Annotated in this window: 60 protein-coding genes (2 of these 60 running past the window's edge); 43 read left to right on the forward strand and 17 right to left on the reverse strand. The window is 69.2% G+C overall.

Annotation, left to right across the window (positions count from 1 at the left end; genetic code table 11):
- The 12 genes from QN163_03940 to QN163_03995 all read left to right on the forward strand — a co-directional run.
- Positions 1 to 32, forward strand: the final stretch of a protein-coding gene (locus QN163_03940; protein ID MDR5683160.1) for a xanthine dehydrogenase family protein subunit M. It extends 835 nt beyond the left edge of the window; only the last 32 of its 867 coding nucleotides appear in the window; its start codon lies beyond the left edge, outside the window; its stop codon occupies positions 30 to 32.
- Positions 33 to 42: 10 nt separating this feature from the next.
- Entirely contained in the window at positions 43 to 531 is a 489-nt protein-coding gene (locus QN163_03945; GenBank protein ID MDR5683161.1) for a (2Fe-2S)-binding protein, read from the forward strand.
- A gap of 4 nt (positions 532 to 535) precedes the next feature.
- Positions 536 to 2,887 carry an aerobic carbon-monoxide dehydrogenase large subunit gene (locus tag QN163_03950; GenBank protein MDR5683162.1) on the forward strand — a complete coding sequence of 784 codons (2,352 nt, stop codon included), beginning with the start codon at positions 536 to 538 and terminating at the stop codon, positions 2,885 to 2,887.
- A gap of 2 nt (positions 2,888 to 2,889) precedes the next feature.
- Positions 2,890 to 3,852, forward strand: coding sequence for an XdhC family protein (locus QN163_03955; protein ID MDR5683163.1), 963 nt, complete (start codon positions 2,890 to 2,892; stop codon positions 3,850 to 3,852).
- Positions 3,853 to 3,962: 110 nt separating this feature from the next.
- Positions 3,963 to 4,337, forward strand: a complete 375-nt coding sequence (locus tag QN163_03960; protein ID MDR5683164.1) for a helix-hairpin-helix domain-containing protein — start codon at positions 3,963 to 3,965, stop codon at positions 4,335 to 4,337.
- A 156-nt stretch (positions 4,338 to 4,493) separates the two neighbouring features.
- The gene (locus tag QN163_03965) at positions 4,494 to 5,117 is read left to right on the forward strand and encodes a sigma-70 family RNA polymerase sigma factor (GenBank protein MDR5683165.1); all 624 of its coding nucleotides are present in this window, start codon (positions 4,494 to 4,496) and stop codon (positions 5,115 to 5,117) included.
- 46 nt (positions 5,118 to 5,163) lie between these two features.
- Entirely contained in the window at positions 5,164 to 5,694 is a 531-nt protein-coding gene (locus tag QN163_03970) for a zf-HC2 domain-containing protein (GenBank protein MDR5683166.1), read from the forward strand.
- Positions 5,691 to 7,004, forward strand: coding sequence for a sigma-E factor regulatory protein RseB domain-containing protein (locus tag QN163_03975; GenBank protein MDR5683167.1), 1,314 nt, complete (start codon positions 5,691 to 5,693; stop codon positions 7,002 to 7,004). Before QN163_03970 ends, QN163_03975 begins: the two co-directional genes overlap by 4 nt.
- Positions 7,004 to 7,828: a hypothetical protein gene (locus tag QN163_03980; GenBank protein MDR5683168.1), complete on the forward strand. Its 825-nt coding sequence runs from the start codon at positions 7,004 to 7,006 to the stop codon at positions 7,826 to 7,828. Before QN163_03975 ends, QN163_03980 begins: the two co-directional genes overlap by 1 nt.
- Positions 7,829 to 7,889: 61 nt before the next feature.
- Positions 7,890 to 8,879 carry a dipeptidase gene (locus tag QN163_03985; GenBank protein MDR5683169.1) on the forward strand — a complete coding sequence of 330 codons (990 nt, stop codon included), beginning with the start codon at positions 7,890 to 7,892 and terminating at the stop codon, positions 8,877 to 8,879.
- 111 nt (positions 8,880 to 8,990) lie between these two features.
- Positions 8,991 to 10,259 carry an ABC transporter substrate-binding protein gene (locus QN163_03990; GenBank protein ID MDR5683170.1) on the forward strand — a complete coding sequence of 423 codons (1,269 nt, stop codon included), beginning with the start codon at positions 8,991 to 8,993 and terminating at the stop codon, positions 10,257 to 10,259.
- Entirely contained in the window at positions 10,253 to 11,038 is a 786-nt protein-coding gene (locus QN163_03995) for an ABC transporter ATP-binding protein (protein MDR5683171.1), read from the forward strand. Before QN163_03990 ends, QN163_03995 begins: the two co-directional genes overlap by 7 nt.
- 28 nt (positions 11,039 to 11,066) lie before the next feature.
- Here the strand turns inward: QN163_03995 and QN163_04000 are convergent, their stop codons facing one another.
- The 7 genes from QN163_04000 to QN163_04030 are packed head-to-tail and all read right to left on the reverse strand — an operon-like array spanning position 11,067 to position 18,127.
- Positions 11,067 to 12,110 carry a branched-chain amino acid ABC transporter permease gene (locus tag QN163_04000; GenBank protein MDR5683172.1) on the reverse strand — a complete coding sequence of 348 codons (1,044 nt, stop codon included), beginning with the start codon at positions 12,108 to 12,110 and terminating at the stop codon, positions 11,067 to 11,069.
- Between the two features lie 15 nt (positions 12,111 to 12,125).
- Entirely contained in the window at positions 12,126 to 13,052 is a 927-nt protein-coding gene (locus QN163_04005; protein ID MDR5683173.1) for a branched-chain amino acid ABC transporter permease, read from the reverse strand.
- On the reverse strand, positions 13,052 to 15,010 hold the full coding sequence (locus tag QN163_04010) for an AMP-binding protein (protein ID MDR5683174.1): 1,959 nt from the start codon (positions 15,008 to 15,010) through the stop codon (positions 13,052 to 13,054). Before QN163_04010 ends, QN163_04005 begins: the two co-directional genes overlap by 1 nt.
- A complete protein-coding gene (locus tag QN163_04015) occupies positions 15,007 to 15,834 on the reverse strand; it encodes an ABC transporter ATP-binding protein (protein ID MDR5683175.1) in 828 nt (275 codons plus the stop codon). The genes QN163_04010 and QN163_04015 overlap by 4 nt, the downstream gene beginning before the upstream one ends.
- A gap of 27 nt (positions 15,835 to 15,861) precedes the next feature.
- A complete protein-coding gene (gene speB / locus QN163_04020) occupies positions 15,862 to 16,743 on the reverse strand; it encodes an agmatinase (protein MDR5683176.1) in 882 nt (293 codons plus the stop codon).
- A gap of 52 nt (positions 16,744 to 16,795) precedes the next feature.
- The gene (gene speE / locus QN163_04025) at positions 16,796 to 17,641 is read right to left on the reverse strand and encodes a polyamine aminopropyltransferase (protein ID MDR5683177.1); all 846 of its coding nucleotides are present in this window, start codon (positions 17,639 to 17,641) and stop codon (positions 16,796 to 16,798) included.
- Between the two features lie 24 nt (positions 17,642 to 17,665).
- A complete protein-coding gene (locus QN163_04030; protein ID MDR5683178.1) occupies positions 17,666 to 18,127 on the reverse strand; it encodes an arginine decarboxylase, pyruvoyl-dependent in 462 nt (153 codons plus the stop codon).
- Positions 18,128 to 18,306: 179 nt separating this feature from the next.
- Between QN163_04030 and QN163_04035 the strand changes: the two genes are divergently transcribed.
- On the forward strand, positions 18,307 to 19,956 hold the full coding sequence (locus QN163_04035) for a hypothetical protein (GenBank protein MDR5683179.1): 1,650 nt from the start codon (positions 18,307 to 18,309) through the stop codon (positions 19,954 to 19,956).
- A 16-nt stretch (positions 19,957 to 19,972) separates the two neighbouring features.
- Here the strand turns inward: QN163_04035 and QN163_04040 are convergent, their stop codons facing one another.
- Entirely contained in the window at positions 19,973 to 21,259 is a 1,287-nt protein-coding gene (locus QN163_04040) for a GGDEF domain-containing protein (GenBank protein ID MDR5683180.1), read from the reverse strand.
- A 257-nt stretch (positions 21,260 to 21,516) separates the two neighbouring features.
- Here QN163_04040 and QN163_04045 point away from each other — a divergent pair, with 257 nt between their 5' ends.
- The 9 genes from QN163_04045 (at position 21,517) to QN163_04085 (ending at position 27,290) form a co-directional block, all read left to right on the forward strand.
- On the forward strand, positions 21,517 to 22,773 hold the full coding sequence (locus QN163_04045) for a phenylacetate--CoA ligase family protein (GenBank protein MDR5683181.1): 1,257 nt from the start codon (positions 21,517 to 21,519) through the stop codon (positions 22,771 to 22,773).
- 69 nt (positions 22,774 to 22,842) lie between these two features.
- On the forward strand, positions 22,843 to 23,019 hold the full coding sequence (rpsU, locus tag QN163_04050) for a 30S ribosomal protein S21 (GenBank protein MDR5683182.1): 177 nt from the start codon (positions 22,843 to 22,845) through the stop codon (positions 23,017 to 23,019).
- Between the two features lie 91 nt (positions 23,020 to 23,110).
- Positions 23,111 to 23,398, forward strand: a complete 288-nt coding sequence (locus QN163_04055; GenBank protein MDR5683183.1) for a GatB/YqeY domain-containing protein — start codon at positions 23,111 to 23,113, stop codon at positions 23,396 to 23,398.
- Positions 23,399 to 23,435: 37 nt separating this feature from the next.
- On the forward strand, positions 23,436 to 23,915 hold the full coding sequence (locus tag QN163_04060; protein ID MDR5683184.1) for an NUDIX hydrolase: 480 nt from the start codon (positions 23,436 to 23,438) through the stop codon (positions 23,913 to 23,915).
- Complete coding sequence (locus tag QN163_04065; GenBank protein ID MDR5683185.1) at positions 23,912 to 25,183, forward strand: aspartate aminotransferase family protein; 1,272 nt, start codon at positions 23,912 to 23,914, stop codon at positions 25,181 to 25,183. The genes QN163_04060 and QN163_04065 overlap by 4 nt, the downstream gene beginning before the upstream one ends.
- A 147-nt stretch (positions 25,184 to 25,330) precedes the next feature.
- Positions 25,331 to 26,041 (forward strand): CBS domain-containing protein, encoded by a 711-nt coding sequence (locus QN163_04070; protein ID MDR5683186.1) that lies wholly within the window; start codon positions 25,331 to 25,333, stop codon positions 26,039 to 26,041.
- A gap of 3 nt (positions 26,042 to 26,044) precedes the next feature.
- Entirely contained in the window at positions 26,045 to 26,356 is a 312-nt protein-coding gene (locus tag QN163_04075) for a DUF6504 family protein (GenBank protein MDR5683187.1), read from the forward strand.
- Between the two features lie 91 nt (positions 26,357 to 26,447).
- Positions 26,448 to 27,026 carry a DoxX family membrane protein gene (locus QN163_04080; GenBank protein ID MDR5683188.1) on the forward strand — a complete coding sequence of 193 codons (579 nt, stop codon included), beginning with the start codon at positions 26,448 to 26,450 and terminating at the stop codon, positions 27,024 to 27,026.
- 120 nt (positions 27,027 to 27,146) lie between these two features.
- Entirely contained in the window at positions 27,147 to 27,290 is a 144-nt protein-coding gene (locus tag QN163_04085; protein MDR5683189.1) for a hypothetical protein, read from the forward strand.
- A gap of 12 nt (positions 27,291 to 27,302) precedes the next feature.
- Here the strand turns inward: QN163_04085 and QN163_04090 are convergent, their stop codons facing one another.
- The gene (locus QN163_04090; GenBank protein ID MDR5683190.1) at positions 27,303 to 28,571 is read right to left on the reverse strand and encodes a hypothetical protein; all 1,269 of its coding nucleotides are present in this window, start codon (positions 28,569 to 28,571) and stop codon (positions 27,303 to 27,305) included.
- A gap of 145 nt (positions 28,572 to 28,716) precedes the next feature.
- Between QN163_04090 and QN163_04095 the strand changes: the two genes are divergently transcribed.
- The 8 genes from QN163_04095 to QN163_04130 are packed head-to-tail and all read left to right on the forward strand — an operon-like array spanning position 28,717 to position 35,734.
- Complete coding sequence (locus QN163_04095; protein ID MDR5683191.1) at positions 28,717 to 29,076, forward strand: hypothetical protein; 360 nt, start codon at positions 28,717 to 28,719, stop codon at positions 29,074 to 29,076.
- A gap of 21 nt (positions 29,077 to 29,097) precedes the next feature.
- Positions 29,098 to 29,685, forward strand: a complete 588-nt coding sequence (locus tag QN163_04100) for a 2-oxoacid:acceptor oxidoreductase family protein (protein ID MDR5683192.1) — start codon at positions 29,098 to 29,100, stop codon at positions 29,683 to 29,685.
- Positions 29,654 to 29,941, forward strand: a complete 288-nt coding sequence (locus QN163_04105; protein ID MDR5683193.1) for a 4Fe-4S binding protein — start codon at positions 29,654 to 29,656, stop codon at positions 29,939 to 29,941. Before QN163_04100 ends, QN163_04105 begins: the two co-directional genes overlap by 32 nt.
- A complete protein-coding gene (porA, locus tag QN163_04110) occupies positions 29,938 to 31,122 on the forward strand; it encodes a pyruvate ferredoxin oxidoreductase (GenBank protein ID MDR5683194.1) in 1,185 nt (394 codons plus the stop codon). Before QN163_04105 ends, porA begins: the two co-directional genes overlap by 4 nt.
- Entirely contained in the window at positions 31,113 to 32,030 is a 918-nt protein-coding gene (locus tag QN163_04115; protein MDR5683195.1) for a thiamine pyrophosphate-dependent enzyme, read from the forward strand. The genes porA and QN163_04115 overlap by 10 nt, the downstream gene beginning before the upstream one ends.
- Positions 32,027 to 32,794 (forward strand): CBS domain-containing protein, encoded by a 768-nt coding sequence (locus tag QN163_04120; GenBank protein MDR5683196.1) that lies wholly within the window; start codon positions 32,027 to 32,029, stop codon positions 32,792 to 32,794. Before QN163_04115 ends, QN163_04120 begins: the two co-directional genes overlap by 4 nt.
- 1 nt (position 32,795) lies before the next feature.
- Positions 32,796 to 34,076: a Glu/Leu/Phe/Val dehydrogenase gene (locus tag QN163_04125; GenBank protein ID MDR5683197.1), complete on the forward strand. Its 1,281-nt coding sequence runs from the start codon at positions 32,796 to 32,798 to the stop codon at positions 34,074 to 34,076.
- A 17-nt stretch (positions 34,077 to 34,093) separates the two neighbouring features.
- Positions 34,094 to 35,734 (forward strand): formate--tetrahydrofolate ligase, encoded by a 1,641-nt coding sequence (locus QN163_04130; protein ID MDR5683198.1) that lies wholly within the window; start codon positions 34,094 to 34,096, stop codon positions 35,732 to 35,734.
- A 9-nt stretch (positions 35,735 to 35,743) separates the two neighbouring features.
- On the opposite strand, the gene QN163_04135 is transcribed toward QN163_04130, so the two are convergent.
- Positions 35,744 to 36,178: an SHOCT domain-containing protein gene (locus QN163_04135; GenBank protein MDR5683199.1), complete on the reverse strand. Its 435-nt coding sequence runs from the start codon at positions 36,176 to 36,178 to the stop codon at positions 35,744 to 35,746.
- 28 nt (positions 36,179 to 36,206) lie between these two features.
- Positions 36,207 to 36,605, reverse strand: a complete 399-nt coding sequence (locus tag QN163_04140) for a cupredoxin domain-containing protein (GenBank protein ID MDR5683200.1) — start codon at positions 36,603 to 36,605, stop codon at positions 36,207 to 36,209.
- A gap of 287 nt (positions 36,606 to 36,892) precedes the next feature.
- On the opposite strand from QN163_04140, the gene QN163_04145 reads away from it, so the two are divergent.
- Positions 36,893 to 37,303 (forward strand): DUF3795 domain-containing protein, encoded by a 411-nt coding sequence (locus QN163_04145; protein MDR5683201.1) that lies wholly within the window; start codon positions 36,893 to 36,895, stop codon positions 37,301 to 37,303.
- Here QN163_04145 and QN163_04150 read toward each other — a convergent pair.
- Positions 37,281 to 37,511 carry a DUF411 domain-containing protein gene (locus QN163_04150; protein ID MDR5683202.1) on the reverse strand — a complete coding sequence of 77 codons (231 nt, stop codon included), beginning with the start codon at positions 37,509 to 37,511 and terminating at the stop codon, positions 37,281 to 37,283. The genes QN163_04145 and QN163_04150 overlap by 23 nt on opposite strands.
- Positions 37,512 to 37,885: 374 nt before the next feature.
- Between QN163_04150 and QN163_04155 the strand changes: the two genes are divergently transcribed.
- Together QN163_04155 and QN163_04160 are read left to right on the forward strand one after the other, a co-directional pair.
- The gene (locus QN163_04155; GenBank protein MDR5683203.1) at positions 37,886 to 38,398 is read left to right on the forward strand and encodes a hypothetical protein; all 513 of its coding nucleotides are present in this window, start codon (positions 37,886 to 37,888) and stop codon (positions 38,396 to 38,398) included.
- A 110-nt stretch (positions 38,399 to 38,508) separates the two neighbouring features.
- Positions 38,509 to 38,925, forward strand: coding sequence for a hypothetical protein (locus tag QN163_04160; protein MDR5683204.1), 417 nt, complete (start codon positions 38,509 to 38,511; stop codon positions 38,923 to 38,925).
- A 53-nt stretch (positions 38,926 to 38,978) separates the two neighbouring features.
- Here QN163_04160 and QN163_04165 read toward each other — a convergent pair whose 3' ends face one another.
- From QN163_04165 to QN163_04185, 5 genes are all read right to left on the reverse strand, one after another.
- The gene (locus QN163_04165; protein ID MDR5683205.1) at positions 38,979 to 39,428 is read right to left on the reverse strand and encodes a response regulator transcription factor; all 450 of its coding nucleotides are present in this window, start codon (positions 39,426 to 39,428) and stop codon (positions 38,979 to 38,981) included.
- Between the two features lie 164 nt (positions 39,429 to 39,592).
- A complete protein-coding gene (gene acnA / locus QN163_04170) occupies positions 39,593 to 42,358 on the reverse strand; it encodes an aconitate hydratase AcnA (protein MDR5683206.1) in 2,766 nt (921 codons plus the stop codon).
- Between the two features lie 25 nt (positions 42,359 to 42,383).
- A complete protein-coding gene (locus QN163_04175; GenBank protein MDR5683207.1) occupies positions 42,384 to 43,037 on the reverse strand; it encodes a response regulator transcription factor in 654 nt (217 codons plus the stop codon).
- Between the two features lie 64 nt (positions 43,038 to 43,101).
- Positions 43,102 to 44,307, reverse strand: a complete 1,206-nt coding sequence (locus QN163_04180) for a sensor histidine kinase (protein ID MDR5683208.1) — start codon at positions 44,305 to 44,307, stop codon at positions 43,102 to 43,104.
- Positions 44,308 to 44,315: 8 nt separating this feature from the next.
- Complete coding sequence (locus QN163_04185; protein ID MDR5683209.1) at positions 44,316 to 45,965, reverse strand: PucR family transcriptional regulator ligand-binding domain-containing protein; 1,650 nt, start codon at positions 45,963 to 45,965, stop codon at positions 44,316 to 44,318.
- A gap of 121 nt (positions 45,966 to 46,086) precedes the next feature.
- Here QN163_04185 and QN163_04190 point away from each other — a divergent pair, with 121 nt between their 5' ends.
- The 10 genes from QN163_04190 to QN163_04235 form a co-directional block, all read left to right on the forward strand.
- On the forward strand, positions 46,087 to 47,322 hold the full coding sequence (locus tag QN163_04190; GenBank protein MDR5683210.1) for an ABC transporter substrate-binding protein: 1,236 nt from the start codon (positions 46,087 to 46,089) through the stop codon (positions 47,320 to 47,322).
- Positions 47,319 to 48,659: an ABC transporter substrate-binding protein gene (locus tag QN163_04195; GenBank protein ID MDR5683211.1), complete on the forward strand. Its 1,341-nt coding sequence runs from the start codon at positions 47,319 to 47,321 to the stop codon at positions 48,657 to 48,659. The genes QN163_04190 and QN163_04195 overlap by 4 nt, the downstream gene beginning before the upstream one ends.
- A gap of 63 nt (positions 48,660 to 48,722) precedes the next feature.
- Complete coding sequence (locus QN163_04200) at positions 48,723 to 49,610, forward strand: branched-chain amino acid ABC transporter permease (protein ID MDR5683212.1); 888 nt, start codon at positions 48,723 to 48,725, stop codon at positions 49,608 to 49,610.
- Positions 49,607 to 50,548, forward strand: a complete 942-nt coding sequence (locus QN163_04205) for a branched-chain amino acid ABC transporter permease (GenBank protein MDR5683213.1) — start codon at positions 49,607 to 49,609, stop codon at positions 50,546 to 50,548. The genes QN163_04200 and QN163_04205 overlap by 4 nt, the downstream gene beginning before the upstream one ends.
- Positions 50,545 to 51,288: an ABC transporter ATP-binding protein gene (locus QN163_04210; GenBank protein MDR5683214.1), complete on the forward strand. Its 744-nt coding sequence runs from the start codon at positions 50,545 to 50,547 to the stop codon at positions 51,286 to 51,288. The genes QN163_04205 and QN163_04210 overlap by 4 nt, the downstream gene beginning before the upstream one ends.
- A 2-nt stretch (positions 51,289 to 51,290) precedes the next feature.
- Entirely contained in the window at positions 51,291 to 51,959 is a 669-nt protein-coding gene (locus QN163_04215; protein ID MDR5683215.1) for an ATP-binding cassette domain-containing protein, read from the forward strand.
- Positions 51,938 to 53,365, forward strand: coding sequence for an aldehyde dehydrogenase family protein (locus QN163_04220; protein MDR5683216.1), 1,428 nt, complete (start codon positions 51,938 to 51,940; stop codon positions 53,363 to 53,365). The genes QN163_04215 and QN163_04220 overlap by 22 nt, the downstream gene beginning before the upstream one ends.
- A gap of 32 nt (positions 53,366 to 53,397) precedes the next feature.
- Positions 53,398 to 54,525 carry a zinc-dependent alcohol dehydrogenase family protein gene (locus tag QN163_04225; GenBank protein MDR5683217.1) on the forward strand — a complete coding sequence of 376 codons (1,128 nt, stop codon included), beginning with the start codon at positions 53,398 to 53,400 and terminating at the stop codon, positions 54,523 to 54,525.
- A gap of 93 nt (positions 54,526 to 54,618) precedes the next feature.
- A complete protein-coding gene (locus QN163_04230) occupies positions 54,619 to 55,260 on the forward strand; it encodes a TetR/AcrR family transcriptional regulator (GenBank protein ID MDR5683218.1) in 642 nt (213 codons plus the stop codon).
- A protein-coding gene (locus tag QN163_04235; GenBank protein MDR5683219.1) for a long-chain-fatty-acid--CoA ligase crosses the window boundary here: on the forward strand, positions 55,261 to 55,903 show its beginning. The gene runs 935 nt beyond the window's last position; the window shows 643 of its 1,578 coding nt (coding positions 1-643); the start codon lies at positions 55,261 to 55,263; its stop codon lies off the right edge, out of view.

Consider the following 55,903-nt stretch of genomic DNA (forward strand, 5'->3'; position numbering starts at 1 on the left):
TCCGCCACGCCATGGTGATCAAAGCTGCCTGAGGAGGATACGATGGAGCGGACCATCACGGTTACGGTCAACGGCGTCTCCCACACCGTTGCAGTGGAACCGCGGCTGTTGCTCGTGCACTTCCTGCGGGAGGTGCTGAACCTCACCGGAACCCACATCGGCTGCGACACCACGTCGTGTGGAGCGTGCACGGTGCTGCTGGACGGGCTGCCCGTCAAGTCGTGCACGTTTTTCGCCGTGCAGGCGGACGGCCGCAGCATCACCACGGTGGAGGGTCTGGCACGGGACGGAGAACTGCACCCCATCCAGCAGGGGTTCAAGGAGGAGCACGGGCTGCAGTGCGGGTTCTGCACGCCCGGGATGATGCTGACGGCGAAGGCGCTGTTGGAAGAGAACCCCGATCCCACCGAAGAGCAGATCCGGTGGGCCATCTCCGGGAACCTCTGCCGGTGCACAGGCTACCAGAACATCGTGAAGGCCATCCAGTGGGCGGCTCGGCGGTTGCGCGAGCCTGCGGCCGCGGGGAGGTGAGGGTGTGGCCACCAAGATCGAGGAACTCGGCGGTGTCGGCGTCTCCCTGCACCGGAAGGAGGACGATCGGTTCGTCAGAGGCCGTGGCCAGTACCTGGACGACATCAAGTTGCCGGGCATGCTGCACATGGAGATCCTTCGCAGTCCCTATGCGCACGCCGGCATCCGGTCGATCGACACGTCCAAGGCCCAGGCGCTCCCAGGTGTGGTAACGGTTATCACCGGCCAGGACCTGGCGGCCCACAACCTGGCATGGATGCCCACGTTGTCGGGCGACACCCAGGCGGTGTTGGCCACCGACAAGGTCCGGTTCCAGGGTCAAGAAGTGGCCGCGGTGGTGGCCGCCAGCCCCTACGTGGCCAAGGACGCGGTGCAGCTCATCGAGGTGGACTACGAGCCCCTGCCGCCGGTCGTCGATCCCCGCAAGGCGTTGGAGCCCGGGGCCCCGTTGGTGCGGGACGAGAAACCCGGCCAGACCACGAACCACATCTACCACTGGGAGGCGGGCGACCGGGAGGCCACGGAGCGGGCGTTTCAGCAGGCCGACCGGGTGGTTGCCCTGGAGACCCACTACCCGCGCTGCCATCCGGCGCCGCTGGAGTGCTGTGGGTGCATCGCCGACGTCAACCCCGCCACGGGCAAGGCCACCATCTACATGACGAGTCAGGCGCCCCACGCGGTGCGTACGGTGTTCGCCCTGGTCACGGGCTACCCGGAGCACCAGATCCGCATCGTCTCTCCCGACATCGGGGGCGGGTTCGGCAACAAGGTGCCCGTCTACCCCGGCTACGTGGTGGCCACAGCGGCGTCACTGCTGTTGGGCCGACCCGTGAAGTGGGTAGAGGACCGCACAGGCAACCTCATCTCCACGGGGTACGCGCGGGACTTCCACATGAAGGGCGAACTCGCGCTCAAGGGTGACCGCATCGTGGGGCTGCGGGTCAAGGTCCTGGGCGACCACGGAGCCTTCTACGCGGACGCGCAGCCCAGCAAGTTCAAGATCGGTCTGTTCCACATCGTCAGCGGATCCTACGACATCCCCGCGGCGTTCTGCGAGGCGGACGGGGCCTACACCAACAAGGCCCCGGGAGGGGTGGCGTACCGGTGCTCCTTCCGCGTCACGGAGGCGTCCTTCCTCATCGAGCGGCTGGTGCAGACCGCGGCCTACGAGCTGGGGATGGATCCCGCGGAGTTCCGGCGGCGCAACTTCGTCCGCAAAGACCAGTTCCCCTACCGTTCTGCGTTCGGATGGGTGTACGACTCCGGCGACTACCACCGGGCGTTGGACTTGGCGCTGGAGAAACTGGACTACGCACGCTGGCGCCGGGAGCAGGAGGAGGCCCGCGGGCAGGGCAGGCTGATCGGGATCGGCCTGGCGTCCTTCACCGAGATCGTCGGCGCGGGGCCATCGCACACTTTCGACATCCTGGGCCTCAAGATGTTCGACTCCGCCGAGCTGCGGGTCCACCCCACGGGCAAGGCGGTCCTGAAGCTGGGGACCCGCACCCAGGGCCAGGGGCACGAGACCACCTATGCACAGATCGTAGCCAGCGAACTGGGGATCCCGGCGCGAGACGTGGAGGTCCAAGAGGGCGACACCGACCACACGCCCTACGGACTCGGCACGTACGCCAGCCGCAGCACGCCCACCAGCGGTGCGGCAGCCGCGGTCGTGGCGCGGCGCATCCGGGAGAAGGCTAAGAAGATCGCCGCCCACCTGCTGGAGGTGAGCGAGGACGACCTGGAGTGGGAACCCGGACGGTTCTTCGTGCGCGGTGCGCCGGATCGGTTCAAGACGATCCAGGACGTGGCGCTGGCGGCGTACACGAACTTCCCGCAGGACATGGAGCCCGGGCTGGAGGACGTCTGCTACTACGACCCGCCCAATCTCACCTTCCCCTTCGGCACGTACGCGGTCGTGGTGGAGGTGGACCGCGGGACCGGGCAGTGGAAACCCCTGCGGGTGGTTGCCGTGGACGACTGCGGTGTGCGGATCAACCCCATGATCGTCGACGGGCAGATCATGGGTGGTCTGTGCGAGGGCTACGGGATCGCGGCCATGCAACTCATCACCTTCGACGAGCAGGGCAACTGTATCGGATCGAACTTCATGGACTACCTCCTGCCCACGGCATGGGAGACGCCGCGGTTCGAGCTGCACGAGACCGTGACCCCGTCCCCGCACCATCCCCTAGGGGCCAAGGGAGTGGGTGAGTCGGCAACCGTCGGCTCTCCGGCGGCGTATGTGAACGCCGTCGTCGATGCGCTGGCGCACGCGGGGATCCGCAACATCGACATGCCCTTGACGCCCGACAGGGTGCGGGCAGCGCTGGAGCAGGCGGGCCTGGCGGAGTAGGGATGCGCTGGGAGGTGGAGCGCCGCGCGGCGGAACTGCGCCGGGCGGGCCGGCCTTTTGTGCTGGCCACGGTGGTGCGCGTCGAAAAGCCCGCCTCCACGCACCCGGGCGACCGCGCGCTGGTGACCGCCGACGGCATGCTGGAGGGGTGGGTGGGAGGTGCGTGCTCGGAACCCCTGGTGGTCCGGGAGGCGTTGCGGGCCCTGGTGGATCGGAAGGCGAGGTTGGTTCGCATCGGCCCGGAGGACGGCGGAACCTCGGAGGGTTGGGTGTCCGCCGTGACCACGTGTCCATCGGGCGGTACCGTGGAGCTGTTCCTCGAACCGGTAGAGCCCGACCCGCACCTGGTGGTGTTCGGCGACAGCCTCGTGGCCCGCACGCTCGTGCGGCTGGCGAGGACCGTCGGTTACCGGGTCACGTCCGTGGTCGAGGCAGAGGGCCACGGGCCGGAAGCCGACGTGGTGTTCGTGCGGACGCTGCCATCTGGCTCCGTGACGCACGTCGACGGCGCGGTCGTGGCCACCATGGGTCACTGGGACGAGGACGCGCTGGGCGAAGCCCTCCGCGCTCGTGTGGAATACGTGGCCCTGGTGGCGAGCCGACGCCGGGCCCGCTCGGTGCTGGACGAGTTGCGGCGCCGCGGGTTCTCCGACCAGGATCTGGCCAAGGTGCGTGCGCCCGCGGGATTGGACCTGGGCCCCAGCACCCAGGAGGAGATCGCCCTGGCGGTGCTGGCGGAGTTCGCCGCCCACCGTCGATCCCCCAGCGCACAGCACCGCTACGCGGCGCCCGAGGAAGTGACGGATCCGGTGTGCGGGATGAAGGTGAGTACCCGCGGCGCTGCGCCCACCCACCGCTACCGCGAGACCACGTACTACTTCTGCTGTTCCCACTGCCGTGACCGGTTCGCGCTCGCCCCGCAACGCTACTTGGTACAGCCAACCCGTCAACCTTACGGATCGTAGCCCCCTGGGGAGCTCTCCGTCGCGGTTCCTGGTACCGGTTCCAGGTACCGGGGTGTGCGAAAAAGTGCAGTGTCGGGCGTTCGGTAAAGTGGAGGCAACTCGGTCGATCCATGCCGCAGTTTACGCGCCACGAGGCACTGCTCCTCGTCGCCGCGTGCGTGGCGATACTCGGTGGCATCGCGGTGCAGGCCGTCGGCCGGCAGACGCCGCCGGTGGTCATCCACGCTCCGGCGGAGACCCCGCCGGCTCAGATCGCGGTGGCGCCACGGCCCGCGGGACGGCTGCCGGTAGGTCCGGTCTCACTGAACACGGCCTCCGCCGCAGAGCTCGAGCGCCTGCCCGGGATCGGGCCGAAACTGGCCCAGCGGATCGTCGAGGATCGCGCTCACAACGGCCCGTACGCGAGCGTGGAGGACCTCCGGCGGGTGAAGGGCATCGGCCCGCGCAGGATCGAGCAGATCCGGCCCCACGTCACGATCCCCTGAGCGTTCGACCGGGCCGACCGCCCACCCGGCCGGACGCGGAGAGGATGGGCGCTGCGGCGGCCGGAAGATACTCAGGAAGCCGCTGGGTCCGGTGCCTGGCACCGGGCTGCGGCGGCTCCGGGAACGAAACTGGCCCTTCCCTGCGTAGCTTGGGGTATGGGCGCCGTGCGGGAGGCGTACTTGGGCTCTCCGGAGACCCGTTGGGGCTACGCGGAGCACGAGATCGCGCAGTTCGAGGACATCGTCCGCCGCTACAGCCGTCACGTCTACAACGTCGCGTACCGCATGGCCGGCAACGACGCGGACGCCAAGGATCTGACCCAAGAAGCGTTCGTGCGCGTCTACCGCGCCCTGCGTAAGATCGAACCGGGGACGCCGCTGGAGTCGTGGCTGTACCGGATCGTGACGAACCTCTTCATCGACATGCTGCGCAAGCGTCCGCGGGCGCGTGTGGAGTCGCTGGACATGCCGGTCACGACGCCCCGGGGCGGCGAAGTCGAGCGGACGGTTCCCGATCCGTCTGGAAATCCAGAAGAACTCGTCGTCACCCCGATGCTCGACGGTGAGATCCAGCGCGCCCTGGAGAGCCTGACGGAAGACCTGAGGATGGTTGTGATCCTGAGCGACATTGAGGGACTCGCGTACGAGGAAATCGCGCAGGCGATGCGGGTGCCGGTGGGGACCGTCAAGTCCCGGCTGCACCGGGCCCGCAAGGCCCTGCGGGATAGGCTGGCACCGGTCTACCGGAGGTCGGCAGCCCGCTCGGACGCACCCCGCTGATGGGATTGCGCGGCGACCACGAGGGCGGGACAAGGGCGGAGCAGACATGAACCGGCGGCTGGAACGACTGATCAGTGCGTACCTCGACGACGAGGTCTCGGCGGCCGAGCGCCGCGAGGTCGAGGCGCTGCTGCGCACGCGCGAGGACGTGCGACAGCTGCACGACGAGTTGCTGCGTGTGAGGACGCTGCTCCGCTCGCTGCCCGACCGGCCGGTCCCCGAAGGTCTCGAGGAAGAGATTTTGAAGCAGGTTCGGCCGCTGGTCCTGCCGCAACCATCGGCGCTCGGCAGCCGGCTGCGCGGATGGCTGAGCGCGTGGGCGCGGCGCCCGGCGCTGGCCCTGGTGGCGGTCGCCGTGATGGCAGTGGTGCTGTTGCTGCCGGTCGTGCGCGGCGAACTGGGCAGGCTCCGCGCGTCGGAGGTGGGCATCCACTTCTTCGTCCGCGAGCACGCTGTACATACCTCGACCGACCCGCTCAGCGACAGAGCCTATCTGGGCGTGGTGCTCACGGACACGAACCTGGCGCTGGCGGGGGAGTGGTCGAGGCCGGACGACGAGGAAGGCGGGAAGCGATGAGCCGGGTGGGCGTCCTGCTGGCAAGCCTTGCGCTCCTGGTGGCCTGGGCCGCAGGGGGTTCGGCCTCGGTGGGTGCAGCCGCGGTACCTGCGCCATCGCCGCTGGAGATCCTCAAGAACGCGGTGCGGGCGCCGGAGTTCCTCGACTATGAGGGCACGAAGGTCATCACCACGCAGCGGGGCGACGCCGTGGAGTCGATCACGGTCTCGGAGTGGCACCGCCACCCGCACGCCTATCGCTTCGAGTACCTGGCACCCAAGGGCATCGCCGGGCGGGTCCTGATCGACGACGGCGAGGTGTCGTGGCACTACGAGCCGTCGGTGCACCTCGCGATCCGTGGGCCGTCGCTGGGGCGCCCTGAGGCCGCAGAACTGGACCGGCTGCCGGAGAACTACAACGTGCGCCTTCTGGGGACCGACAGTGTGCTGGGGCGGGAAGCCTACCTGATCGCCCTCCAACCCAAGCGGTCCGGTGTCGAGCGCCGGTTCTGGGTCGATCGGCTCACCGGCCTGATCGTCAAGTCGGAGGAGTCCGACCGCGAGCGTGGCGTCTTCTTCACGAGCACCTTCGTGCGCATCAGCTTCAGTTTGAACCTACCGGACGCGATGTTTCGGTTCCGGCTGCCGGCAGGTGCGCGCGTGTTGCAACTCGAGTCGGGCGCGCCGGCACCGCAGCGGCTGTCGATCCTCGAACAGCGCGCCGGCTTCCGTCCGGTCGCCCCGGCGACGCTGCCCCACGGGTACCGGTACGACCGGGGCGGCGTCTCGCGGTTCGAGAACCTCGGCGCGGTGGTGCTGCGCTACACGGACGGTGCCAGCAGCGTCTCGTTGTTCGAGATGCCGGCCAACCGGATGGGGATGCCGCCGGGCGGCGAACCGGTCCGGATCGGGGGTCTGGCCGGTCGGTTCTACCAGGTCGGCTACTTCCGCGTGTTGATGTGGGAACGCGGAGGTCTGCACTTCGCGGCCGTGGGCAGCGTCCCCCTGGAAATGTTGGCTGCGTTCGCCGAAGGGACGGACCCCAACCGCGAGAGCGCCCGGCTGACGGAGGTCGCGCGGCAGGCGGGTGTCCCGGTGGAGCGTGTGGCGGCGCTCCGCGACCGCGGCCTCACGTTCGAGCAGATCCTGACTACATTGCGGGCGGCCGTCCCGTCGGTACGGCCGCAGATGGAGGGTCCGGTCCCGCGCGACGAACGGGCCCCGCAGCCCGGCCCCAGGCCGCCGCAGGCACCGGCTGAGCACAGGCCGCTGATCGACGTGATCGAGAAGTTCCAGGACGAGATCCGGCGGGATCCCTTCCTGCGCCCCTGATGAGACCGCGCCTTTTTGCCGGTGGGTTCCGCACAGCTGTCGCGTGGGGCCTGGTCGCGGCTGCCGTCGTCGCTCTGTCGTCGGTCGTCCGCGCCGGGCCGCCGCCCCGCGGGCCGGCACCCGCTCAGATCCACGGGATCGTCGTCTCGATCCAGCCGGCGGCAGGTGTCCTGTCGGTGCGACCCGAAGGCGGCTCCAGACCGGTGGTGGTCCGCGTGCCGCCCGGTGTCGTCATCGCGTGGGGCGGTGGGACGCTTGCACTGAGCGACGTCCGGGCCGGCGACCGCGTCCACATCTGGGCCTTGCCGGCGGGCGGCGCGTGGGTGGCACTCCGCATCGAGGTGCTCGGGCGAGAGGCGGTGAGGGCCGCGGGGGTGCCCGACTTGGCCCTCGTCGTGGAGCGGCGCGGGCCCGTACTCGTCCTCCTTCACCTGTCCGGCCAGGTGCGCCTGGCCTTCCTGTCCCCCGAAGCGCGGGTGGCTGGCGCGCGCACCCGTGCGGACGACATCCGCCCCTACGACGTCGTGCGCCTCGCAGGACCCATGGGCGCCGACGGCAGCCTGATCGCGACATCGGTCGCGGTGGAGTACGCCGCACCCGAACGCCCCGCGGCCCGGGGTGCGATCACGGCAGTGGGCCGCGGCGTGGTGCTCATGGGCCCGATCGTCGTCAGCGTCGGCCCGCAGACGTTCGTGGTCAGGGACGGTCGCAGGCTGGCACCTGCGGACCTCCGCCCCGGGCTGACCGTCGGCGTGTGGGGGCCGGAGGTGCGCATCGGACCTCGGGTTGTGGCGGTCGATGCGCGGGCGATTGTGGTCGAGTAGGATGGCGGCAGTGGACAAAAGACGTGATCGCTGACCGAGTCGGTTGCTCCGTCTTTTCGTGATGGCATCAGTCCTCGCCGCCCTCGGTATGTCCGGCGCCGGGCGGCTCCACCGCGATGCGCTGGTCGTCGACCTGCACGCTGACACGCTGCTACACGTCGCCGACGCCGGGCGCCGGTTCGGGGTGCGCTCCCGCACCGGGCACGTTGACCTCCCGCGTCTGCGCGAGGGTGGGGTGGATGTCCAGGTGTTCGCCGTATACGTGGCCCCGCGCTACGCGCCGACCGGGGGTCACCGGCGTGCCATCCAGCTTCTGGACGCGTTCGACCGCGAGGCGGGGGTGTCCGGTCGGGTGGTGCTGTGCACGACGGTGGAGCAGATTCGTACCGCCGCAGCCACCGGCAAGCTGGCCGCGGTGCTCTCGATCGAGAATGGCGAGGCCATCGGAGACCGGCCGGAAAGACTGGACGGGTTCTGGCGGCGCGGGGTCCGGATCATGTCGCTGACGTGGAACGGGTCCAACCGGCTGGCAGACGGCGTCGGCGGCACCGAGCACGGCGGCCTCAGCGCCCTCGGGCGACGAGTCCTTCAGCGGATGCAACGCCTGGGTATGGTCGTGGACGTCTCCCACCTGTCTGAGGCGGCGTTCTGGCAGGTCCTCGAAGCGACGCGCGGCCCGATCGTCGCGACCCACTCCAACGCGGCCGCCGTTCACCCCCACCGCCGCAACCTCACCAACGACCAGCTGCGTGCCATCGGGCGCCGGGGCGGCGTCGTGGGGGTGAACTTCTATCCGGAGTTCCTGGGGGGCGACACCGTCGAGCACGTGCTCCACCACGTCGACCATATGCTGCGGGTGATGGGGCCCGACCACGTGGCCCTGGGCACCGACTACGACGGGATCGGACGCACACCGCGAGGCCTGGAGGACGTCTCCAGGATGCCGCACCTGACCGAGGCGATGATCCGCCGGGGTTACGCGCCCGAGGTCGTCCGCAAGATCCTCGGAGAGAACGCCCTGCGCGTCTTTCGCCAGGTCTGGGGCCGCTAGATCCCACCGCACGACAGCAGGGGAGCCAGCCAGGGCGTCGAAACCCAGACCGAAACGGCCCACAACCGGTAACTAGTTGCCCGGTTGGGCCGGGCGGCGAGGGGGGATGGGATGCGACGGTCCTGGACGGTCATGGTCTTGGTCTTGGTGTTGGTCTGGGCGGCTGCGGCGCCGTTGACGGCGCAAGCCCCTGCGATCCCGTCGACCATCAAGGTCGGAGCGCTGTTCGACCTCACGGGCCCGACGTCAGACGTCGGCGTCGACTACGCCCGGGGGGTGCAGGATCACGTCCGCTACATCAACGACGTCATGGGCGGGATCCGCGGGCGGATGAAGATCGACCTGGTGTGGGCGGACTACGCCTACCGGATCCCGGAGAGCCTGGCGCTGTACCGCAAGTACCGCGACGTCGACAGGGTGCTGGCGATCGTCGGTTGGGGCACGAACGACACGGAGGCCCTGAAAGAGCAGGTCGCCGCGGATCAGATCCCGTTCATTTCCGCCTCCTATTCGTCGCACCTGAACGACCCCTCGAAGACGCCGTACAACTTCTACCCGGTCTCGTCGTATTCGGATCAGCTCCGGGCGGTGCTGAAGTTCGCGCGCCAGCTCGCCGAGCAGGAACGCATCCAGCGGCCCAAGTTCGTCTTCGTCTACCCCAACCACCCCTACGGCCTGGCGCCGATCCCCGCCGGCAAGGCCTACGCCCGCGAACTCGGTTTCGAGGTGCTGCCGGACCAGATCGTCGACCTGGGCGCACTCGAGGCCCGCGCGCAGGTGACCGCCATCCGCACCGCGGGAGCGGACTTCGCCTGGTTTGGGGGGACGACGAGTTCCGCGTCGGTGACGGTCCGGGACGCCAAGCAGGTGGGGGCGAGGACGCGCTGGTTCGTGAACGTGTGGGGCTTCGACGAGAGCATGATCAAGCGAATCGGTGCCGCGGCCGATGGGGTCTACGGGACCACGCCGCACGTGTACTTCGGCGAGCCGGCCCCGGGCATGCGGGTCGTCTTCGACGCGTACCGGCGGTTCCAGGGCCGTGAGGTGCCCCGGTTCGAGTGGGGGACCGTGGGCTCGCCGTACATCGCGTCGTACATCCGCGGTTGGCTCAACGTCTTCCTGTTGCGGCGGGGTCTGGAGATCATCGTCGACAACTGGGCCACGTACGCCCGGCTGGGCGGGGTCAGCGGACCGTCGATCCGCGCGACGCTGGAGACGCTGCGCGACTGGGATCCGGAAGGTCTCGCGCCCCCGATCACGCTGACGCGCACCGACCACCGCCCGTCGACGACGACCCGCATCATGCAGATCCGCGGTGACCGCATCCGGTTAGTCGAACAGGTCACGGTGGAGCGGCGAAGGGACTGGCTGGGATTCTAACCGTCAACAACATCGAGGTGGTCTACTGGGGCACGATCCTCGTGCTCAAGGGGGTGTCGCTGTCCGTGGCGCCCGGGAGCATCACCGCGCTGATCGGGGCGAACGGAGCGGGCAAGACCACGACGCTGAAGGCCATCTCGGGACTTGTCCGCCTGGAGCGCGGGGAGGTGACCCGCGGATCCGTGGAGTTCGAGGGCCGCCGCATCGAGAACTGGCTGCCCGAGGAGACGGCCAGAGCGGGAATCGTGATGGTACGGGAGGGGCGGCGGCTGTTCGAGGAACTCACCACCGAGGAGAACCTGCTGGCGGGGGCCGTCCTCCGCCGCTTTGGGGTCCGCGAATCGCTCGAGAGGGTATACGCGTACTTCCCGCGCCTGCGCGCACGTCGCCGCGTGCGCGCAGGCTACCTATCGGGCGGCGAACAGCAGATGTTGGCCATCGGATGCGCCATGATGGCTCGCCCGCGCCTGTTGCTGCTGGACGAGCCGAGCCTGGGGCTGGCGCCGATCGTCGCCGGCGAGATCTTCCACCTCGTCCGCAGGCTCAACGCCGAACAGGGGATCACGATCCTGCTGGTCGAGCAGAACGCGAGGATGGCGCTGCAGCTCGCTTCGTACGGATACGTGATGGAGAACGGCAAGATCGTGCTCGACGGCCCGGCCGAGCGTCTGCGGGAGGACGCCGACGTCAAGGAGTTTTACCTGGGGATGACCCGCACGGGACGCCGCCGGTTCACCGAGATCAGGTCCTACACGCGCCGCAAACGCTGGCTGGCCTGACGGCCGAAGCGAGACGTGCCGGCGGAGGCTAGTGGGGAAACGGCCACAGGTCGACGTAGCGCTTCAGCTTGCGGGCCAGCCGGGCCAGTCCGCCCGGCTCCCAGATCAGCAGACCTATCAAGAGCGCTCCGAACAGGATCTCCCGCAGCGAGGGAGCCGCCCGTCCCAGGAGGGGGACGTACAGCGCAATCAGCGGAGCAGCGATCTTTAGGATCTGCGTGAGCGTCCGCACGAACGCCGCACCCAGATGCGGCCCCCAGACGCTGCCCAACCCCCCGATGACCAGCATCGCCACGAAGTCGATCGACTGCGCCAGGCTGAAGTGCTCGGCGCCGATCACGCGGTTGTAGTGCGCAAACAGGCTTCCGGCTACACCCGCGTAGAAGGCCGAGATCGCAAACGCGAGAGTCTTGTAGTACAGAAGGTTGACGCCGAGGACCTGGGCCGCGTAGTCCCGGTCCCGGACGGCCATCAGGGCTAGCCCCACGCGGGTGCGCACAAGGTTGGTTGCGAAGACCGCGCCGCCGACCCAGATCGGCAGCACGAGGTAGTAAAACTGCGTCTCCGTCGCCAGCGTCCGGCCGAAGATCTCCAGCGGCGGGACGGGCGTCCCCCCCATGCCGCTGACGGTCTGCACGATCACGTACTCGACGAGGAACTGGAACGCCAAGGTCGCGATCGCCAGATAGAGGCCCTTGATGCGCAGTGACGGCAGTCCGACGACCGCACCGACGGCGAACGCGCTCAGGCCGGCCAGCGGCAGCGCGGCGACGAACGGCCACCCCAGCTGGGCAGTCACGAACCACGAGCTGTACGCCCCCACCGCCATGAAGGCGGCATGGCCGAGGGAGATCTGTCCCGCAAAGCCCATCAGCACCGACAGCCCCGTGGCGGCGATCGCGAAGATCGCGATGTCGTTGAGCAAGAAGATCCAGCGTCCCAGCAACCAGGGCGCGGCGACCAGCCCGGCCGCCAGCAGGACGAATCCCACCCGGTACAGTCGGATGTCCAGCAGCGCCATGTCCTGCGCGTAGGACGTCTTGAAGTCGCCGCAGGGTCGTGCGTAGGCCACCGGCGGGCTCCCCGACTATAGGCGTTCGATGTGCTCGGTCCCGAACAAGCCGTGGGGGCGGAGGATCAGCACGAGCAGGATCACCAAGTACGCGGTCACCTCCTTGAATCCGTGCAGGGGCTGGCCGAACAGCCTCACGAAGGCATCGATGTAACCGCCGACCACCGTCTCCACCACGCCTACCGCGAGTCCGCCGGCGATCGCACCCGGGATGCTGTCCAGCCCCCCCAGGATCACCGCGGCGAGCGCCTTCAGACCCACGGTGCTCAGGGCGAAGTTGACGCCCAGCCACAGGCCCAGGAGGATTCCGCCGACCGCCCCAGCGACCGCGGCGAACGCCCACGCGTAGGCGAAGGCGCGCTTGAGGCTGACGCCGAGGGTCGAGGCGGTCAGCTGCTCGTTGGCGGCCGCCCGCATTGCGATCCCCCACAGCGTGTACCGGAAGAACAGTGAGAACAGCACGAGCAGCACCAGAGCCGATACCGCGCTCCAGACGCCGACGAGCGAGACCGGCACGGAGAGCACTTCCACCACGGTGGGCGGGACGATGGGTGGGAAGGTGCGCGTCTCCGCGCCCCACAGGCCCACCATCAGGCCTCGGATGACGTAACCCAGCGCCAGCGTGACGATGATCACCGACAACAGCGGCTGGCCGAACAGGGGGCGCATCACCGCCCGCTCCACCGCAAATCCCAGCGCGGCGGCGACCAGTAGGGTGACGGCGATCCCGAAGGCGAATGCGGCACCCGCCGGGAGCCAACCCGCAAGGCCGTAGGTGGCCGCGATGGCGAGATATCCGCCGAACAGGACGAGTTCGCCGTGCGCAAGGTTGAGGATCTTCGTGGACTTATACAGGACGACGAAGCCGAGAGCGATCAGCGCGTAGATCGAGCCGACGGCCAGCCCGATGACCGTGCCCTCGAGGACGAACTGGGGTGTCATCACGACGTCCCGTCGACGCGGCGGATCTCCATCACCGGCTGCAGCGTGGCAATCCTGCCATCCTCGTAGCGGATCGTGACCGTGGTCTCGAAGCGTGGTGCGCCCGCGTAGATCGCGTCGATCAGCTCCCGGTACCGGTCGGCGATGTGCCGGCGCCGCAGCTTACGGGTGCGGGTTAGCTCATCGTCGTCGGGATCGAACTCCTTGTACAGCGACACGAAGGCCCGGATGCGCCACGCCGGTTGCAGACGGTCGTTGGTCTCCCGGACAATCCGCTCGAGGAGGTCCAGCACCTCCGGCTTCTGGGACAAGTCCATGTACGACGTGTAGGCCAGTCCGCGGTCTTCGGCCCACTTCCCGACGTTGCGGAAATCGATGTTGAGAATCGCCGCGAGGTACGGGCGCTGCGGGGCGAGGACCATCGCCTGCTCGACGTATGGGGTGAACTTCAGCATGTCCTCGACGACGCGCGGAGGGATGCGCGTACCGTCGGCCAGCGTGATGATGTCGTCGGCGCGGTCGAAGAGGATGACGTCTCCACTCGGATCCAGCGCGCCGGTGTCCCCGGAGTGCAGCCACCCGTCCCGCAGGGCCCGCGCGGTGGCCTCGGGGTTCCGGTAGTAGCCCTGGAACACCGACGGACTGCGGCTGACGATCTCGCCGTCTTCGGTGACGCGAAGCTCGGTGTTGGCGATCGGTGTCCCCATCGTCCAGAACCGCACCTGGCCGTCGCGGTGCACGCACGAGATGCCGGCGATCTCGGTCTGTCCGTAGATCTGCTTGAGGTTGAGGCCCAGGCCGCGGAAGAAACGGAAGTAGTCCGGCCCCAGCGACGCGCCGCCGTTCCAGGCGACGCGCATGCGGACCAACCCGACCTTGTCCAGCAGGGGGCGATAGACGGTCCAGTACGCTGCGTGCCAGGCCAGCTTTAGCCAGGGCGCGACGTGGCGCCCCTCGGCTTCGAGATCGGCGATCCGGGCGGCCAGCGCGATGGCCCGATCGTAGATCGCGCGGCGCATCCGTCCGGCGTCCAGCATGCGCACCGAGATCGAGGAGTGGATGCCCTCGTAGATCCGGGCCGGAGCGAAGATGAAGTGCGGCCCGATCTCCCGGAAGTCCCGCTGCACCGTTTCGGGTTCCTCCGGGAAGTTCACGGTGAAGCCGACCAGCTGGTGCAGCGTGTAGGAGATCATCTGCTCGCCGATCCACGCGAAGGGCAAAAAACTCAGAAACTCGTCGCTCGGCGAGACGTGCCGCTCCACCGCGAGGAAGTCGCGCCCCTGGCTGAGGAGGTTCCCATGGCTGAGCATCGCCAGCTTCGGCACGGCGGTCGTGCCCGAAGTCAGGCAGAAGATGGCGACGTCCGAGCTCCGGCCCTGCGCGATCTCATGGGAGAACCGGTCCGGGGTGTGTGCGTTGATCTCCGCACCGCGCGCTTCGAGGTCGCGGAAGCTCACGAGCTTCGGGTGGCGGTACCGCCACATGCCGCGCCAGTCCTCGACGATGATGCGTTCGACCTTCGGCAGCCTCGACTCCATCGCCAGGATCTTGTCGGTCTGCTCCTGGTCCTCGCAGAAGACGAAGCGCGCGTCGGCGAAGTCGATCAGCTCGGCCAGCTGCTCGGCCAGGGTGTCTTGGTACATTCCGCAGGAGACACCCCCGATTGACTGGGCGCCCATCGCGACGTAGTAGAGTTCCGGCCGGTTGTCACCGATGAGGGCGATGACGTCACCCCGGCGCATCCCCAAAGACAGCAATCCGCCGGCGCAGGCGCGCGCGTGTTCTAGGTACTGGCGCCACGTGATCTCCTGCCAGATGCCGAACTCCTTCTCCCGGAAGGCGACGCGGTCGCCGAAGCGCTCTGCGTTGTGCACCAGCCGTTTGGGGAACGTGTCGAGTGCGGCTTCGACCTGCGGGCCCACCGCCGGCGGACGCTCAAGGACGGCCTGCGCGCTCACCGCCCACCCGCCGCTTCGGCGACTCCGTGTTCCTCGCCGAGATAGGCACGGATGACGTCGGGATGCTGCTGGATCTCGCCGGGCGGTCCTTCGGCGATCTTCCGCCCGTAGTCCATGGCGATCAGCCGGTCGCACAGGTCCATCACGACGCCCATGTCATGCTCGATCAGGATCATCGGGATGCCGTGGACCTCGCGGAGCTCGAGGATGTAACGGGCCATATCAGCCTTCTCCTCGACGCTCATCCCGGCCATCGGCTCGTCCAGCAGCAGCAGTCGGGGCTCCATGGCCAGCGCGCGCCCGAGTTCGACCTTCTTCTGGATGCCGTACGGCAGCTCGGAGACGAGGTGGTCCCGATAGGGCTCGATTTCCAGGAAGTCGATGATCTGCTCGACGCGCTCCCGGTGGGTGAGAACCTCCCGCTGACCCGGCCCCCAGTACACGCCGCAGGCGAGGAGGTTGGTGTGCATGTGGATGAGCCGGCCGGACAGGATGTTCGCGAGGACGGTCATGTGTGGATACAGTGCGATGTTCTGGAAGGTCCGCGAGATTCCGAGCGCCGCCCGCGCATGGGGAGCGGCGTGGGTCACGTCCCGCTCGAGGAAGGTGATGCGACCCGCCTGCGGACGGTAGAAGCCGTTGACGCAGTTGAGGACGCTGGTCTTGCCGGCGCCGTTGGGACCGATGATCCCCAGCAGTTCGCCCGCCCGGAGGCGGAACGATAGGCCGTCGACGGCGGCCACGCCGGCGAATCTGAGCGTCAGGTCGCTGACGCCGAGGATGGTGTCGACCAGCGGGAGGTTGGGTCCCACTGCCGGAATCATACGACCTGCGTGCCCGGGCTCCTGCCGCTACCGCCTGCGTCCCGCGAACGCGAGGACGAGTTCCCGGACGATTTTGGCGGCGGCCACGGCCGTCGTGCTGGACGGATCGTGGGGGGGCGATGTCTCGACGACGTCGGCCGCAACCACGCGGACCTCCCCCAGCAGCCGGAGCGCCTCCATCAGCTCGGCGGACGAAGGACCCCCGGGTTCCGGGTTGCCGACGCCCGGTGCGTAGGCGGGATCGAGGACGTCTATGTCCGTCGACAGGTACACGGGACGGTCGTGCAGCTCGCGCAGCACGGTCTCCGGCGCAGCCAGCGGGCTCAGGCTCCAGCGGCAGTGCGTTTGGGCGAACGCGAGTTCGTCGCGGGTTCCCGACCGAACGCCGAGCTGTACGATCCGGCCGTCGCCCACAACCTCCCAGATGCGGCGCATCGTGCAGGCGTGCGACCATCTGGACCCCTCATACTCGTCCCGAAAGTCGGCGTGGGCGTCGAACTGCACCACGACCAGGTCGGGATGGCGCGCGGCGAGGGCCCGGACCGCACCGACCGTGACGGTGTGGTCGCCGCCGAGCAAGACGGTCAGCACCGCCGGGTCCAAGGACGCCACCGCCCGCTGTACCGCGTCCAGCATCGCCGGCGGCTGTAGATCGCTAACCGGCAGGTCTCCCAGGTCCGCGAGGCGTACTTCCTGCAGGTCGCGGTCCAGCTCAGGGCTGTAGGTTTCGATGCTGTGGGAAGCCTCGCGGATCGCCTGGGGTCCGACAGCGGCGCCGCGGCGGTGGGACTGAGTACGGTCGTAGGGGATCCCAACGATCGCGGCGTCGGGCGCGGGGTGATCGGCAGATGCCAAATAGCGCACCGAAGTCAGCGGTCTCCGGATCGCCAGCCGTGCGGCCCATGCCACTGCCTATCCGTCCACGACCGCACGGAGAGACCCGCCACGACCGCGCTCCCCGCTACGCGCCGTCCGCGATCTGGCGGAGGAACGGCGGGGGACGCAAGGCGCAGTGATGTCGGTCGGCGGTGTAGTAGCGCAGACCGAGGTGATCGATCCGCGATGCGATGCGTTCTGGATCGGTCTGCAGGGGATCGTACCTCTTGGAACCGAGCGTGAACGACCAGAGGACCCCGGGATAGGTCGGTACGGTGGCGACGTAGGTTCGCACGATCGGGAAGTGCTGCCCCATGTTGCGCCTGACCTGCCCGATCAGGTCACGCTGGTAGAAAGGGGATCCGCTCTGGACGGCGAGGACGCCGTCGTCGGCGAGAATCCGGTGCAGGTCGCCGTAGAACTCCGCGCCGAACAGCGGCACCGACGGCCCCTGGGGGTCCGTGGAGTCGACGAGGGCCACGTCGAAGCGCAGCGGGGTCTCGCGCACGTATGCGAAGCCGTCTTGGATCCGCAGCTCCGCGCGGGGGTCGTCGAACGCGCCGGCCGGAATCTCAGGGATGAAGCGCACGGTGGCGTCCACCACCATCCTGTCGATCTCGACCATCACTGCGCGTTCGAGCGGGTGCTTCAGCCCCTCCTCCAGCAACCCGCCGTCCCCGCCGCCGATGATCAGCAGCGACTTCGGGTTCGGATGGGTTACAAGGGGCAGGTGCGCCAGCATTTCGTGGTAGATGAACTCGTCAGTCTCGGTCGTCTGCACGGCATCGTCGAGAACGAGCATGCGGCCGAACGTCGGCGTGCGGACGACTCTCACGTGCTGGTAGGGCGACCGGGCGTCGAACAACACCTCGTCGATGCGGTAGGCGTGCGCGAACCCCTCGCCCCCGGTGTCGTGGAACCACTCGGTCATGGCCCCCTCCGGTTCACCCGTACGTCAGTCCGGCCAGAATAGAACCGCGGCGACGACGCAGCCGATCCGGTCGACGACGTGTTCCTTCGCACCGACGAGCACCTCGCGCAGCCGCAGCTCGCGGATGGCGAAGGCCTCGTCGACCATGCGACGAACGATCTGCTCGGCGTTCTCCGCGGTGCCCTTGTGTGAGTACTCCATGATGACCCCGTAGGCGTCCTCGCTCAGCCCGACGCCGACCGCGGCGGCGATGCGCTCTCCCGGAACGTGGCTGGCGATGCGCGCATACACCGCCGGCATCAGCATCCCCTCCGTGATCCCGCGCATCGGAACGACCCGGACGCCCGCGGGAAGGATGCTCGTGACCCGCAGGAGGTTCAGGTTCGCGATGCCCGCGTCCATCAGAGCGTGGTCGAACGCGTTGATCTCGGTCGCGCCCTCGGCGGCGCCGGCGGCGATCGTTATGGCCTTCGGAGTTTCCCACATGCGCGATGGCCTCCCATCAACGTGTGAGCCGTCATCTGTCGGAGATCGGTCCACTGTCCGCCATCCTAAGTGGGATGCGCACCCTGCGCAAGGCCGAACCGGCGCCCGTGACGGTCCGTAGGGGAAGAGGGTGTGACGCCGGTAAGAGGAGAACCGAGTATCCGTTGGGAGGGAGGAAGTTGCGGCCGTCCGTTCCCGTGCTGCTGATGCTGGCGGTTGCCTTCGGCCCGAGCCTCGCGGCGGCTTGGGCAACCGGGCCTTCACCCACGCCGGTGCGCCTGCTGGGTTCCGAGGTCACGTCCCCGCAGCAGGTCGCCGCCGCGCGGTCCTCCGGCCAGAACGCCGTGAAGGTGCTCGTGGACTGGAGCCACGTGGAGCCGCAGCAGGGGCGGGTCGACTGGTCCCAGGTGGATGCGCTCGTGACCGCCGCGACCTCGGCGGGCATGAGGGTGGTGGGCGTGCTGGCCCATACGCCGCTGTGGGCGTCGATCGCCACTGGCACCGATCGTCAGGACAGGAACGTCTGGAGCCGTATGCCCCCGCGGCGGGCATCCGATTGGGCGACGTTCGCCGGCCGCGCGGCCGCGCGCTACCGTGGGAGGATCGCCGCCTGGCAGGTTTGGACACCGCTGGCGCTGGCATCCTTCAGGGGGACGGCCCGGGATTACTCCGAGCTGCTGGCCGCAGCACACCCGCAGATCCGCAGGGCGGATCCCAACGCGCGGGTGATCGCTAGCGCGCCGGTCGGGCTGGATCTGGCCTTCGTGCGCCGGTTGCTCGCAGATCATGGCAACCACCTCGACGGCGTCAACATCGCACCGCTGCCGTTGCGGCCCGAGCAGATGATCCGGGGACTGGGCAGGCTGTGGAGCGATTTGTTCGGCCCCCGGCCCTCCCGCCTCGTCTGGTGGATGGAGTGGACGCCACAGGCCGTCCGGCGATCGGAGGACACGGAAGCCGCTCTGCTGCTGCAGGCAGGCGCGCTTGCCGTCGCCGCCGGAGCGCAGGGGGTGTTCGTGGGCGACGTGCGACCCGAGGGCCTGGCCATCCTGCGGGTGCTGGGCCCACAGGTGCTGCCCAGGACGTTGGCGGGATTTTTGGAACGCAGCCCGCAGACCACGGTCCTCGTCTACGAGGAGGGGACTGCGGTGGCGTGGGGCGGCGGGGACCTGCGCCTGGAGTTTTCCCACGGCGTCGACGCCGGCGGACAGAGCGTGCCACCGGGCCCGCTGTCGTTGTCGGGCGGCCGCACCGTCGTGCTCCACGGGCTCAGCGCCGCGGTCGTCGACGAGGCGCGTCGGACCCTGCAGGCCGCGGGGGCGTTGCGGCCGGTGCTGGCGCCGGAGCAGGACTTCGGCCAGGCGGAAAGTGTGTCCGCGCGACTCGGTGAGCACAACGAGGAGCGCGGGCTGTACAACATGCCCTACCGCAGCCGGCGCAACGGCGCGGTGCGGGCCATCCGCGTGGGCGACGAGGAGGCGGTGCAGCTGGCCGCCGCGCGCGATGTCGTGTACGTGTACTTCGACGTGGACGACAGCTTCTTGTTCTTCAACAACCGACGCTACGAAGTGGAGATCGCGGTCGAGGTCCGCGGCGCGTCTGCGCCCGACCAGCTGGGCTTCAACATCTTCTACGACAGCGACACCGGCTACCGGTTCACGCCGTGGCGCGTCGTGGAGGCGCGCCAGGGTTGGATCACCTATACCTTCCGGCTGGCGGACGCGAACTTCGCCAACACATGGGGTTGGGACTTCGCGATCAACGGGGCGGGAAACCGCAGGGAGGACCTGGTCGTCCGGTCGGTGGCCGTTCGGCGGATGCCCAGGTAAGCGTGCGCGCAGCCCGTCAGGGTGCGGGCTCCTGGCCCCATGGGTGGAGGGGCGGATCGGCCGCCGGGGTTGGACCTGGCGCAGCCAGGTCGGTCTGGACTGGCGGTCGGGCAGCCCACTCCCGGGCGCGGTACATGGCGGTGTCTGCGGCAAGGACGAGCTGACCGGGTGTCGCCCCGTCCTGTGGATAGGTGGCACTGCCGACCGTCATGGCGACGCGTATGACCGCATCGCCCACGTGGATGGGCGTCTGCCGGATTTCCGCGGCCAGCGCGTCGGCCAGGGCGGCCGCGCCATGGGCATCGGTGCTGGGGACGACGAAGGCGAACTCGTCGCCGCCGATGCGGAACGCAAGGTCCGTCGTCCGGATGGCCTGGCGGAGGGCAGAGGCCACCTGGCGGAGGACTTCGTCGCCGGCGGCGTGCCCCATCGTGTCGTTCACCCGCTTGAGCCCGCGCAGATCGGCGATCAGCACGGACAGGGGCTGACCGTAGCGCGCGGCGCGCTGGAACTCGTCCTCGAGACGCTCGTTGAAGTGGCGCCGGTTGAACAGGCCCGTGAGGGCGTCGGTGATCGACGCTTCGTGCAGCGCCTGCATCGCCTCCTCCAGTCGCGTGTTCGCCTCGCGCATCTCGACGAACCCCTTGATCGCCAGGCTGGCCAGCAGCCACACCGCGACGGTGAGCGCGCTGCCCCCACGACCCGCGAGGAACGCGGCGACCATCAGGTACGACGACGGCACGTAGAACACGAGCGCGAACACCGTCAGGTAGGCCCACCGGCTTGGGGTCACGTGGGCGCGATCTCCGGTGTCGAGGTAGCGGCCGACCCCGGCCACCAGGGCGCTGGACGCCGCGAACAGACCTCCGCACAGCAGCAGCGCCGCGGCATCGCCCCACGATGTCGTGATCTCCAGCGGTCCGGTGACCAGGCGTTTGAACACCCCCGCCGCGGCCGACATCGTCACCGTCGCGTTGCCGAAGTACAGCATCCCGCGCCACAGGCTCGCCCGCTGCGTCGCCAGGAGGATGACCGTGGACAGCAGGTTGATGGGGACGAGCACCGGCCACCCGTAAAGCCAGGCGGCCGCCAGGGCGACGGCGCCCTGCATGGTGTACAGCACCCCGCCGGCCAGGCGGACGACGATGAGGTTCCCGACGGCCGACAGGGCCAGGAAGAACAGGTAGGAGGGCTCGAGCCGGACGACCCGGGGGACGGCCGCGACGGCGATTGCGCAACCCACACCGAACCACACGGCGGCGTACAGACGGTACGCAACCGTGTGCCCCGCCCCGGCGCCCACCGGGTCTGGTCCTCCCTCACCGCCCCGCTCGTTCCCCGGCGGGTTCGTGGCCGACCTCACGGCTCCCCCCCGAACCTATCCTTCCAGAACTTCGGCCCGACGCAACGAAATTTGTTCCCCCGGAGGTCTCCGGCCAGTCTCATCTGGCCGCAGGATCGGTGCCGTCACCGACAGAACGTTGTGCTGCGGCCTTTTCGCGCGCCGCCTTCGGAAGCGCCGGGCGGAACGGAACGCACGCGGGTGCGGGAGGCGGGAGGATGCGGGGTACTCCGCCGGATCGTTCGGATCGCCTGTTCGACGAGGTCGAGGGGTTCCGGCAAGAACAGCGGGTGCGTTGGCAGCTGGACCGCCTGGGCGATGTCCTGCGCACGGCGTCGGCGCCCTCCGCCCGCAGCGCGGCCCAGGCGGCGGGGCTGCTATGGGGGCCGGCGGGACTCGAGGCGCTGCGCCGCCTGCCGGTACTGCGCAAGGACACCTTGCCCCAACTGCAGGCGGCTTCGCCTCCCCTCGCTGGCTGGGCGTCGTGGGACCGCGTCCGCAAACTGTACGCGTCGCCCGGCCCGATCTACGAACCCGAGGGGCCGGGGCCGGACTACTGGGGGTTTGCGCCCGCGCTCCACGCGGCCGGTGTGCGGGCCGGCGACGTGGTCCTCAACTGCTACGCCCACCACCTGACGCCTGCGGGATCGATGATGGAAGGAGGGCTGCTGAGCCTGGGCGCGATCGTCGTCCCCGGCGGCGTAGGGAACACCGAGATCCAGGTGCGCGCCGCGGCGCACCTGGGCGCGACCGGCTACGTTGGCACACCGAGCTTCCTGGGGACGTTGCTGGACAAGGCCGTCGAAGCCGGCGTCGACCTGGGGTTGGAGGTCGCGCTCGTCTCGGGGGAGAGGATGCCCGAGTCGGTGCGCCGCCGATTCTCGGATGCCGGCATCCGCACGCAGCAGGCGTACGCCACCGCGGACGTCGGCCTGATCGCCTACGAGTGCCCGCTGCGTTCGGGCATGCACACCGCGGCCCGGTGCATCGTGGAGCTGCTGGACCCCGCCTCGGGCGACCCGGTATCGGAGGATGCCCCGGGCGAGGTCGTGGTCACGCTGCTAGACTCCACGTACCCGCTGTTGCGGCTGGCCACCGGGGACCTGGCGCAGTGGACGGCCGAGCCGTGCCCGTGCGGCCGCACCGCCCCGCGGCTGCGCGGGATCCTCGGTCGGGTCGGGGAAGCGGTCAAGGTGCGTGGGATGTTCGTACACCCCGCCGAGCTGCGCGCGGCCATGGAAGAGCATCCGCGGGTGATCCGCTACCAGTTCGTCGTGGTGCGGGCCGGCGGCCAGGACGAGCTGATCGCGCGGCTGGAGGCGGCGCCCGACCCCGCCCTGGAAGAAGCGGTGCGCCGCTCCGTGAGGGCGCATGCGCGGCTGCGTTGTAGGGTCGATTTCGTCCCCGCGGGCACCATCGCCGCCGACGCAGCGATGCTCACCGACGCCCGCACATGGGAGGATGGGGCTCTTTGACCCCGCGCGCCGCCGCGTGCTAGCATGATCTCGTTGCGCAGCACGCCGTGCCGGAAGGGGGGTGTGAGATTGGCCACTGTCCGCGTGGGGAAGGACGAGTCGCTGGACAGCGCCCTCCGCCGGTTCAAGCGCCAGGTCCAGCGTTCGGGCATCCTCGTAGAGGCCAAGCGGCACGAGCACTACGAGAAGCCCAGCGACAAGCGGCGCCGCAAGGCCGCCAAGCGGGCCCGCAAGGCATCCCGGTAGGCCGCAGCCTGCAGGCCAGGAAGCTTCCGGGCTCCGAGTGCACTTCGGAGCCCGTTGCCTTTAGCGCGAGCTGCGCCCGTCTGCGCGTGCCATGACACTCTCCGAACGCTTGCTGGCGGACCTGCAGACCGCCCTGCGAAACCGGGACGACGTGCGCGTCTCCACGATCCGGCTCGCCCGTGCGGCCATCCACAACGCCGAGATCGAGCGGCGGCGCCCCCTCTCGGACGAGGAGATCCAAGAGATCCTGCGCCGCGAGATCAGGCGGCGGCGCGAGGCGATTGACGCCTACCGGCGTGCGCAGCGCGAGGAGGCCGCCCACCGCGAGGAACTCGAAATGGCAGTGCTCATGGAGTACCTGCCCGCAGCCGCGCCGTGAACCGCAGGCAGGCAGACGGGTTGCGGTGCCGCCGACCATGACCCGACCCGGAGGCCGACCGAAAAAGCGTGCGTTCAGCGCCGGCGGGGTCGTGTTCCGCAAGAGCCCGTCGGGCATCGAAGTCCTGCTCCTGCGGCACGAGAGGGGCAACTGGATGCTCCCAAAGGGTACGACGGAAGCCGGCGAGAGCGACCAGCAGGTTGCGCTGCGCGAGGTCACCGAGGAGACCGGGATCCGCAATGTGCGCCCGGTCGCCGATCTCGGAGAGGAGCGCTACGAGTTCTACTGGCGCCCCCACGCGACGCTGTACGACAAGACGGTGCACTACTATCTGCTCGAGTGGCTGGGCGGCGAGGAGCCGACCCCTCAGCGCGAAGAGGGATTCGTCGCCGCGGAGTGGGTCCCGATCGAGGAGGCGTTACGCCGAATCCGCTACCGTGAGACACGTGAGATCCTCAGGCGCGCCCAGGCGATACTGCAGGGCGACTCCACACCCGCATCCGGGAGGACCCCTTGATCCCCGATCCCGATCGCATCGTCCAGGATACCCTCCACAAGTACGCGGAGTTCGTCAATCCCGGACTGGCCAAGCTCTACCGCTTCGCGGGGATCGAGACGATCGAATGGGAAGCCCAGGGCACACTCGTACGCGACGTGCACGGCCGCGAGTACCTGGACTTCTCCGGCGGTCCGGCGGTGTTCGCGCTCGGCCACCGTCACCCCGCCGTCGTGCAGGCGGTGATCGACCAGATCCAGCGCATGCCGATGTCAGTACGTGCGATGCCGCGGCGCCCCGAGGCCGAGCTCGCTGCGCTGCTCGCGGAGGTCACACCAGGAGACCTGCAGTACTCGTTCTTCTGCAACAGCGGTGCCGAGGCCGTCGAGGGCGCCCTCAAACTCGCGAGGCTGACCACCGGCAGGCCGGAGGTGATCGCGACCGAAGGGGGATTCCACGGCAAGACGATGGGCGCGCTGTCGGCGAGCGGACGTGAGAAGTACCGTCAGCCGTTCCAGCCGCTCGTGCCGGGATTCCGCCACATTCCGTTCGGAGACGCCGACGCGCTGGAACGCGCAATCGACGAACAGACCGCCGCGTTCATCGTCGAACCGATCCAGGGCGAGGGAGGCGTCGTCGTCCCGCCGGACGACTACCTGCCGCGGGTGCGCGAGATCTGCGACCGTACCGGCGTGCTGCTGATCGTCGACGAGATCCAGACGGGGCTGGGCCGCACGGGCAAGATGTTCGCCTGCGAACACTTCGGCATCACGCCCGACATCCTCACGACCGCGAAGGCGCTGGGCGGTGGCGTCGTCCCCATCGGTGCGTTCACCGCGCGCCCCGCGCTGTGGGAAACCCTCGGCCGCGACCCGTACCTGCACTCCTCCACGTTTGGCGGCAACCCCGTCGCCTGCGCCGCGGGCGTGGCGACGATCCGGACGATCGTGCAGGAGGGACTGGCAGACCGAGCGGGCGAGATGGGCCGGATCCTGTTGGCGTCCCTGCGCGAGATGGCCGACCGCCACGGCGGTCTGATCCGCGAGGTGCGCGGCCGGGGGCTGCTGATCGGTGTGGAGTTCGCGCACCCGGACGCGGCGCTGATGGCGTCGGCCGAGGCGCTGCGGCGAGGCGTCATCGTCTTCTTCTCGCTGAACGATCCGCAGGTCGTGCGTATCGCACCCCCGCTGATCATCACACCCGAGGAGATCGCCGCCGGGGTCGAGCGCCTCGAAGACGCCGTGGCGGAAACCGAACAGCTCTTCGCGGGGATCGAGGTTCCCTCCTGAACCACGACCGGCCCGCGAATGCCTTCTGGATGGCGGCCCGAGAGGATCGGCCGAATCGGATCGGGTGTCCGCCCGATGGCGCTTCCTTTCCGGACCGGGCAGGATGGATGCGGGGAGGTAGCGGACAGTTGAAGAAGAGGTGGCATGATGAGCGGTGAGGAGACAACCCAACGAAGGCCGGCTCGGCTGAGTGCGCGCGACGTGATGAGCGCACCGGTGATCACCATCGATCCCCAGGCGTCGGTGAAGGAGGCGGCCGAGCGACTGATCACGCATCACATCAGCGGGATGCCGGTGTTGACCGCCGACGGGCAGCTCGTGGGGATCGTCACGGAAGCCGACCTGCTGCACAAGGAGAGCGGTCCGCAGGGCGGGGGTCTGCTCGCGTTCGTCCGGGGGAGCGGCGAAGCGCGCAAGGCCGAAGGGCTCGTCGTCGCCGACGTCATGACCGCGCGTGTGGTCACGGTGACCGAGGAAACCCCGGTCCGGGAGATCGCCCGGCTCATGACACGCCACAAGATCAACCGGGTGCCGGTGGTCCGCGACGGCCGAGTCGTCGGGATCGTCAGCCGTGCCGACGTGCTGCGCGCGCTCGCGCGTCCCGACGCGGAGATCGCCGACGCCGTAGCGGACGTCCTGCTGCGGGAGCTGTGGATCGACACGAGCAAGATCCGGGTCGAGGTCGACCAGGGGGTCGTGCGTCTTTCGGGAGAGGTGGACCGGTACTCGGACAAGGAACTCGCCGAGCGCTGGGTGGCGGCGCTCGACGGGGTGGTCGCCGTCGACAGCCGGCTCACCTACCGGTACGATGACCGTTCGGCCCGGCTGGGCGACCGCTGGCCGCCGCCACGCCCGTAGGCGATGCGCAGCGCGCTTGCACCCTCGCAATCGGTCGCGGCCGCACGCCGGCCGGATGCCGCGGGCCCGCGTGATCCGTATCTGCACAGGCTGATCTACGAACCGGTGGAGGTGCGGGCGGAAGAGGGACGACCGGTCGAGTTCGTATGGCGCGGACGCCGGTACCGGATCGCCGAAGTCTTGGCGTCACCGAAGTGGTGGCGCCGGCGGCGCCGGTACGTCGTGCGCACGGACACAGCTGAGGTGTTCGTGTTGGTCCGCGAGCGGGGATCGTGGCTGCTGGCGGAGGAGCTGTACCCTGAACGGGCCGACTGACATCTCCTGCGGTCGCCCGACGGCAAATCGGGTGGCCGGCCGATGGCGAGTCAGGAGGCGGTCGGTGACAATGGGCGAGGAGGTGAGACGCATGGCCAAGACGGAGATCCGCGAGTACTACGAAGACCCGGCGTTCGTCCGCGTCCTGTTTGGCACAACGCGGTTCGCCTGGCTGTGGGCGATCGTCCGGATCTGGCTGGGCTACAAGTGGATCACCTCCGGGGTGCCCAAGCTCGGCAACCCGGACTGGGTCCAGACCGGTGCTGCGGTCCGGGCATTCTGGGAGCGTGCCATCCAGATCCCCCCGCCGCCCGCGCGGCCGCCGGTGGCGTTCGACTGGTACCGCGACTTCCTCGCGTGGCTGCTGAGCATCGGCGCCGAGGGGTTCTTCGCCAAGGTGGTGGCGTACGGGGAGGTCTTGGTCGGTGTCGCGCTGGTCCTGGGTGCGTTCGTCGGGATCGCGGCGTTCTTCGGTGCGTTCATGAACTGGAACTTCATGATGGCCGGGACCGCCAGCACCAACCCGGTGCTGTTCTTGCTGGCGATCCTGCTGATCCTCGCGTGGAAGGTCGCGGGGTACTACGGGCTGGATCGCTGGCTGCTGCCCATGCTGGGCACGCCGTGGAAGCCGGGCAGGGTATTCCGCGAAGCCGCGCAGGCGACCGACTGATGCCCACGCCCGCTCCCGAAGGGGCGGCGAATCGGCGAGCGTGGCACGCAGGGGCATGATTGAGCGCGCGAGGGCCCTGTCGGGTGTGTGCGTCCCCGGCGGGGCCCGTTGATTTCGGACATGTGTGGCCTGCGTCGGATCGTCGTCTTGCTGCTGGCCGGGGCGGCGGCGCTGTCGGTGTTCGCGGTCCTCACGTGGACGATCGTCGCCGTCGGCACGGACGTGCGCATGGGCCTTTCCGCCCGAACAGACGTCACAACCTGAGACGACGACTCGTCAGACCCGACCGGCCGCGCCGTCGAGGTTTGTGCGCACCGCTGCGCCGATCCACGAGGCCGCCATCAGATAAGCGAAGACCAGCGTACCCGTCAGCAGCAGCGCCCCCGCCACGGTCCCGGCAATCGGCTGCTGCAGCAGGACGGCGATGGGAAACAACGCCGCCGCGGCCGTCGTCAGCCAGAAGGCGAGGACGCCTTCGGTCGGGTGGTAAGGCGCCTGTAGCCTCGGCACCTCCGCCGCGCTCATCCCCTTCGCGTACCGGTAGTGCCAAATGAGGAACGGCGTGACCTTGTACAGCTGCCCGAGGATGGCCGGGGTCACGAAGCCGAACAGCACCCAGACCGCGGCGGCGACCGCCGCCCTCCGCCCCTCCACCGGCACCCAGCCCACCGCCCATCCCGCAGCGACGACCGTTTGCAGGGCCATCATCGTCGTGATCGCCCACCAATGGCGGTTCGTCAAGTCCGGTCTGCGGTCGGTTCCCCCGCGCACGAAGGAGCGCAGGTCCGCGGCGTAGAGCGCGCCCGCAACCGACAGTGCGAGCGTACCCGCTCGCGCGAGGGATCCGAGCGCTGAGAATGCCGCTGCCACCAGCAGGGCGATCCCGACGTTCGTCGCCCACAGGATTGCGGCGAGGCGTCCATCGCCGATCTGGCGGTTGCCGGTGAACCGCGGCAACAGGTAGTACGAGACGCTGATGATCAGCTGGCAGAACCAGCCCACCAGTCCCAGCACCGCGTGCACGCCGATGCCGGCGTGGGTGAGCAACGCCGGCCAGAACATGCGGATCCAGTTCCAACCCATCATCGCCCCCCACGTGGCCGCCAACCAAAGGTAGACGAGTGAGACCACGACGCCTGTGGCCGGAAGCGGCCAGCGCCGACGCTGGGGGACGCGACGCAGGACCTGCCACAGAAAGACCGTGATCCCCACCCACGTCACGGTGCCGCCGACGGCGATCCACAGCGTCCGGCGCGCCAAGAAGCCCGCGACCAGGACGGCGATGCCGGTGGTGGTGATGGCGAACTGCACGAGGGCACCGCGTCCCGGTTTGGCCGACACGCCGAGCACCGCGGGGAACATCTGGTGCAGCGCACCCATCGCGACCAGCGTTCCCCATGCCAGCGTCGCCAGGTGGTTGACCGCCAGGACGGGATAGGCGCGGTGGTCGCCTGCGGCGACGCGCCCGCCGATCCACGCCACACCCGCGCCGAGCAGGGGCAGGAGCAGGACGGCGGCGGCCATGAACGGGATGGCGGCGGTCATGCCGGGCATGGCGGCGAGGCGGGTTGCGATACGGGATGCGGCCGGGGATCCAGACAGACCCATGCAGGACGAGGATACCAAATCGGTTCGGCGCCCGATACCGGCGGGCGTGCGCGGTCGGTAGGGTGGACCCAGGAGGTGGGGCATGTCCGAGAGGTTGCGCGTGGCGATCGTGGACCCCTCACCGCAGGTACGGGACGCGATCGCCTCGCTCATCGAAGGCGAGGCCGACATCGTAGCGCGCGTGGGCTCGCTGCGCGAGTTGTTCAGTCTGCGCGACGGCGACGCCGACGTGGCGATCGCAGATTTCGGTGCGTGCTCAGGCGCGCGGCGGGCTGATTTGGAGGCTCTCCGCCGCCGCTGTCCGCATCTGCGTTTCATCCTGACGACCGTGGAGGAAGAGCAGGAATACGAGGACGCCGTCGCGAGTCTCAGCGGCGACGCATGGGTTCCGAAGAGCCACCTGGGACGGGAGCTGACAGAGGTTCTGCGCAGGATGGCCTAGCGAGGTGGGACGTTGGATCGCGTGGCCTTTCGAACGCTCGGCATTCGGTGGCATGGCCGCGGCGGATACGGCGTCAAGACCGCCGCGATGCTGCTCGCCGAGGCGGTAATCGACGCCGGCGGCTGGGCGCAGGCCTCGCCGGAGTTCGGGCCGGAACGGCGCGGTGCACCGGTGCAGGCCTTCACCCGCATCGGGCCCGCCCCCATCGCCCGCCGCGGTCCGATCGAGCGCCCCGATTTGGTGGTCGTATTCGACGCGCGCCTGCTGTCCGTCCCTGCCGTGCTCACGGGCGTCGGACCGCAGACCTCGGTGGTGCTGAACGCGCCGGCTGCGCCCGATATCCCGGGCGTGCCCCGCGCCCAGGTCGTCGCGGCGAACGCTTCGGCGATCGCCCGTCGGACGCTGGGCCGCGACGTCCCCAACATACCGCTGCTGGCCGTGGTGGTGACCCTGTTCACGCCGCTGGAGCGAGACTCGTTCTTGGCATGGCTGCGCCGCCGCCTCGGCTCCGAGTTCCGACCGGACGTCGTGGAGGCGAACCTGCGGGCCGCGCGCGGCGCGATCGAGGAGGCAGGGAATGGCGGGTTCGGTGACGTGGCGGCAACTTGACCGAGGGCCGGTAATCCCCGGCGGGACCAGCCGCGGCTTTTCCACCGGCGACTGGCGGCAGGAGGCACCGATCCTGGATCTGGATCGGTGTGTGCACTGCATGCTGTGCTGGCTGTACTGCCCGGATTCCTCGATCCTCGTGGCCGGCGGCCGGGTGGTGGGGATCGACTACGAGCACTGCAAGGGTTGCGGGATCTGTGCCGCGGTCTGCCCGCCGCGGGCATCGGCGATTCGCATGGAAGCGGAGGGCGCATGAGTGCGGTTCTCGGACGGCGCGTGGGCCTGACGGGCAACGACGCCGTCGCGCTGGCGTGGCGGCAGATCGACCCCGACGTCGTCGCCGCGTACCCCATCACGCCGTCCACGCAGATCGTGGAGCGGTTCTCACAGTACGTGGCCGACGGCGAGGTCCAGACCCAGTTCCTGGCCGTGGAGTCGGAGCATTCGGCGATCTCGGCCTGCGTCGGCGCCAGCGCGGCTGGCGCGCGCGTCATGACGGCGACGTCTTCGCAGGGCTTGGCGCTGATGCACGAGATCCTCTACGTCGCCAGCGGGCTGCGGTTGCCGATCATCATGGTGGTCGGCAACCGTGCGCTGTCGTCTCCGATCAACATCCACGGAGACCACTCGGACACGATGGGCTCACGCGATGCGGGCTGGATCCAGCTGTACTGCCGAGACGTGCAGGACGCGTACGACCGTACGATCCTCGCCGTGCGGATTGCCGAACGGGCACGCCTCCCCGTGATGGTCTGCCTGGACGGCTTCACCCTCACGCACAGCCTGGAGCCGATAGAAGCGTACCCGGACGAGGAGGTGCAGGAGTTCGTGGGCGAGGGCCCGGCCGACGGCTACGCGCTGCTCGGGGGCGGCGAGCCGATCAGCGTCGGGCCCCTCGCGCTTCCGGATTCGTACATGGAGTTTCGGCGCGCGCTCGCGGCGGCGATGGAGCGCGCCCGCGAGGTGATCGCCGTGGAGACCGAGGCGTTCAATACCCGATTCGGTCGGGCGCTGCCCGCGTTCGTGGAGAAGTTCGAAATGGACGATGCCGAGGAGGCCTTCCTGCTGATGGGCAGCTACGCCGACATGGTCCGGGACGCCGTGGCGCGCTGGCGGCGTGCGCGGCGCGTGGGCATGGTCAGGCTGGTGACCTTCCGCCCCTTCCCGGCCGAAGAGGTGGCCCGGGCGTTGGGCCGCATCCGGCACGTCCACGTGCTCGAGCGAGCGGACACTCTCAGCACCCTCGGGGGCCCCCTCGGAATTGAGATACGGGCTGCGCTGTACGACCGCGTCGTGCGGCCTGCCGTGACCGACGTCGTGTTCGGGCTGGGTGGTCGCGAGCTGACCGACGGCGAGATCGACGGCTTGCTGCGCGCCCCCGGAGCGGGCGATCGCCTACGCTACCTCGGCGTGCGGCAGGAGGGCGGATGTCGCTGAACCTGCGCGATCTGTCTCAGCGCTCGCAGGGGCTGGCGCCGGGCCACCGCGCGTGTGCCGGCTGCGGATTCCCGACGCTGATCCGCATGCTGCTGGCGACGTCTGCCCGGCCCCTGGTGGTGGTGAACGCCACGGGGTGTCTGGAGGTCGTCTCGACCATCTATCCGTACTCGGCGTGGCCCGTGCCCTGGATGCACAACGCGTTCGAGAACGCCGCGGCGACCGCCTCCGGCGTGCAGGCGGCGGCGGTGGCGCTGCAGCGCCGCGGCCGGCTGGACCGTCTGCCCAAGGTGGTCGCGATCGGCGGCGATGGCGGCACGTACGACATCGGGCTGCAGAGCCTTTCTGGGGCCCTCGAGCGCGGCACCGACTTCCTGTACGTCTGCTACAACAACGAGGGCTACATGAACACCGGGATCCAGCGGTCGAGCGCGACGCCGCAGGGTGCGCGCACCACGACGACGCCGGTGGGGGCACGCCAGCTCGGCAAGCCGCAGCCCCGCAAGGACATGACCGAGATCGTCGCCGCGCACGGCGCGCCCTACGTTGCCCAGGCGAGCATCAGCCATTGGGGCGATCTCGGCAAGAAACTCCAGAAGGCGCTCGCGACCGCCGGGCCGACGTTCCTCAACGTGCTGACGCCCTGCCAGCCCGGCTGGGACTACCCTCCGGAGCAGCTGGTTCAGATCGCGAAGATGGCGGTCGAGACGCGGTACTGGCCCCTGTACGAGGTCGACCGCGGCGTCTGGCGGATCACCTACATCCCGCGCGAACGAACTCCGCTCAAGGCGTTCCTCGAGATGCAAGGCCGCTTCCGGCACCTGCTCGACGATGAGAAGGTGCTGGCGGAACTGCAGTCTTGGGTGGACGCCCACTGGGAACGGTTGGAGGCACGCGCACGGGCATGAGCGTCCGCCCAATCGAGGAGGAGGGAGCCGGTCACGCAAGGGGGTGGGTCGTGCGAAGGCTGACGGCCAGGGACGTGATGACCAGCCGGGTCGTGACGGTGCGTCCGGACACGCCCATCCCCGAGGTCGCCCGCCTGCTCACCGAGCACCGGATCAGCGGCGCGCCCGTGGTCGACGAGCAGGGCAGACTCGTCGGGATCGTCACCGAACGCGACCTGCTCTTCAAGGAGGCCGGCCCGGGCGGGCTCCCCAAGCTCGCTCCCTACGTCCCTGCCCGCTCCGCAGAGGTCGGAGAGCAGGTTCGGCGGTACGAGGGGAAGGTGGCCGCCGACGTCATGACCCGCGACGTGGTCACCGCCGAGGAGCAGACCCCAGTTCGCGTGCTCGCGGCCACCATGGCCCGCCGTGACGTCAACCGCATCCCGATCGTGCGCGAGGGTCGGGTGGTCGGCATTGTCAGCCGCAACGACGTTCTCAAAGTCTTCTTGCGACCCGATACGGAGCTGACCGCCGCCGTGGCCGAGGCAATCCTGACGGATACCGGCATCGACCCGCAGAGCCTGGAGATCTACGTCCGGGACGGTGTAATCACGGTGCGCGGCCGGGTCGAGCGGCGCAGCCAGGCCGAGTGGATCCGAAGGTGTGCGCAGGCCATCGACGGTGTCGTGGACGTCGACGTCTCCGGTGTGGCCTACGTCCACGACGACCGGTCCTTTGCCGTGCGAAGGGTTGCCGGAGTTGACCCGTTGAGCAGGGGAGGGTGAGATGAAGCCGCTGGGCGAACTGGCACCGCCCGTGCCCGCCGTCGAAGATCCCTGGGAGATGGCGCTCCGACAGTTCGCGCGGGCAGCCGACCGGCTGCCGCTGAAGCGCGGCATTCGAGACTTCCTCGCACATCCTCAGCGTGAGCTGACCGTGAACTTCCCCGTGAAGATGGACGACGGATCGGTCCGCATCTTCACCGGCCACCGCGTCCTGCACAGCACGGTCCTGGGGCCCACCAAGGGAGGGATCCGGTACAGCCCGCACGTGACCCTCAACGAGGTCCGCGCGCTGGCGATGTGGATGACGTGGAAGTGTGCCCTGATGCACCTGCCGTACGGGGGCGGCAAGGGAGGCGTGAACTGCGACCCCGCCGGTCTGTCGGGCGACGAGCTGGAGCACTTGACGCGGCGGTTCGCGACGGAGATCAGCGTGCTGATGGGCCCCGCCAGCGACATCCCCGGTCCGGACGTCGGGACTAACGAGCAGATGATGGCCTGGATCATGGACACCTACAGCATGCACCGTGGCTACTCGGTGCCTGCGGTGGTGACCGGCAAGCCGGTGGTAATCGGAGGATCCGTGGGCCGGCGCGACGCGACGGGCCGCGGGGTGACGATCGTCATGCGGGAGGCGGCGCGCTGGTTGGGTGTGCCGCTGGAGGGAAGCAGGGTGGCGATCCAGGGGTTCGGCAACGTGGGCGAGGCGACCGCTCGCCTGCTTTACGGGCTCGGCTGCCGGATCGTCGCGGTCAGCGACATCCGGGGTGGGATCCACCGCGAGGACGGCCTAGATCCCGCCGCGGTGCGCCGACACCTGCAGGAGAGCGGGACCGTGGTGGGGTTCCCCGGGGCCGACGCGATCTCCAACGCCGAGCTGCTGGAACTGCCCTGCGACTTCCTCGTCCCGGCCGCGGTCGAGGGACAGATCACCGCGGCCAACGCTGCGCGGATCCGAGCGCGCGTGATCGTGGAGGGGGCCAACGGCCCCACCACCCCCGAGGCCGACGACATCCTGGAAGAGCGCGGGGTTCTGGTGGTGCCCGACATCCTGGCCAACGCCGGCGGCGTGGTCGTGTCGTACTTCGAGTGGGTCCAGGGACTGCAGCCGCTGTTCTGGACGGAACAGGACGTCGTCGAGCGGCTGGAGCAGACGATGGTCGCGGCGTTCGGGCGTGTGCTGCGGACCGCTCAGGAACAGGGCTCGAGCTTGCGCTCGGCGGCGATGGTGCTCGCCGTACAGCGCGTGGCCGACGCGCTGATGACGCGCGGCATCTATCCCTAGGGGCGCCGGAGCCGTCGATGCCGCGGGGTTTGCGACCGATCGGAGAGGTCGGCGCCGAGCTGGGGCTGCACGAGGAGGAGCTGGTCTACTACGGGCCGCACAAGGCCAAGGTCCGCGTAGAGGCCCTCACCCGACGCCGCGACGTCTCCGACGGCCGGGTGGTACTGGTCACGGCGATCACCCCGACGCCGGCCGGCGAGGGTAAGACCGTGACCGCGATCGCCCTGGCCCAGGCGTTGCGGGCGTCGGGATCTGGCGCGGCGGTCTGCCTGCGCGAGCCTTCGATGGGTCCGGTCTTCGGTCTGAAGGGAGGTGCGACCGGCGGCGGTCGGTGCACGGTGGAGCCGGCGGAAGACATCAACCTGCACTTCACGGGCGACCTGCACGCCGTCACCGCAGCCAACAACCTGCTCGCGGCGCTGGTGGACGAGCACCTGTACCGGTGCCGGGAGCCGCACATCGACCCTCGGAAGGTTGCGTTCCGCAGGGTTGTGGACGTGAACGATCGGGCTCTGCGGCACGCCGTGGTTGGCCTGGGCGGAGGGTTGCCGCGGGAGGAGCACGTGGACATCACCGCGGCCTCCGAGGTGATGGCCGTGCTGGGGTTGGCCGGGGAGTACTCCGACCTGCGCCGGCGGTGTGGGCGGATCCTCGTGGGGCGCACGCGCGACGGGCGCCCGGTGACCGCAGAAGACCTCCGCGCCGCCGGCGCGATGGCTGCGCTGCTGCGCGACGCGCTGATGCCCAACCTCGTGCAAACCCAGGACGGAACCGCGGCGTTCGTGCACGCCGGGCCGTTCGCGAACATCGCCCACGGCACCAGCTCGCTGGTCTCGCTGCGTCTGGCCCAGAAGCTCGTACCGATCGCGGTCGTCGAGGCCGGGTTCGGCGCGGATCTGGGCGCGGAGAAGTTCGTCCATGTCGTGGGCGCCCACGGCGGCCCCCAACCGCACGTGGCGGTCGTCGTGGTGACCGCGCGCGCCCTCAAGCACCATGCGGGAATCCCCTCCGATGGCCTCGCCGCACCGAACCCCGCTGCCGTCCGGCAGGCTCTGGCGCAGGTGCGACACCACGTCGACATCGTGCGGCGTCTGGGGATGCGCCCGGTGGTCTGCGTGAACGCGTTCAGCACCGACGCGCCCGAGGAGATCCGGGCGGTGGTGGCCGCCTCGGAGGCGTGGGGTGTCCCGGCGGCCGTCTCGCGCGGGTACGAATTGGGCGCAGAAGGCGCGCTCGATCTGGCGGAGGTCGTCCGCCAAGTCCTGCGGGACGCACCACCCGTCTCGCGCAGAGGCCTTTACGCGGCCGATGCGCCTCTGGCAAAGAAGCTCGAAGTCGTCGCCTCCGAGGTCTACCGCGCCTCAGGAGTGGAGTGGTCCGACGCCGCTCAGCGGAGCCTCGAGTGGGCCGAAGCGTGGGGGTTCGGCGGGCTGCCGGTGTGCGTGGCCAAGACCCAGTACTCGCTGACCGACGACCCGACCCGGCGCGGGGTGCCCACGGACTTCACGATCCGGATCCGGGACGTCGCGGTGCGGGCTGGCGCGGGGTTCGTGCTTGCGGTCGCGGGGGAGATCATGACGATGCCGGCGCTGCCACCGCGCCCGCGTGCGTGGGACATCGACCTGGACGCCGACGGTGCGATCCGGGGCGTGACCTGAGCGCGTCGCCTATCCGCGCAGCAGTCGTCGGGTCTGTTCGTACTCCTCGGCGGAGATCTCCCCCTTGGCGAGCCGGATCTGAAGCGCCGCCAGCGCTGCATCGCCGGACGGCCTCCCGCGTAGCAGCAGCACGACGACGGTGACCGCCAGCGCCAAGAGGATCAGCCACAGCAGCCAGGCGCCGCCCAACCACCAGCCGTTCCAGCTGCCGGGTCCACCCATCATCCCGCGGCCCATCATCCCGCCGCCCATCATGCCCATCATCTGGTTCATCCGGCCCATCATCTGCTGCATCTGCCCCATCATCTGGTTGCAGGCCGCCATCATCTCCGCGATGCTCCGGTCCTGCCCCGCAAGAGGCACGCCGGGCGTCGCCTGCGCCGCTGCGCCGGTCGCCGCGAGCAGCACGGCAACCAGCGCGAGCCAAACACCGGTCTTGCGCATCTCGACCCCTCCTCTCGCGCTGGTTGTTTCAGGGTGGGGCCTCGACTTGCATCCTCATCCCAGCTTCCTTGTGTCCGGGCACGGTGCAGACCGCCTCGTAGGTGCCAACCGGCAGATCGAGTTCGACCGTCCCGGTTTGTCCAGGCCGCACGAGGTGTTGCTTGTGCTGGGCGGCACCGTGCCCCGCAAGGGCGGGGATCGCGAAATCGTGCTCGACCGCGCCCTCGTTGACCAGCTCGAACTGCACGCCGTCGGCCTTCACCCGGACGACGTTGGGCTCGAATCCGAAGTCGCGCATCACCAACCTTACGACTTGAGTCTGTGCTGCAGGTCCCACAGGTGGGGACGCGGCACGCGGGGCGCATCCTGCCAGTCCCGTCGCCGCCCCGACAGCCAGAACCGTCCCGACGAAAAGCGTATTCCACATCCGCGCGCCCTCCTCCTGAGCTCAAGCCCAGCACGACCGCGTCAGGCTGTAAATCCGAACGGCCGGTCGATCGCGCCGGCCGCGGGGGTATCCGGCGTTCCCCTTGCGATCGTAGCGGCGCCCCGTGAAGCCGGGGTGCGGCGGATGTGAAGATCCGGTGAAGCGGCTGCGCGGCCGGTCGTCGGAAGCCGGCGCATGGATTTCGACGGCCCCAGGACGGAATCGGTTGCCGGCCCGATGTTCGATGCGTCGCGGGAGTGGTACGGGTCCTATAGGGAGGGATGCCTATGGCCACCGAGGTCGGAAGGGAGATCAGGGACTTCGCCGGTGTCTGCGGTCTGTACTGGGAGGCCAGCGCTTGGTACGAGACCCTGGGTGTGACGTGTGGCATGCAAGCCCTTGCGCCCCTGGTCAACGTCTGCCCGGTGTACGCATGCGCGAAGCAACGCGGTGTGGAGCACTGCGGGGTGTGTCCGGAGTTCCCGTGTCATCTGCTGGTGAACCTGTCGGCGCAGAGCGGACCAGGTGACCCGCGGATCGAATCGGCTGCCCTCCGGGCTGCACTCGGGGACGAGGCGTGGGCGGAGTGGGCGCGCGCACAGCAGTGGGCGCAGGCCTTCTGTCCGCTGCGCGACCTTGCCGGGCCGCATCCCTCCCAGCGTGCGCGCGGCTATGCTACAGGCGTGCGAAGACGCTGACGCCGCCGCGGCCTACTCCGTAGACGACCAGCGGGGCGATCCTCTCTTTGCCCATGCCCGGGGACCCTGCTGGCATGCCCGGTAGCGCGATCCCGGCAAGAGGCGGTGCTTCCCGGAGCAGTTTCCCAATCGCAGCCACCGGCACGTGTCCTTCCACGAAGTAGCCCGCGACCGTCATCGTGTGGCAGCTGCGCAGCGCTCCGGGCACACCCAGACGGTCCTTGATCCCGGTGAGGTCCGGGTGTGGACGATGCGCACCGCGTACCCGTTGTCGCGGAGATAGCCCACATACGCAGCGCAACAGCCGCAGGTCGGCGACATGTACACGGTCAGGCCCGGCAAAGTGTCCGTGGCACTCCGGGCGGGGCTTTGCGCTGAGGACAGCCCCCCAACGCCCACGGCGGCCATCCCGATCGCAGCGAGCACGAGGAAGGCCGCACGTCGACGTAGGCGGCAGGAGTGGGCGCCCTCAGGCCGGACGTGACAGCAGCCGACATCGCCACCAACGTACCAAAAGCGGGCACTGGGGACATCGGGTGCGCACCCGATCTTCAGCGCCGCCCATCGGCGGCCGCGGGCAGGGTGAAGGTGAAGGTGCTCCCTCGGTTCGGCCCATCGCTGTGGGCCCATATCTGCCCCCCCGTGGGCCTCGACGAGGTGGCGGGCGATGGTCAGCCCGATGCCGCTACCGCCGCTGGCGCGAGCGCGGGAACGATCTACGCGATAGAAGCGGTCGAAGACATGGGGCAGGTGCTCGGCGGCGATGCCGGCGCCGTCGTCGCGTACGGCCACCGCTACGAACGTCCGGTCGCGGTATGCCCGCACCTCGACATGGCCGCCGGGCGGCGTGTGCTGCAGCGCGTTGCCGAGGACGTTCGTGAGGACCTGGCCGATGCGATCTGGATCTGCGCAGACCGGCGGCACATCGGGCGCGAGTTCGGCCCTCAACGCGACCTTCTTGTCTTCGAACTGGGGCCGCATCCGCGCAAGGGCTGCCTCCACGAGCTCGCCCACACCGACCGTTCGGGGTTGGACCGGGATCTGGCCGGCCTCGACACGGGACAACTCCTGCAAGTCGGCGACCAGCCGTTGTAGCCGGTTCGTCTCCCGCAGGATCCGATGGAACGTCTCGGGTTCCGGGGGCAGCGCGCCGTCGAGCAGACTCCTACGTACCCGGCCACGCTCGAAAGCGATGTGCGCAGTTCGTGCGCTACGTCGGCGATCAGGTCGCGCCGCATCCGTTCCACCTGTTGCAAAGAGCCGGCCATGCGATTGAACTGGGATGCCAGGCGTCCCAGCTCGTCGCCGGAGGTGACCGGGACGCGTTCGTCGTAGCGACCGCTGGCGATGCGCTCGCTGGCGCGGGTCATCGCCTGGATCGGCGCCACGATGCGCCGCGACAGGAAGCCCGCGACGGCGACAGCGACCGTAATTGCCGCAGCGGCCGCGACCGCGACGGCTGCGTTCATGGGCCGCAGGAAGCTGCCGAGAAGATCTTCGGCCACCGCCGGGGCGCGCCCCATGTGCTGTCTCATCACCGCCAGGTGGTCCCCGAACGTCACGGGTGCGACCGCCTGGGCCGTCATCCACAACACGACCGTGCCGACGCCGATGATCAGTAGGTGGGAGGCGAACAGTTTCCACGCGAGCCGAGAGCCGAGCGGCGCCATGCCTCTCATCGTGGTTCGTCGGCGAATCGGTACCCCACACCCCGAGTAGTTCGGCCCCACACGCGTTCGAGGAGTTGCTCCCGCGTCAGCACGTGCCCCGGGTAGGCGGCCAGCACCGTGAGCAGGTCGAACTCCAGGGCCGTGAGCGCGATCGGCTCCCCATCGCGCCGAACCTCGCGCCGCGCGGGATCGATGCGCAGGTGCTGGAAGACCATCGTCGGTGCCAGGCCCATCCCGCCACGTCCCCGGCGCAGGATCGCACGGATGCGGGCCGTCAGCTCGCGCGGACTGAAGGGCTTGGTCACGTAGTCGTCGGCTCCCATCGTCAGCCCGACCACCTTGTCGGTCTCCTCGGCGCGCGCGGTCAGCATCACGACGTACGCGCCGGACTCCCGGCGCACCTGGCGCAGGATTTCGATGCCGTCCAGCCCCGGCAGCATCACATCGAGGACCACGACGTCGGGCCGGAAGGTACGGACCTTGGCGAGGCCGGCGGACCGTCGGACGCCACCTCGACCTCGAACCCCTCGCGTCTCAGGTAGGAACCGACCAGCTCGAGGATGCTGTCCTCGTCGTCGACGACCAACACTCTCGCCGCCAACGCCCCACCCCGCAGCGTTCAGACGGGCTCGAGCAGCCGGCGCAGCATCATCGGCAGCACGCCGCCGTGCCGGTAGTAGGAGAGTTCGGTCGCGGTGTCGATCCGCACGGTCGCCTGGAAGGTGACGCCGTCGCCGTCGGTCCGGTGGGCGCGGACCGTCACCGTACCACCCGGACGGAGGCCATCGGCCAACCCGAGCACATCGTAGACCTCCTTCCCGGTGAGCCCCAGCGACTCGGCGCCGTCGCCGTCGCGGAACTGCAGGGGCAGCACGCCCATCCCGACCAGGTTGCTGCGGTGGATGCGTTCGTAACTTTGGGCGAGTACCGCACGCACACCGAGCAGCGATACCCCCTTGGCTGCCCAATCTCGCGAGCTGCCCGCACCGTACTCCTTGCCCGCCAGCACCAACAGCGGTACGCCCTCACTCCGGTAGCGCATGGCGGCATCGTAGATGGGCAACAGCTGCCCGCTGGGCAAGTGCACTGTCCAGCCGCCCTCGCGCCCGCCCGCCAGCGCGTTGCGCAGCCGGATGTTGGCGAACGTTCCCCGCATCATGACCTGGTGATTGCCCCGTCGCGCACCGTAGCTGTTGAACTCCGCGGGGGATACCCCGTGCTCGATCAGGTAGCGGCCCGCGGGGCTGTCCGGCGGGATGCTGCCCGCAGGCGAGATGTGGTCGGTGGTGACGGAATCTCCAAGCACCGCCAAGACCCGGGCGCCCCGGATATCCTGCAGGGGTCCAGGCTGCGGGGGCAGGTCCTGGAAGAAGGGCGGTTCCTGTACGTACGTGGAGTCGGGGTCCCACGCGTAGAGGTTGCCCTCCGGAACCGGTAGGGTCCGCCACGCCTCGTCGCCCGTGAACACATCCCGGTAACGCTCGCGGAAAAGTTCTGGGCTCACGTGGCGCCCCACCAGCTCCTGCACCTCGTGGGTGGTTGGCCAGATGTCCGGTAGGTACACGGGATTCCCGTTGGGGTCGTACCCCACGGGGTCCCGGGTCAGGTCGACGTCCACAGTGCCCGCCAGGGCGAAGGTCACCACGAGGGGCGGGCTCGCTAGGTAGGCAGCCCGTACCAGCGGGTGGATCCGGCCCTCGAAGTTGCGGTTGCCGCTCAGTACTGCGGCGACGACCAGGTCATGCTCCTGGATGGCCTTCGCCACGGGCTCGGGCAGCGGCCCGCTGTTCCCGATGCAGGTGGTGCACCCGTAGCCCACCAGGTGGAAGCGCAGCGCCTCCAGGTAGGGCATCAGCCCCGCCTGCTTGAGGTACTCGGTTACCACCGCAGACCCCGGCGCCAGGCTCGTCTTCACCGCGGGACTCACCACCAAGCCTCGCTCGACCGCCTTCTTGGCCACCAGCCCCGCGGCCAGCATGACGGAGGGGTTGCTGGTGTTGGTGCAGCTGGTGATGGCCGCGATGACAACCGATCCGTGCCGCAGCTCCGCGTGCATCCCGTCCAGGCGGACATCCACGGTCTTGGGCCAGGAGGCGACGGCCGCGCCGCGGTCTCCGGCGGGCCGGCCTCCTTCAGACTCCAGACGGCCGGTGGCGACCCGGTTCGCGTCGGACGCGCCGATCCGATCCCCCAACGCCGCGTAGAAGCTGCGTCCAACGTCTCGCAGGGGGACCCGGTCCTGGGGCCGCTGCGGACCTGCCACACTGGGCTCCAGGGTGCCGAGGTCCAGCTCCACCACCTGGTCGTACGCCGGCTGTGCGCTCGCTTCCCAGAACATCCCCTGCTCCTTGGCGTAGCGCTCCACCAGGGCCGCGTGATCTGGGTCCTGGCTTGTGAGGCGCAGATAGCCCAACGTCTCGTTGTCGATGGGGAACAGAGCGGCGGTGGCCCCGTACTCGGGTGCCATGTTGGCGATGGTGGCCCGGTCCGGCAGGGACAGATGGTACAGGCTGGGCCCGAAGAACTCCACGAACTTGTCCACCACGCCCACTCGGCGCAGGATCTGGGTGACCGTGAGCACCAGGTCCGTAGCCGTGACGCCCTCGGGAGGCGTGCCGTGGAGCCGGAGGCCCACCACCTCCGGAGCCGCCAGGTAGATCGGCTGGCCCAGCATCACCGCCTCCGCCTCGATGCCGCCCACGCCCCAGCCCAGCACGCCGAGCCCGTTGACCATGGTGGTGTGGGAATCCGTCCCCACGAGACTGTCGGGGAACGCGACCTGCTCGCCGTCCTGGTCGCGCGTGGCCACCACCGAGGCCAGGTACTCCAGGTTCACCTGGTGGACGATCCCCGTACCCGGCGGCACCACCCGGAAGTTGCGGAACGCCTTCTGGGCCCACCGCAGCAGGGCATACCGCTCGCGGTTGCGCTCGTATTCCCGCTCCACGTTGAACCGGAAGGCCAGCGCCGACCCAAAGGCGTCCACCTGTACCGAGTGGTCGATCACCAGGTCCACAGGCACCAGCGGGTTGATGCGTTTGGGGTCGCCGCCCAGGCGGGCGACCGCAGACCGCATGGCTGCCAGGTCCACCACCGCCGGGACACCGGTGAAGTCCTGCAGAAGCACCCGCGCAGGCAGAAACGGCACCTCCCGCCCCGCACGTGAACCCGGCTGCCAGGAGGCGAGCGCACGCACGTCGTCTTCGGTGAACGGACCGCTTCCCGCAAAGCGGAGCACGTTCTCCAGTAGGACCTTGACGGTATAGGGGATGCGGTCCAAAGACAGCGTCAGATCGTCCGCGAGCGCGCCCAACCGATAGTAGGCAACGGTCTGCGTCCCTGTGGACAGCGTTGAGCGGGCGTGGAAGGGGTCTCGGCGGCTCATCGGCAGCATCGGTTCCGTGTTGTGCTCATGCCTCGATCAGACCCTTGCGGATCGCGTACCGTACCAGCTCGGTACGGTCGTGCAGGTTGAGCTTCTCCATGATGTGCGCACGGTGGGTCTGCACGGTCTTGATACTTATGTACAGCCGCTTGGCGATCTCCTGATTCGTCAGGCCCTCGGCGATCAGCGTGAGCACCTCGCGCTCGCGCGGCGTGAGACCGTCCAGCGACGCCGGCTCTTCCTTCGCTGCCGCACGGTCCAGGAAGTCCTGCACGACGAGGCGCGCCACCGACGGGTACAAGAATGCTTCCCCGCGGTGCGCGGCACGGACGGCGGAGACGAGGTCTTCGGCCGCGGCTCGCTTGAGCACGTAGCCGGCCCCACCCGCGCGCAGCATCCGGAAGACGTAGCTCGGCTCCTCGTGCATCGTCAAGCCAAGCACCTGCACCGACGGCAGCTCCTGCCGGATCTTCTCCGTCGCCTCGATCCCGGTCATGTCCGGCATGCTGATGTCCATCACCACGACGTCGGGCCGCAGCTGCCGCGCGAGTTCCAGCGCCTCGCGGCCGGTGGCGGCCTCGCCGACGACCTCGAAGTCCCGCTGGCCGGACAGGATCATCCGAACCCCCTCCCGCACGATGCTGTGGTCGTCGGCGATGAGAATGCGGATCTTGTTCATGACCGCCCCCGGCGCCGGGTTGCGGGCGCCGCGCCGGCGGTGGGGCGTCGTATCGTGCCCACCTTCACCCGCCGGACTCGTCGTGCAGCGGAATCCTCGCCAGCACCGTCGTGCCGACGCCGGGCACCGACAGCACCTGGAGCGTACCGCCTACCAGCTGCGCGCGCTCCCGCATCCCCGCCAGACCCAAGGTCGCCCGGGGTTCCGGGTCTGTGCTGTCGAACCCGGTCCCGTCGTCTCGGACCATCACGAGCAGGAACCCGCCGCGGCGGTCCACGCGGATCTCCAGCTGTCGTGCCTGCGCGTGCCGCAACGCGTTCGTCACGGCCTCCTGCACGATGCGAAATACGACCGTCTCGACCTCCTGCGGAAGGCGCTGCCCAATGTCACCGATGTGGACGTCGGCTCGCAGACCGGCCGCATGCACGTAAGTGTCCGCATACCAGCGGAGTGCGGGTCCCAGACCGAGGTCGTCGAGGATCGAAGGCCGCAGTTCGTACACGAGCTTGCGCAACTCGTCCAGTCCCTGCTGCGCCAGGTCGTGCAATTTCCGCAGCGCCGGCGCCAGCGGCCCGTCCTCGGACTCCGCGCGTCGGGTGAGTTGCGCGAGCTGGATGATCAGCGCCGTCATCATCTGTCCGGCGTGGTCGTGCAGGTCCCGGGCGATGCGCCGCCGTTCCTCTTCCTGCGCGACGAGCAACCTCTGCAGCAGCTGACGCCGCGTATGCTCCTGCTCGCGCACCTGGTCGAACAGACGGGCGCGCTGGACGGCGACAGCGATCTCGTGCCCCAACGCCTCCAGCAGGTCGAGTTCCTCCGCGGCGAACGACCTGCCCGGGGGCAGCAGCAGATTCAGGATCCCGACGGTTTCGTCCTGCGCGATCAGCGGAACCGAGGCGTGGCGGTGCCGCTCGGGCGACTGGGGCAGGGCCTGCTCCAGCCGCGCGCAGTCAATGAAGTTCACGGGCTCGGCGAGCCGCCCCTCCCGCAGCATCGAGATGCACCGGCAGTCCCCGGCCATCCGCCGCTTGCCGGAGACCGACAGCGCCGGAGGTAGGTTCACGTCTGCAGCCATACGGAACTCCCCAGGCTCCGGGCCGTGCAGGAAGATCCAGCCGGCGTCGACGTCCATTAGTTCGACGATGCGGTGCAGGGCTCCATCGAGTGCCTCCCGCAGTGTGTACGATCGGTTGAGCACCTCAGCGATGCCGCGGAAGATCGCGGTCTGCCGGGCGACGTGGCGCGGGGCATCCGTTGGTTGGGCTTCCATCATGCCTATCATACGGGCTCGCCGGCTCCGGGTGGCGAGTGTCGGGGACCGTGTTGCGCTCCCGTCGGTCGGCCGGACAGCTTCTCGATTTCGAGCGCCATCTGGAGGCGGAACCGGGTCTGGGGGTCGTCGAGACCTGCGCCCAGGATCTCCTCCATCCGCTCGACCCGGTGGCGCAGCGTGTTCCAGTGGACGTCCAGCCGCCGCGCCGCCGACCTCTGGTTGAACCCGCAGGTGATGAGGGCGACCGCAGTCTCGTACAGCGCCGCGCTGTGGTCGCGCAGGGCTCCCAGCGTGGCGCGGTACAGGCTTTCCATGGCCTCCCGGTCGGAGGCCGAGCCGAGGATCCGCACCGTCTCGAAGTCCTCATACCACCAGACCCCGCTGCCGCGCACCGTACCCAGCGCGGCCTCCGCCTGCCGCAGGCTGAGCGGGATCCCGGTGTGACCCTGCTGGGGCCGTCCCACGACGAGCGCGACCGGCACCTCCGGTGCGGCGTCGCGCAGGTGGAGCCAGATGCCCTGGACCCGGCGGCGGAGTCTATCTTGCGGCAAGTCGGCGGAAATCAGACACTGCACCTGGTTCAGGGCGAAGGCCAAGAAGGCGGGCAGGCGAAAGGCTTCCAGGGCCGCCTGAAGCGCCTGGCCCAGCCGTGCGCGGTTCTGGAAGTCGTCGGTGGACGTGAGCGCGCGCGGTCGCACAGTCCCGTCCGCATCGACCGGAGCAGCGATGGCGACGGCGTACGTGCCCTCGGGGTCGAACCCCAACAGTTGCGCGCGCTCCCGCAACCCCGAGTCCCCAGTCAGCCTGCCCTGCAGGACCGCTTCGACGAAGGTGTTGCGCACGCGGGCCTCCGCGTCGGCTACGGCCTGCTGGCGCAGCAGGTGCAACCCCGCCACGACTGCGCCGTGTTCTCCCGCGCGCACGTCCAGTTCGTTCATCCCGCCCGGTGGGCCGACGACAATGAGATACCCGGACACCTCCCGCCCGGTGCGCACCGGAAAGAAGATGCCCTCGATTTGGTCCGTGCGGAAGCTCCCCTCGCGGTGCGCTGACGACCCAGACGCCGAGATCGCCCCGCGGGCGGCCCGCTCGATCGTCTCCCACTCTGCGGGGGTCGCGGTCAACGCGCGCAGCCGCCGGTCCGTGACGACGACGCGCTTGCCGATCAGCTCCCCGAGCCGATCGGCGATGCTCTCCACGGCCTCGGCGTCGAGCGCGGCCGCGGTCAGCGTGCGGTGGATTCGCTCCGAACGCTCCAGCACCTCGAACTGCCGGCGGATGATCTCCCGGTTGATGGTCTCCACCAACTCGGCGAACGACGTCTCATGGTGCGCCTCGAGCACCGCCAGCCCGACTTCGCCTGCCGACGCAGCCTGGCGGATGGGGCTGGGAATGCTCGGGAAGAACGGCGGGTCCGCCCGGAACAGAATCGCGGAGGCGCCGGCGCGGTCCAGGTCTGCCAGGATCCTCCGCTGCTCGGCGGCGTCGGCCGGCCAACTGTATCCGGTCGTCAGCAGCAACTCCCCCCCGTGCGGCCAGGGCAGGACCTCGGGCCACGTGTGCACCCACCGGATGACCCGATCCAAGCCGTGGCGGGAGATCGGCTGCACGTCCCGCATGACATCCAAGCGCAACACCTCGTGCACCCGCAACATCACCTGTAGCCCCGAATCATAGACGGTAAATACTATGATAAACGCCCAAATCGATTCGGATCATCTTGTGACAACAAGCCCTTGATTTCGCCTCCGCGCACACCTGTAGCATGAGGCAACGATGTCGTCTCGACACGGCAGGCGTCGACGTGCCGCCGACACGATTACGGTGGGCTGTTTGTATCCGCTGACCGGCCGGGCGGCGCGCTACGGGCACGACGCGATCGTGGGTGCCGAGATGGCGGCCGACGAGATCAACGAAGCCGGCGGCGTGGACGGCTCCGAGTTGAGGCTGCTGTTCTCCGACGACCGGTCCGATCCCACGTTCGCCGTCAAGGTGGCCCAGCGCTATGTGACCGAGGACCGCGTCGAGTTCCTGATGGGGGTGGTCAGCAGCGCCGTCGCTTTGGCGGTGACCGAGGTTTCCCGGCACTTCGGTGTCGTCTTCGTCGGCACCGACCACGCGTCGGGGAGGCTGACCATCGAGCAGTTCCAGCCGTACTACTTCCGGGTGACGAACAACACGGTGCAGTCCATGCGCGCCGGCGCCATGTACCTGCAGCGCCGCCCGTGGTCCACCTACTTCTACATCGGGCCGGACTACGAGTACGGGCACAGGCAGTGGCAGGACTTCCGGGACCATCTCGCCCAGCTGCGGCCGGATGTGGCGTTCATCGGGCAGGCCTGGCCGAAGCTGTACCAGAGCGACTACCGACCGTTCATCCGTGCGATCCTCGAGGCTTCGCCGCAGGTGCTCGTCCACGGCTTTTGGGGCGGAGACACGATCGCCTTCCTCGAACAGGGGTTGGAACTGGGTCTATTCGACCGCATCCAGGTCGTCAGCTTCGACGCGGGTGGCAACTACGAGGTGTTCGAGGCCCTAGGCGACCGCATGCCCACCGGCCTCATCCTGAGCGCCCGCCACCACAACAACTTCCCGCAGACGGATGAAAACCGCACCTTCGTGGAGCGCTTTTGGTCGAGGGCGCGGCGCTATCCGTCGTACACGGCGCACGGGGCGTACGTCGGCGTGCACTTTATCGCGCAGGCCGTGCAGCGGGCGGGATCGGTGGACAGCGACGACGTCGTCCGCGCGGCCGAAGGCATGCAGCTTCGTACGCCTCGCGACCGCGAAGGTTTCTGTTCGTGGATCCGGCCGGTCGATCACCAGATCGTGCAGGAGATGTACATCGGCGTCAGCGAGCCCAACGTTGACTTCGCGCCGGCGCGCGTGATGCTGGGGCGGTGGGAGGTGATCCCCGCCGACCGGCTGTTGCCCGACACCGAAGAGATCCTGCGGCTGCGGCAGGCGGCCGCACAGCACAGATCGGCCATTCCACACGGGGGTGGGTCATGAGGCAAAGGAACGTCCATACGTCCGTTGCCCGGCGGGTGGCGGGGATCGCCGCGGCGGCCGCGCTGGCGGTGGCGGTGGGGGCGCCCGGCGGGACGGCCGGGGCGGGACCCGCACGGCCGGCGGAGGTCAAGATCGGCATCGTTACCTTCCTGTCCGGTCCGGCGGCGGCGCCGTTCGGCATCCCGGCCCGCAACGCGGCCGAGGTGCTCATCGACGAGATCAACGCCGGCCGCGCGCCGGCCCCGTACAATCAGCGGGGCATCGCTGGGGTTCCGATCCGCGTGGTGTACGTGGACGAAGCCGGGGGAGCGGACCGGCAGGTCGCGGAGTTCCGCCGCCTGGTGCTGGACGAGCGGGTGGACCTGGTGATCGGGTACATCTCCAGCGCGGACTGCCTGGCGGTCGCACCGGTCGCCGAGGAGCTGCGCGCGCTGCTCGTGATGTTCGACTGCGGCACGAACCAGATCTTCGAAGAGCGCAGCTATCGGTACGTGTTCCGCACGCACGGCCACCAGATCCTGGACAACGTCGGGGCGGCGCGGTACATCTTGCGGATCAAACCCGAGATCGCGTCGATCGCGGGGATCAACCAGAACTACGCGTGGGGGCAGGACTCGTGGCGGGACTTCCGGGACTCGGTGCGCAGACTGAAACCCGACGTACGCGTGATGGGCGAGCACTTCCCGCCTCTGTTCGGCGGTGAGTACTCGGCTCAGATCTCTGCGCTGCTGGGCGCACGGCCGGAGGTCGTGCACACCAGCTTTTGGGGTGGCGACCTCGAGAGCTTCCTCATCCAGCAACTGCCCCGGCGGCTGTACGAGCGCAGCACTCTCGTGTTGACCACCGGGGACACCGTTCTGCCGCGTCTGGGGCGCAACATGATCCCGGGGGTGGTCGTCGGAGCACGCGGGCCGCACGGCGCGCTGGCGCCCAATGTCCCGCTGAACCGGTGGTTCCGGGAGGTGTATGCGCGGCGGTTCAACGTCCGTCCCGTGTACCCCTCGTACCACATGTCTCAGGCGATCTTCGGAGTCAAGACGGCGTACGAGCGGGCGCAGCGGCAGGTGGGAGGATGGCCGACCCGAGAACAGGTCATCGACGCGTTCCGGGGGATCACGTTCGACACTCCCAGCGGTCCGATCCGCATGGCGCTGGGCCGCGGGCACCAGGCGATCGAGCCGGTGGCCTATGGGATCACGAGCCGTTTCAACACCGCCACGGGGGAGTACGATCTGACGCGCGTCGTGGTCTTTCCCGCCGAGTGCGTCAACCCACCGGAGGGGATGACCAGCGCCGACTGGATCGCGCAGGGCTTCCCCGGGGCACGCTGCCCGTAGACGGGTGAGCCGGAGGAGACGGGGCCCGGCGCCCAGATTCCGGTCGAGACGTGGTGGGGCGCTGTGACGACCATCGTCGCGGACGGCTTGGTCTTCGCTTCCTGGCTGTTCCTGGTCTCGGCCGGGCTGACGCTGATCTACGGCGTCCTGCGCATCCTCAACATCGCCCACGGGAGCCTGTACGCGCTGGGTGCGTACGCCGGGGCTTCGCTGGTCATCGTCTACTCCCAGCGCGAGGCGTGGCCGTACGGCACCTTCTTCCTGCTGCCGCTGGCAGCGGTGGTCGTCGGCGCGGTCACGGGCCCGGTGATGGAGCGGGGCGTCCTGCGCTGGATGTACGGCCGGGACCAGGTGTTGCAGCTGCTGGTGACCTTCGCGCTGTTCTTGATCCTGGAAGATGCGGTGAAGCTCATCTGGGGGGTCAGCCCCTACTACGCGTTCCAGCCCTACACGCTGTTGGGCGAAATCCACCTCGCAGACGTCGTCTATCCCGGTTACAGTATGCTGCTGGTCGGGGTGGCCGCCTGCGCGGCGGTGGGGCTGTGGCTGTTCACAAGCCGCAGCCGCCTGGGCCGCCTGGTCGTCGCCGTCATCCACGACCCGGAGATGAGCACCGCGATGGGCGTCAACCTGCCGCGCGTGTACGTGCTGACGTTCTCCCTCGGAGCGTCCCTCGCGGCGCTGGGAGGTGCCTTCACCGCGCCGATGATCTCGGTCGTGCCGGGGATCGCCGTGGAGGTGATCGTGGTCGCCTTCGCGGTCGTGGTCATCGGCGGGCTGGGCAGCCTGGAGGGGGCGGTCGCCGGTGCGTTGCTGATCGGCCTGGTGCGGTCGGCGGCGGTCCATCTGTTCCCGGCGCTGGAACTGTTCGCGATCTACCTGGTGATGGCTGCGGTGTTGCTCGTCCGACCGCACGGGCTGTTCGCCCGCCCCGAGGCGCGGCGCATATGAACGGGCTGGGTCGGGCCCTGCCAGCCGTCCTGCTGTTGGTCTTCGCTGTCCTCGGCTCCGTCCTGCCGGGCTGGCTGGTCTTCGTGTTGACCCTGGCACTCGCAAAGGGGCTGGTGGTGCTGGCGGTCGTCGTGCTCATGCGCGCAGGGCTGGTTTCGTTCGGCCACGGGCTGTTCTTCGCGGGTGCTGCCTACGCTGCGGGATTTGCCACGCGGGCGTGGGAGGTCAAGGAGGCGCTGCTGCTCATCCTGCTGGGCGTGGCGGTGGCGGTCGCCCTGGGAGCGGTCTTCGGGCTGCTCGCAGCACGGTACCGCGAGATCTTCTTCGCGATGCTCAGCTTGGCGTTCTCGATGGTGCTGTACGGAGTGCTCATCAAGGCCTACACGCTCACCGGCGGCAGCGATGGGTTGCGGATTCCCGTTCCGACGATCCTCGGCGTCGTGCCCCAGCTGGAGCAGGCCCGGCTGGCGATCTACTACGTCGCCCTGGCAGCGGTTGCCGTGGCGGTTGCGCTCATCCGGCGCTACTCCGCCGCTCCGCTTGGCTACCTCATGCAGGCGGTGCGCGACAACGAGGTTCGCGTGGGCTACTTGGGCGCGTCCGTGAACCGGGCCATCTATCTGACCTACGTGCTGTCGGCCGCGCTCGGCGGGCTGGGAGGGGTGTTGGTCGCACTCAACGTCGGCCACATCGACCCGAACCTGGCGTACTGGACCACGTCGGGGGAATTCGTCTTCATCGCTCTGCTGGGCGGCACCGAGGGCGTTCTCGCGCCGCTGGCGGGCGCAATCGTCTACGAGCTGTTCAAGAGCTACGCGTTCAAGTACGCACCGTACGCGTGGCAGATGATGATGGGCGGTATCATGCTGGCGATCATCCTGTTCCTGCCGGGCGGGTTGTGGGCGCCGATCGAGCGGGCCCTGCGGAGGACGCGGTGACGCCGGTCTTGGAGGTCACCGACCTCACGATGCGCTTCGGCAGCATCGCCGCGGCCGAGAGCGAGAACGTGACGGTCCACAGCGGGGAATTCGTCGGTATCGTGGGGCCCAACGGCGCGGGCAAGACGACGTTTCTGAACCTCGTCACTGGCTACCTGCGGCCCCAGGCGGGGCGGGTGAAGTTTTGCGGGCGGGACATCCTCGGGTTGCGGCCGGAGGAGATCACGGCCCTGGGAATCGGAAGGTCTTTTCAGATCCCCCAGCTGTTCCTGACGCTGACCGTCCTCGAGAACCTGTTGGTCGCCCTGGCCTGCGCCGAACGGCGCAGCCTCGACTTCTGGCGGCCGTTGTGGCAGACAGACCGAATCCGTGCGGCACAGCAGGTGCTGGGACAGTTCGGCTTGGAGGCCGACGCGGACCGGCCCGCGAGCGAGCTTCCGGAAGGTGGCCGCAAGCTGCTGGACATCGCGCTGGCGTTCGCGTTGCGGCCGACGCTGCTGCTGATGGACGAGCCCACCAGCGGGGTCAGCGCGCAGGAGAAGTTCGCCGTGATGGACAGGCTCGTCGCGGTGCTGCGGGAAGGTTCGGTGACCGCGATCTTCGTCGAGCACGACATGGAGGTCGTCCGCCGCTACGCGGACCGGGTGCTCGTGCTCGACAACGGCCGCATCGTAGCCGAGGGACCACCGGCGCTGGTGCTCGGCGGGGAGGCCGCCCAGCAGGCAGCGAGGCCAGGCTGACGATGTTGTACGTACAGGACCTGCGGGTGAACATCCGACGGTTGGCGATCCTGCGCGGCGTGACCCTCGAGGTGCCTGCGGGGACGATCGTGGCGTTGGTGGGCCGCAACGGCGCCGGGAAAACCACGACCCTGCGCGCCGTCATGGGCTTGGTGCCCGCATCCGGCGGCTCGATCACCCTCGACGGAAGCGACCTGCTGCGGGTGCCGGCGCACGGTCGGGCGGCGCTGGGCATCGGGTACATGCCGGAGGACCGCCGGCTCATCCCCCAACTGACCGTGGAGGAGAACCTCCTCCTGCCGGCCTGGGCGAACCGCATGTCGGACGCCACCGGGCGTCTGCGGGACCTGTACGAACGCATGCCGGCGCTGGCGGCGTTCGCCTCCCGCCGGGCCGGACACCTCAGCGGAGGCCAGCAGAAACTCGTCGCGGCCGCGCGCGCCATGATGACCGCCGACCGTGTTCTGCTGCTGGACGAGCCGTTCGAAGGACTGGCACCGGCGCTCGTGGGCGCGTTAGGCTCGGTGCTGCGGGGGCTGGCGCAGGAGGGTCGTGCCGTGCTGGTGGCAGAGTCCGAACACACCCACGTCGCAGCACTCGCCCACCGGGCACACACGATCGAGCGCGGAGAGACCGTGGGGTGCAGGAGATGGAAGAACACCGGCTGCTGATCGGCGGGCGGTGGGTGTCTGGGGGCTCACTGTCGGAAGTCCGAAACAAATATACCGGCGAGGTGATCGGCGTACTTCCCGTCGCCACCCGCGCCGACGTGGAAGAGGCGGTGGCCGCCGCGCAACGGGCGGCGCCGGCCATGGCCGACTTGCCGGTACACCGCCGTGCCGAAATCTTGGCGAGGGCCGCCGCCTTGATCCGCGAGCGCAGGAAGGAGTTCGCGCGCACGATCGCGGCCGAAGCCGGCAAGGCTCTCAAGTACGCGCGGATCGAGGTGGATCGCGGGATCACGACGTTTGCCATCGCCGCAGAAGAGGCCCGCAGGCTGCACGGCGAGACGGTCCCCCTGGACGCCGTGCCCGCTGGAGAAGGTTACTTCGGGTTCTGGGTGCGCCGGCCCGTGGGGGTGGTGGCGGCCATCACGCCGTTCAACTTCCCCCTCAACCTGGTGGCGCACAAGGTGGCCCCCGCGCTGGCGTCAGGGAACACGGTGGTGCTGAAGCCGGCCAACACGACACCGCTGACGGCCGTCAAGCTGTGCCAGGTGCTCGAAGAGGCGGGTCTGCCGGCGGGTGCGATCAACCTCGTCAACGGGCCGGGCAGTACGGTGGGCGAGTGGCTGGTCACCGATCCCCGCGTGGCAAAGGTGTCGTTCACCGGCAGCCCACCTGTCGGCGAGCGGATCCTCTCGATCGCGGGCATCAAGAAGGTGACGCTGGAGCTCGGGAACACCTCTCCCGTGATCGTCGCACCGGACGCCGACCTGGACTACGTCGCCCGCAGGTGCGCGGTCGGAGCGTACTACAACTCCGGCCAGGTGTGCATTTCGGTGCAGCGCATCTATAGCGAGCGGGCGGCCTACGAACCCTTCGTGGAGCGGTTCGTGCGTGCCAGCGAGGAGATGGTGGTGGGCGACCCGCTGGACGAGCGAGTCGACGTGGGGCCAATGATCGACGTCCGCGAGGCCCAGCGGATCGAGTCCTGGGTCGCCGAGGCGCTGGCGGGTGGGGCGCGTGCCCTCACGGGAGCACGCCGGGAGGGTGCGGTATACGTGCCGACGGTGCTGACCGACGTCCGGCCCGACATGAAGGTCGTCGCTCAGGAGGCGTTTGCGCCCGTGGCGTCGGTGATCGCCTGCGACGACTTCGATGAAGCGCTGCGGCAGGCCGACGCGACCGAGTACGGCTTGCAGGCGGCGGTGTTCACGCGGGACCTGGATCGGGTGTTCCGGGCGATCCGGCGGCTGAACTTCGGCGGGGTGATCGTCAACGACACCCCGGCGTTCCGCGCCGACCACATGCCCTATGGCGGGATCCGGCGCAGCGGCCTGGGCCGTGAGGGCGTGCGGTTCGCGATGGAGGAGATGACGAACATCCAGATGGTCGCGATCCGCTTGGCACCGTAGCGGTCGCGGATCGTCGACGCGCACAGCGGGCGATGCAGACGCGGGCTGCGGTTCTGTACGAGATGGGCCGTCCCAGGCCCTACACGGAGACGCAACCGCTGCGCATCGAAGAAGTGGAGCTCGCAGGCCCTGGCCCGGGCCAGGTGCTGGTCGAAGTCGCCTGCGCCGGGCTGTGCCACTCCGATCTGTCGGTCATCGACGGATCGCGGCCGCGCCCGATGCCGATGGTATTGGGGCACGAGGCGGCCGGCGTAGTCCGAGAGGTCGGGACGGGCGTCCACGACCTCAGCCCCGGCGACCACGTCGTGCTCTCGTTCGTCCCCACCTGCGGCCGCTGCCGCTACTGCGCTGGGGGTCGGCCGGCGCTGTGTGAAGTCGGCAACCGGGCCAACGCCGCCGGCGTCCTGCTGGACGGCACCTGCCGGTTCCGCGACCGGGCCGAGCGCGCCCTGCACCACCACCTGGGGGTGTCGGCGTTCTCCCGTTTCACGGTGGCGGCTCAGGAGTCGCTCGTCCGCATCGACGCTGACGTCCCGTTGGACCGGGCCGCGCTGTTCGGCTGCGCGGTCGTGACCGGCGTGGGCGCAGTCGTCAACACGGCTCGTGTTCAACCCGGTACGGCGGTTGCGGTCTTCGGATTGGGCGGCGTGGGTCTGAGCGCGGTGATGGGCGCCCGCGTGGCGGGAGCGTATCCGATCGTGGCGGTCGACGTTGTGCGCGGCAAGTTGGATCTGGCGCGGCGAGTGGGTGCCACACACGTCGTCGAAGCCCGCGAGGACCCCGTCACCGCGGTCCGGGACCTGACCGGGGGTGGGGCAGACTATGCCTTCGAGAGCGTGGGGAGCGAGCAGGTACTCAGGCAGGCCTACGAGGCCACCCGCCGCGGGGGCACGACGGTGGCGATCGGCCTGCCGGACCCCAGCAGGCCGTTCGTCGTCCCCGCGGTCAGCCTCGTGGCCGAGGAGCGGACGGTAAGGGGATCGTACATGGGCTCGGCCGTTCCGCGCCGCGACATCCCCCGATTCCTCGCCCTCTACCAGGCGGGCCTGCTGCCGGTTGACCTCCTGCTCACCCGCACGATTCCGCTGGACGCCATCAACGACGCGTTCGAGGCACTCGCCCGAGGCGACGCGGTCCGCCAGATCGTCGCCACCTTCTGACCCCATCGGGCCCTCACGGGCCGAGAAGGAGAAAAGTGACGGCGGACAGAATCTATCGATCGTTCGATCGAAAAAGTGTGGGCACCGCCGGCCGTGTCGCACAGACAGACCCAGATCGCGCGAAACAACCACCGGCGCCTGCTCGACGCGGCGGCCCGCCTGTTCCGCGCGAAGGGATACGCCGCCACCGGTATCCGCGACCTGTCACGCGCCCTGCGCATGGAGACCGCCTCCCTGTACCACTACATGGATGGGAAGGAAGGTCTCCTCTACGAGATCGCGCGCCGCAGCCAGGAAGACCTCGCTGCCGCGGTCGCGCCGATCGTGGTCTCGGATCGACCTCCGCTCGAAAAAGTCCGCAGCCTGATGACCACCCACATGACCATCGTCCTCCGCGACCGGGACAAGTACGCGGTCCTGCTGTCGGAGCTGAAGGCGCTGTCGCCGCGTCGGCGGGCCGCGATCGTCCGCCTGCGCGACGCGTACGAACGGATGGTGGACCACGTCCTGGCTGAGGGGCAGGGCTGCGGCGTGCTGCGGACCGACGTCCCGGTCCGCTACCTGCGGCTGGCGCTGCTGAACCTGCTGAACTGGTCCATCTACTGGTATCGGCCGAACGGGCCCCTGACCCCGGAGGCGCTGGCCGCCGTGCTGAGCGCGGTGTTCCTGGACGGCGCCCGCGCGCGCAGGTCGGTTCGGCGTTCCTTGACCGGCACCAGTACGTCAGGGAAATAGATGCGGACGCCGCTGTCGCCGCTGCAGTTCTTCCGTCGGGCGGCGGGGATCTACCATGATCGGCTGGCCGTCGTGGACGGGGGCGCACGTTTCTCGTACCGACAGTTTTGTGAGCGCTGTCTGCGGCTGGCGGCGGGCCTGAGAATCCGCGGTTTGAGACGTGGCGACCGCGCGGCCGTACTGGCACCCAACACGCACCGGGCCCTTGAGTGCTACTATGCCGTTCCCCTGGCGGGCGGCGTACTGGTACCGCTCAACACCCGGCTCAGTCCGGATGACTACGCTTACATCCTCGGCCACTCCGGCGCCCGGCTGCTGCTGGCCGATCCTGGATTTGCCTCCACCGCCGCGGCTCTCGGAGAGCAGATTCCGTCGCTGGACGTGGTGTTGCTGGGGGAGGGCAAACCGAACTCTTCGGAAGCGGTCCTGGCGTCTGTGGGCGCGGAGGTCGCACGGGAGATCGTGGGTGAACTCGAGGGTCTGGACGAAGAGTCGCCGATCAGCTTGAACTACACGAGCGGCACGACCGCCCACCCCAAGGGTGTGGTGCTGACCCACCGAAACACCGCGCTGAACGTGGTCAACTTCGTCGTGCACGGGCGCCTGGCTGCAGACGACGTGTACCTGCACACGCTGCCGATGT

The sequence above is a fragment of the Armatimonadota bacterium genome (assembly GCA_031432545.1).
Classification (GTDB): Bacteria; Sysuimicrobiota; Sysuimicrobiia; order Sysuimicrobiales; family Sysuimicrobiaceae; genus Caldifonticola; species Caldifonticola tengchongensis.

Bases quoted from the DNA above. Each gene is read 5' to 3' on its own strand.
- QN163_04115 (MDR5683195.1), top strand. From the start codon at position 31,113: ATGTCGCTGAACCTGCGCGATCTGTCTCAGCGCTCGCAGGGGCTGGCG.
- QN163_03945 (MDR5683161.1), top strand. From the start codon at position 43: ATGGAGCGGACCATCACGGTTACGGTCAACGGCGTCTCCCACACCGTT.
- QN163_04015 (MDR5683175.1), bottom strand. From the start codon at position 15,834: ATGATTCCGGCAGTGGGACCCAACCTCCCGCTGGTCGACACCATCCTC.
- QN163_03990 (MDR5683170.1), top strand. From the start codon at position 8,991: ATGCGACGGTCCTGGACGGTCATGGTCTTGGTCTTGGTGTTGGTCTGG.
- QN163_04105 (MDR5683193.1), top strand. From the start codon at position 29,654: ATGGCGGGTTCGGTGACGTGGCGGCAACTTGACCGAGGGCCGGTAATC.
- QN163_04220 (MDR5683216.1), top strand. From the start codon at position 51,938: ATGGAAGAACACCGGCTGCTGATCGGCGGGCGGTGGGTGTCTGGGGGC.
- QN163_04030 (MDR5683178.1), bottom strand. From the start codon at position 18,127: ATGTGGGAAACTCCGAAGGCCATAACGATCGCCGCCGGCGCCGCCGAG.
- QN163_04225 (MDR5683217.1), top strand. From the start codon at position 53,398: ATGCAGACGCGGGCTGCGGTTCTGTACGAGATGGGCCGTCCCAGGCCC.
- QN163_03975 (MDR5683167.1), top strand. From the start codon at position 5,691: ATGAGCCGGGTGGGCGTCCTGCTGGCAAGCCTTGCGCTCCTGGTGGCC.
- QN163_04120 (MDR5683196.1), top strand. From the start codon at position 32,027: ATGAGCGTCCGCCCAATCGAGGAGGAGGGAGCCGGTCACGCAAGGGGG.
- QN163_04080 (MDR5683188.1), top strand. From the start codon at position 26,448: ATGGCCAAGACGGAGATCCGCGAGTACTACGAAGACCCGGCGTTCGTC.
- QN163_04045 (MDR5683181.1), top strand. From the start codon at position 21,517: ATGCGGGGTACTCCGCCGGATCGTTCGGATCGCCTGTTCGACGAGGTC.
- QN163_04175 (MDR5683207.1), bottom strand. From the start codon at position 43,037: ATGAACAAGATCCGCATTCTCATCGCCGACGACCACAGCATCGTGCGG.
- QN163_04060 (MDR5683184.1), top strand. From the start codon at position 23,436: ATGACCCGACCCGGAGGCCGACCGAAAAAGCGTGCGTTCAGCGCCGGC.
- QN163_04185 (MDR5683209.1), bottom strand. From the start codon at position 45,965: ATGTTGCGGGTGCACGAGGTGTTGCGCTTGGATGTCATGCGGGACGTG.
- QN163_04090 (MDR5683190.1), bottom strand. From the start codon at position 28,571: ATGACCGCCGCCATCCCGTTCATGGCCGCCGCCGTCCTGCTCCTGCCC.
- QN163_04125 (MDR5683197.1), top strand. From the start codon at position 32,796: ATGAAGCCGCTGGGCGAACTGGCACCGCCCGTGCCCGCCGTCGAAGAT.
- QN163_03955 (MDR5683163.1), top strand. From the start codon at position 2,890: ATGCGCTGGGAGGTGGAGCGCCGCGCGGCGGAACTGCGCCGGGCGGGC.
- QN163_03965 (MDR5683165.1), top strand. From the start codon at position 4,494: ATGGGCGCCGTGCGGGAGGCGTACTTGGGCTCTCCGGAGACCCGTTGG.
- speE (MDR5683177.1), bottom strand. From the start codon at position 17,641: ATGACCGAGTGGTTCCACGACACCGGGGGCGAGGGGTTCGCGCACGCC.
- QN163_04075 (MDR5683187.1), top strand. From the start codon at position 26,045: ATGCGCAGCGCGCTTGCACCCTCGCAATCGGTCGCGGCCGCACGCCGG.
- QN163_03970 (MDR5683166.1), top strand. From the start codon at position 5,164: ATGAACCGGCGGCTGGAACGACTGATCAGTGCGTACCTCGACGACGAG.
- QN163_04095 (MDR5683191.1), top strand. From the start codon at position 28,717: ATGTCCGAGAGGTTGCGCGTGGCGATCGTGGACCCCTCACCGCAGGTA.
- QN163_04130 (MDR5683198.1), top strand. From the start codon at position 34,094: ATGCCGCGGGGTTTGCGACCGATCGGAGAGGTCGGCGCCGAGCTGGGG.
- QN163_04190 (MDR5683210.1), top strand. From the start codon at position 46,087: ATGTCGTCTCGACACGGCAGGCGTCGACGTGCCGCCGACACGATTACG.
- QN163_04140 (MDR5683200.1), bottom strand. From the start codon at position 36,605: ATGTGGAATACGCTTTTCGTCGGGACGGTTCTGGCTGTCGGGGCGGCG.
- porA (MDR5683194.1), top strand. From the start codon at position 29,938: ATGAGTGCGGTTCTCGGACGGCGCGTGGGCCTGACGGGCAACGACGCC.
- QN163_04145 (MDR5683201.1), top strand. From the start codon at position 36,893: ATGGCCACCGAGGTCGGAAGGGAGATCAGGGACTTCGCCGGTGTCTGC.
- QN163_04215 (MDR5683215.1), top strand. From the start codon at position 51,291: ATGTTGTACGTACAGGACCTGCGGGTGAACATCCGACGGTTGGCGATC.
- QN163_03985 (MDR5683169.1), top strand. From the start codon at position 7,890: ATGGCATCAGTCCTCGCCGCCCTCGGTATGTCCGGCGCCGGGCGGCTC.
- QN163_04085 (MDR5683189.1), top strand. From the start codon at position 27,147: ATGTGTGGCCTGCGTCGGATCGTCGTCTTGCTGCTGGCCGGGGCGGCG.
- QN163_04070 (MDR5683186.1), top strand. From the start codon at position 25,331: ATGAGCGGTGAGGAGACAACCCAACGAAGGCCGGCTCGGCTGAGTGCG.
- QN163_03960 (MDR5683164.1), top strand. From the start codon at position 3,963: ATGCCGCAGTTTACGCGCCACGAGGCACTGCTCCTCGTCGCCGCGTGC.
- QN163_04135 (MDR5683199.1), bottom strand. From the start codon at position 36,178: ATGCGCAAGACCGGTGTTTGGCTCGCGCTGGTTGCCGTGCTGCTCGCG.
- QN163_04195 (MDR5683211.1), top strand. From the start codon at position 47,319: ATGAGGCAAAGGAACGTCCATACGTCCGTTGCCCGGCGGGTGGCGGGG.
- QN163_04055 (MDR5683183.1), top strand. From the start codon at position 23,111: ATGACACTCTCCGAACGCTTGCTGGCGGACCTGCAGACCGCCCTGCGA.
- acnA (MDR5683206.1), bottom strand. From the start codon at position 42,358: ATGAGCCGCCGAGACCCCTTCCACGCCCGCTCAACGCTGTCCACAGGG.
- QN163_04005 (MDR5683173.1), bottom strand. From the start codon at position 13,052: ATGACACCCCAGTTCGTCCTCGAGGGCACGGTCATCGGGCTGGCCGTC.
- QN163_03980 (MDR5683168.1), top strand. From the start codon at position 7,004: ATGAGACCGCGCCTTTTTGCCGGTGGGTTCCGCACAGCTGTCGCGTGG.
- QN163_04205 (MDR5683213.1), top strand. From the start codon at position 49,607: ATGAACGGGCTGGGTCGGGCCCTGCCAGCCGTCCTGCTGTTGGTCTTC.
- QN163_04180 (MDR5683208.1), bottom strand. From the start codon at position 44,307: ATGGAAGCCCAACCAACGGATGCCCCGCGCCACGTCGCCCGGCAGACC.